At 44.6% G+C, this 56,729-nt stretch carries 66 protein-coding genes and 2 pseudogenes (1 of these 68 running past the window's edge); 26 read left to right on the plus strand and 42 right to left on the minus strand.

The annotated features are described in order from the left end of the window. The first annotated feature begins 819 nt into the window (after positions 1-819). The 7 genes and pseudogenes from AC0YNT_RS21050 (at position 820) to AC0YNT_RS21080 (ending at position 5,099) form a co-directional block, all read left to right on the plus strand. A complete protein-coding gene (locus tag AC0YNT_RS21050) occupies positions 820-1,338 on the plus strand; it encodes a hypothetical protein (protein WP_475806403.1) in 519 nt (172 codons plus the stop codon). Positions 1,339-2,153: 815 nt separating this feature from the next. Continuing rightward, positions 2,154-2,309 (plus strand): annotated as a pseudogene (locus tag AC0YNT_RS21055) (hypothetical protein); the annotation flags it as partial. Continuing rightward, complete coding sequence (locus tag AC0YNT_RS21060; protein ID WP_475806687.1) at positions 2,258-2,539, plus strand: DUF5412 family protein; 282 nt, start codon at positions 2,258-2,260, stop codon at positions 2,537-2,539. The pseudogene AC0YNT_RS21055 and the gene AC0YNT_RS21060, both read left to right, overlap by 52 nt. A gap of 121 nt (positions 2,540-2,660) precedes the next feature. After that, complete coding sequence (locus AC0YNT_RS21065; protein ID WP_475806404.1) at positions 2,661-2,870, plus strand: hypothetical protein; 210 nt, start codon at positions 2,661-2,663, stop codon at positions 2,868-2,870. A 355-nt stretch (positions 2,871-3,225) separates the two neighbouring features. Next, on the plus strand, positions 3,226-3,930 hold the full coding sequence (locus tag AC0YNT_RS21070) for a VIT1/CCC1 transporter family protein (protein ID WP_475806405.1): 705 nt from the start codon (positions 3,226-3,228) through the stop codon (positions 3,928-3,930). Positions 3,931-4,031: 101 nt separating this feature from the next. Then, positions 4,032-4,415, plus strand: a complete 384-nt coding sequence (locus tag AC0YNT_RS21075) for a DUF302 domain-containing protein (protein WP_475806406.1) — start codon at positions 4,032-4,034, stop codon at positions 4,413-4,415. Between the two features lie 357 nt (positions 4,416-4,772). After that, positions 4,773-5,099 (plus strand): NIPSNAP family protein, encoded by a 327-nt coding sequence (locus AC0YNT_RS21080; RefSeq protein ID WP_475806407.1) that lies wholly within the window; start codon positions 4,773-4,775, stop codon positions 5,097-5,099. 199 nt (positions 5,100-5,298) lie between these two features. On the opposite strand, the gene AC0YNT_RS21085 is transcribed toward AC0YNT_RS21080, so the two are convergent. The 5 genes from AC0YNT_RS21085 to AC0YNT_RS21105 are packed head-to-tail and all read right to left on the minus strand — an operon-like array spanning position 5,299 to position 7,617. Next, positions 5,299-5,595: a spore coat protein gene (locus AC0YNT_RS21085; RefSeq protein WP_475806408.1), complete on the minus strand. Its 297-nt coding sequence runs from the start codon at positions 5,593-5,595 to the stop codon at positions 5,299-5,301. 11 nt (positions 5,596-5,606) lie between these two features. Then, positions 5,607-5,807, minus strand: coding sequence for a hypothetical protein (locus tag AC0YNT_RS21090; RefSeq protein WP_475806409.1), 201 nt, complete (start codon positions 5,805-5,807; stop codon positions 5,607-5,609). A gap of 31 nt (positions 5,808-5,838) precedes the next feature. Further along, positions 5,839-6,975, minus strand: a complete 1,137-nt coding sequence (locus tag AC0YNT_RS21095) for a zinc-dependent alcohol dehydrogenase (RefSeq protein WP_475806410.1) — start codon at positions 6,973-6,975, stop codon at positions 5,839-5,841. Continuing rightward, positions 6,972-7,358 (minus strand): spore coat protein, encoded by a 387-nt coding sequence (locus tag AC0YNT_RS21100; protein ID WP_475806411.1) that lies wholly within the window; start codon positions 7,356-7,358, stop codon positions 6,972-6,974. The genes AC0YNT_RS21095 and AC0YNT_RS21100 overlap by 4 nt, the downstream gene beginning before the upstream one ends. Before the next feature lie 16 nt (positions 7,359-7,374). Further along, complete coding sequence (locus AC0YNT_RS21105) at positions 7,375-7,617, minus strand: spore gernimation protein GerQ (protein ID WP_475806412.1); 243 nt, start codon at positions 7,615-7,617, stop codon at positions 7,375-7,377. A 171-nt stretch (positions 7,618-7,788) separates the two neighbouring features. Between AC0YNT_RS21105 and AC0YNT_RS21110 the strand changes: the two genes are divergently transcribed. The 3 genes from AC0YNT_RS21110 to AC0YNT_RS21120 all read left to right on the plus strand — a co-directional run bounded on the left by AC0YNT_RS21110 (position 7,789) and on the right by AC0YNT_RS21120 (position 10,172). After that, a complete protein-coding gene (locus AC0YNT_RS21110; RefSeq protein WP_475806413.1) occupies positions 7,789-8,070 on the plus strand; it encodes a hypothetical protein in 282 nt (93 codons plus the stop codon). Between the two features lie 258 nt (positions 8,071-8,328). Next, a complete protein-coding gene (locus tag AC0YNT_RS21115) occupies positions 8,329-9,414 on the plus strand; it encodes an L-dopachrome tautomerase-related protein (RefSeq protein WP_475806414.1) in 1,086 nt (361 codons plus the stop codon). Positions 9,415-9,728: 314 nt separating this feature from the next. Next, positions 9,729-10,172 (plus strand): ASCH domain-containing protein, encoded by a 444-nt coding sequence (locus AC0YNT_RS21120; protein WP_475806415.1) that lies wholly within the window; start codon positions 9,729-9,731, stop codon positions 10,170-10,172. 624 nt (positions 10,173-10,796) lie between these two features. Here AC0YNT_RS21120 and rpmG read toward each other — a convergent pair. Continuing rightward, complete coding sequence (gene rpmG / locus AC0YNT_RS21125) at positions 10,797-10,946, minus strand: 50S ribosomal protein L33 (RefSeq protein ID WP_015844858.1); 150 nt, start codon at positions 10,944-10,946, stop codon at positions 10,797-10,799. A 364-nt stretch (positions 10,947-11,310) separates the two neighbouring features. Between rpmG and AC0YNT_RS21130 the strand changes: the two genes are divergently transcribed. Next, positions 11,311-11,778, plus strand: a complete 468-nt coding sequence (locus AC0YNT_RS21130; protein WP_475806416.1) for a nucleoside deaminase — start codon at positions 11,311-11,313, stop codon at positions 11,776-11,778. Positions 11,779-11,947: 169 nt separating this feature from the next. Here AC0YNT_RS21130 and nikE read toward each other — a convergent pair whose 3' ends face one another. Next, positions 11,948-12,769 carry a nickel import ATP-binding protein NikE gene (gene nikE / locus AC0YNT_RS21135; RefSeq protein WP_475806417.1) on the minus strand — a complete coding sequence of 274 codons (822 nt, stop codon included), beginning with the start codon at positions 12,767-12,769 and terminating at the stop codon, positions 11,948-11,950. Positions 12,770-12,914: 145 nt separating this feature from the next. Then, positions 12,915-13,325 (minus strand): annotated as a pseudogene (locus tag AC0YNT_RS21140) (ATP-binding cassette domain-containing protein); the annotation flags it as partial. 424 nt (positions 13,326-13,749) lie between these two features. On the opposite strand from AC0YNT_RS21140, the gene AC0YNT_RS21145 reads away from it, so the two are divergent. The 7 genes from AC0YNT_RS21145 (at position 13,750) to AC0YNT_RS21175 (ending at position 18,200) form a co-directional block, all read left to right on the plus strand. Then, positions 13,750-14,118 carry a DUF6864 domain-containing function gene (locus AC0YNT_RS21145; protein ID WP_167276211.1) on the plus strand — a complete coding sequence of 123 codons (369 nt, stop codon included), beginning with the start codon at positions 13,750-13,752 and terminating at the stop codon, positions 14,116-14,118. Next, positions 14,115-14,429, plus strand: coding sequence for a hypothetical protein (locus AC0YNT_RS21150; protein WP_167276215.1), 315 nt, complete (start codon positions 14,115-14,117; stop codon positions 14,427-14,429). The genes AC0YNT_RS21145 and AC0YNT_RS21150 overlap by 4 nt, the downstream gene beginning before the upstream one ends. A gap of 333 nt (positions 14,430-14,762) precedes the next feature. Then, positions 14,763-15,494 (plus strand): class I SAM-dependent methyltransferase, encoded by a 732-nt coding sequence (locus tag AC0YNT_RS21155; protein WP_475806418.1) that lies wholly within the window; start codon positions 14,763-14,765, stop codon positions 15,492-15,494. 121 nt (positions 15,495-15,615) lie between these two features. Continuing rightward, positions 15,616-15,891 carry an Imm26 family immunity protein gene (locus AC0YNT_RS21160; protein WP_475806419.1) on the plus strand — a complete coding sequence of 92 codons (276 nt, stop codon included), beginning with the start codon at positions 15,616-15,618 and terminating at the stop codon, positions 15,889-15,891. A gap of 168 nt (positions 15,892-16,059) precedes the next feature. Then, positions 16,060-16,356, plus strand: a complete 297-nt coding sequence (locus AC0YNT_RS21165; RefSeq protein ID WP_475806420.1) for a hypothetical protein — start codon at positions 16,060-16,062, stop codon at positions 16,354-16,356. Positions 16,357-16,537: 181 nt separating this feature from the next. After that, a complete protein-coding gene (locus AC0YNT_RS21170; RefSeq protein ID WP_475806421.1) occupies positions 16,538-16,960 on the plus strand; it encodes a hypothetical protein in 423 nt (140 codons plus the stop codon). Positions 16,961-17,666: 706 nt separating this feature from the next. After that, positions 17,667-18,200, plus strand: a complete 534-nt coding sequence (locus AC0YNT_RS21175; RefSeq protein WP_475806422.1) for a hypothetical protein — start codon at positions 17,667-17,669, stop codon at positions 18,198-18,200. A 44-nt stretch (positions 18,201-18,244) separates the two neighbouring features. Here the strand turns inward: AC0YNT_RS21175 and AC0YNT_RS21180 are convergent, their stop codons facing one another. From AC0YNT_RS21180 to AC0YNT_RS21210, 7 genes are all read right to left on the minus strand, one after another. Continuing rightward, complete coding sequence (locus AC0YNT_RS21180) at positions 18,245-18,676, minus strand: protein-tyrosine phosphatase family protein (protein WP_475806423.1); 432 nt, start codon at positions 18,674-18,676, stop codon at positions 18,245-18,247. 4 nt (positions 18,677-18,680) lie between these two features. Further along, positions 18,681-19,154 carry an ArsI/CadI family heavy metal resistance metalloenzyme gene (locus AC0YNT_RS21185; RefSeq protein WP_475806688.1) on the minus strand — a complete coding sequence of 158 codons (474 nt, stop codon included), beginning with the start codon at positions 19,152-19,154 and terminating at the stop codon, positions 18,681-18,683. A gap of 22 nt (positions 19,155-19,176) precedes the next feature. Beyond that, a complete protein-coding gene (gene arsC, locus AC0YNT_RS21190) occupies positions 19,177-19,602 on the minus strand; it encodes an arsenate reductase (thioredoxin) (protein ID WP_475806424.1) in 426 nt (141 codons plus the stop codon). Between the two features lie 33 nt (positions 19,603-19,635). Then, positions 19,636-20,931 carry an arsenic transporter gene (locus tag AC0YNT_RS21195; protein ID WP_475806689.1) on the minus strand — a complete coding sequence of 432 codons (1,296 nt, stop codon included), beginning with the start codon at positions 20,929-20,931 and terminating at the stop codon, positions 19,636-19,638. Between the two features lie 13 nt (positions 20,932-20,944). Then, on the minus strand, positions 20,945-21,253 hold the full coding sequence (locus tag AC0YNT_RS21200) for an ArsR/SmtB family transcription factor (protein WP_475806425.1): 309 nt from the start codon (positions 21,251-21,253) through the stop codon (positions 20,945-20,947). A gap of 185 nt (positions 21,254-21,438) precedes the next feature. Beyond that, complete coding sequence (locus AC0YNT_RS21205; RefSeq protein WP_475806426.1) at positions 21,439-22,839, minus strand: NAD(P)-binding domain-containing protein; 1,401 nt, start codon at positions 22,837-22,839, stop codon at positions 21,439-21,441. A gap of 62 nt (positions 22,840-22,901) precedes the next feature. Next, the gene (locus AC0YNT_RS21210) at positions 22,902-23,351 is read right to left on the minus strand and encodes a MarR family winged helix-turn-helix transcriptional regulator (RefSeq protein WP_475806427.1); all 450 of its coding nucleotides are present in this window, start codon (positions 23,349-23,351) and stop codon (positions 22,902-22,904) included. A gap of 99 nt (positions 23,352-23,450) precedes the next feature. Between AC0YNT_RS21210 and AC0YNT_RS21215 the strand changes: the two genes are divergently transcribed. The 5 genes from AC0YNT_RS21215 (at position 23,451) to AC0YNT_RS21235 (ending at position 29,061) form a co-directional block, all read left to right on the plus strand. Continuing rightward, the gene (locus tag AC0YNT_RS21215; protein ID WP_475806428.1) at positions 23,451-23,690 is read left to right on the plus strand and encodes a SidA/IucD/PvdA family monooxygenase; all 240 of its coding nucleotides are present in this window, start codon (positions 23,451-23,453) and stop codon (positions 23,688-23,690) included. A 397-nt stretch (positions 23,691-24,087) separates the two neighbouring features. Next, positions 24,088-25,368 carry an alpha-L-fucosidase gene (locus AC0YNT_RS21220; protein ID WP_475806429.1) on the plus strand — a complete coding sequence of 427 codons (1,281 nt, stop codon included), beginning with the start codon at positions 24,088-24,090 and terminating at the stop codon, positions 25,366-25,368. A gap of 236 nt (positions 25,369-25,604) precedes the next feature. Continuing rightward, positions 25,605-26,504: an ABC transporter permease gene (locus AC0YNT_RS21225; protein ID WP_475806430.1), complete on the plus strand. Its 900-nt coding sequence runs from the start codon at positions 25,605-25,607 to the stop codon at positions 26,502-26,504. 10 nt (positions 26,505-26,514) lie between these two features. Next, on the plus strand, positions 26,515-27,396 hold the full coding sequence (locus AC0YNT_RS21230) for a carbohydrate ABC transporter permease (RefSeq protein WP_475806431.1): 882 nt from the start codon (positions 26,515-26,517) through the stop codon (positions 27,394-27,396). Positions 27,397-27,432: 36 nt separating this feature from the next. Then, the gene (locus AC0YNT_RS21235; RefSeq protein ID WP_475806432.1) at positions 27,433-29,061 is read left to right on the plus strand and encodes a type 2 periplasmic-binding domain-containing protein; all 1,629 of its coding nucleotides are present in this window, start codon (positions 27,433-27,435) and stop codon (positions 29,059-29,061) included. Between the two features lie 72 nt (positions 29,062-29,133). On the opposite strand, the gene AC0YNT_RS21240 is transcribed toward AC0YNT_RS21235, so the two are convergent. Beyond that, on the minus strand, positions 29,134-29,970 hold the full coding sequence (locus AC0YNT_RS21240) for an AraC family transcriptional regulator (RefSeq protein ID WP_475806433.1): 837 nt from the start codon (positions 29,968-29,970) through the stop codon (positions 29,134-29,136). Between the two features lie 1,747 nt (positions 29,971-31,717). Here AC0YNT_RS21240 and AC0YNT_RS21245 point away from each other — a divergent pair. Next, on the plus strand, positions 31,718-32,122 hold the full coding sequence (locus tag AC0YNT_RS21245) for a LysR substrate-binding domain-containing protein (RefSeq protein WP_475806690.1): 405 nt from the start codon (positions 31,718-31,720) through the stop codon (positions 32,120-32,122). Positions 32,123-32,172: 50 nt separating this feature from the next. On the opposite strand, the gene AC0YNT_RS21250 is transcribed toward AC0YNT_RS21245, so the two are convergent. The 10 genes from AC0YNT_RS21250 to AC0YNT_RS21295 form a co-directional block, all read right to left on the minus strand. Continuing rightward, entirely contained in the window at positions 32,173-33,063 is an 891-nt protein-coding gene (locus AC0YNT_RS21250) for a tetratricopeptide repeat protein (protein ID WP_475806434.1), read from the minus strand. A 24-nt stretch (positions 33,064-33,087) separates the two neighbouring features. Continuing rightward, on the minus strand, positions 33,088-34,050 hold the full coding sequence (locus AC0YNT_RS21255) for an ATP-binding protein (RefSeq protein ID WP_167280603.1): 963 nt from the start codon (positions 34,048-34,050) through the stop codon (positions 33,088-33,090). 44 nt (positions 34,051-34,094) lie between these two features. Continuing rightward, positions 34,095-35,186 (minus strand): threonine aldolase family protein, encoded by a 1,092-nt coding sequence (locus tag AC0YNT_RS21260; RefSeq protein WP_475806435.1) that lies wholly within the window; start codon positions 35,184-35,186, stop codon positions 34,095-34,097. Further along, a complete protein-coding gene (locus AC0YNT_RS21265; RefSeq protein WP_475806436.1) occupies positions 35,180-35,896 on the minus strand; it encodes an SDR family oxidoreductase in 717 nt (238 codons plus the stop codon). The genes AC0YNT_RS21260 and AC0YNT_RS21265 overlap by 7 nt, the downstream gene beginning before the upstream one ends. Positions 35,897-36,011: 115 nt before the next feature. Beyond that, complete coding sequence (locus AC0YNT_RS21270) at positions 36,012-36,554, minus strand: hypothetical protein (RefSeq protein ID WP_475806437.1); 543 nt, start codon at positions 36,552-36,554, stop codon at positions 36,012-36,014. A gap of 298 nt (positions 36,555-36,852) precedes the next feature. Further along, complete coding sequence (locus AC0YNT_RS21275; protein ID WP_475806438.1) at positions 36,853-37,365, minus strand: acyl-CoA thioesterase; 513 nt, start codon at positions 37,363-37,365, stop codon at positions 36,853-36,855. 37 nt (positions 37,366-37,402) lie between these two features. After that, positions 37,403-38,806 carry an 8-oxoguanine deaminase gene (locus AC0YNT_RS21280; RefSeq protein WP_475806439.1) on the minus strand — a complete coding sequence of 468 codons (1,404 nt, stop codon included), beginning with the start codon at positions 38,804-38,806 and terminating at the stop codon, positions 37,403-37,405. After that, positions 38,803-39,762: a nucleoside hydrolase gene (locus AC0YNT_RS21285; protein WP_475806440.1), complete on the minus strand. Its 960-nt coding sequence runs from the start codon at positions 39,760-39,762 to the stop codon at positions 38,803-38,805. The genes AC0YNT_RS21280 and AC0YNT_RS21285 overlap by 4 nt, the downstream gene beginning before the upstream one ends. Positions 39,763-39,947: 185 nt before the next feature. Continuing rightward, positions 39,948-41,219: a D-alanyl-D-alanine carboxypeptidase family protein gene (locus tag AC0YNT_RS21290; RefSeq protein ID WP_475806441.1), complete on the minus strand. Its 1,272-nt coding sequence runs from the start codon at positions 41,217-41,219 to the stop codon at positions 39,948-39,950. Between the two features lie 14 nt (positions 41,220-41,233). Then, on the minus strand, positions 41,234-42,082 hold the full coding sequence (locus tag AC0YNT_RS21295; protein WP_475806442.1) for an HAD family hydrolase: 849 nt from the start codon (positions 42,080-42,082) through the stop codon (positions 41,234-41,236). Positions 42,083-42,204: 122 nt separating this feature from the next. Here AC0YNT_RS21295 and AC0YNT_RS21300 point away from each other — a divergent pair, with 122 nt between their 5' ends. Then, positions 42,205-42,513, plus strand: a complete 309-nt coding sequence (locus AC0YNT_RS21300; RefSeq protein WP_475806443.1) for a hypothetical protein — start codon at positions 42,205-42,207, stop codon at positions 42,511-42,513. Between the two features lie 144 nt (positions 42,514-42,657). Beyond that, positions 42,658-43,305 carry a metal-dependent hydrolase gene (locus AC0YNT_RS21305; RefSeq protein WP_475806444.1) on the plus strand — a complete coding sequence of 216 codons (648 nt, stop codon included), beginning with the start codon at positions 42,658-42,660 and terminating at the stop codon, positions 43,303-43,305. 71 nt (positions 43,306-43,376) lie between these two features. Here the strand turns inward: AC0YNT_RS21305 and AC0YNT_RS21310 are convergent, their stop codons facing one another. The 16 genes from AC0YNT_RS21310 to pucD all read right to left on the minus strand — a co-directional run. Next, positions 43,377-43,649 carry a HesB/YadR/YfhF family protein gene (locus AC0YNT_RS21310; protein ID WP_167280613.1) on the minus strand — a complete coding sequence of 91 codons (273 nt, stop codon included), beginning with the start codon at positions 43,647-43,649 and terminating at the stop codon, positions 43,377-43,379. A gap of 14 nt (positions 43,650-43,663) precedes the next feature. Beyond that, on the minus strand, positions 43,664-43,849 hold the full coding sequence (locus tag AC0YNT_RS21315) for a hypothetical protein (RefSeq protein ID WP_475806445.1): 186 nt from the start codon (positions 43,847-43,849) through the stop codon (positions 43,664-43,666). A 24-nt stretch (positions 43,850-43,873) separates the two neighbouring features. Next, a complete protein-coding gene (locus AC0YNT_RS21320) occupies positions 43,874-44,650 on the minus strand; it encodes a metallophosphoesterase (RefSeq protein ID WP_475806446.1) in 777 nt (258 codons plus the stop codon). Positions 44,651-44,663: 13 nt separating this feature from the next. Further along, a complete protein-coding gene (locus tag AC0YNT_RS21325) occupies positions 44,664-45,170 on the minus strand; it encodes a metallophosphoesterase family protein (protein ID WP_475806447.1) in 507 nt (168 codons plus the stop codon). Between the two features lie 36 nt (positions 45,171-45,206). Continuing rightward, positions 45,207-45,575, minus strand: coding sequence for an ArsR/SmtB family transcription factor (locus tag AC0YNT_RS21330; protein WP_441888901.1), 369 nt, complete (start codon positions 45,573-45,575; stop codon positions 45,207-45,209). A gap of 89 nt (positions 45,576-45,664) precedes the next feature. Next, positions 45,665-46,336 (minus strand): ThuA domain-containing protein, encoded by a 672-nt coding sequence (locus tag AC0YNT_RS21335; protein ID WP_475806448.1) that lies wholly within the window; start codon positions 46,334-46,336, stop codon positions 45,665-45,667. Positions 46,337-46,360: 24 nt separating this feature from the next. Continuing rightward, positions 46,361-46,816, minus strand: coding sequence for a VOC family protein (locus AC0YNT_RS21340; protein WP_475806449.1), 456 nt, complete (start codon positions 46,814-46,816; stop codon positions 46,361-46,363). 125 nt (positions 46,817-46,941) lie between these two features. Beyond that, positions 46,942-47,985, minus strand: coding sequence for an adenosine deaminase (gene add / locus AC0YNT_RS21345; RefSeq protein ID WP_475806450.1), 1,044 nt, complete (start codon positions 47,983-47,985; stop codon positions 46,942-46,944). A gap of 207 nt (positions 47,986-48,192) precedes the next feature. After that, positions 48,193-49,434: a pyridoxal-phosphate-dependent aminotransferase family protein gene (locus tag AC0YNT_RS21350; protein ID WP_475806451.1), complete on the minus strand. Its 1,242-nt coding sequence runs from the start codon at positions 49,432-49,434 to the stop codon at positions 48,193-48,195. After that, on the minus strand, positions 49,431-50,687 hold the full coding sequence (gene allC / locus AC0YNT_RS21355; RefSeq protein ID WP_475806452.1) for an allantoate deiminase: 1,257 nt from the start codon (positions 50,685-50,687) through the stop codon (positions 49,431-49,433). Before allC ends, AC0YNT_RS21350 begins: the two co-directional genes overlap by 4 nt. A 15-nt stretch (positions 50,688-50,702) precedes the next feature. Next, on the minus strand, positions 50,703-52,109 hold the full coding sequence (locus AC0YNT_RS21360) for an allantoinase (RefSeq protein WP_475806453.1): 1,407 nt from the start codon (positions 52,107-52,109) through the stop codon (positions 50,703-50,705). Positions 52,110-52,121: 12 nt separating this feature from the next. Further along, a complete protein-coding gene (gene uraH / locus AC0YNT_RS21365) occupies positions 52,122-52,502 on the minus strand; it encodes a hydroxyisourate hydrolase (protein ID WP_475806454.1) in 381 nt (126 codons plus the stop codon). Positions 52,503-52,507: 5 nt separating this feature from the next. Continuing rightward, positions 52,508-53,467 carry a factor-independent urate hydroxylase gene (gene pucL / locus AC0YNT_RS21370; protein WP_475806455.1) on the minus strand — a complete coding sequence of 320 codons (960 nt, stop codon included), beginning with the start codon at positions 53,465-53,467 and terminating at the stop codon, positions 52,508-52,510. A gap of 15 nt (positions 53,468-53,482) precedes the next feature. Beyond that, entirely contained in the window at positions 53,483-53,977 is a 495-nt protein-coding gene (gene uraD / locus AC0YNT_RS21375) for a 2-oxo-4-hydroxy-4-carboxy-5-ureidoimidazoline decarboxylase (RefSeq protein WP_475806456.1), read from the minus strand. Further along, entirely contained in the window at positions 53,958-54,479 is a 522-nt protein-coding gene (locus tag AC0YNT_RS21380) for a (2Fe-2S)-binding protein (RefSeq protein WP_475806457.1), read from the minus strand. The genes uraD and AC0YNT_RS21380 overlap by 20 nt, the downstream gene beginning before the upstream one ends. Beyond that, positions 54,476-56,729 carry the 3' portion of a xanthine dehydrogenase subunit D gene (gene pucD / locus AC0YNT_RS21385; RefSeq protein ID WP_475806458.1) on the minus strand. 59 nt of this gene lie beyond the right edge of the window, so 2,254 of the gene's 2,313 nt are visible here — the last part of the coding sequence; the start codon falls outside the window, past its right edge — the gene reads right to left on this strand; its stop codon occupies positions 54,476-54,478. Before pucD ends, AC0YNT_RS21380 begins: the two co-directional genes overlap by 4 nt.

Genomic DNA, 56,729 nt, shown 5'->3' on the forward strand with positions numbered 1-56,729 from the left:
CACCTCAAACGGGTTCATCTGTTCTCTATCCTAAGATTGATCTGATCTAAGGTGTTGAAATCCTGCGAATGAGTGAGTATATGTGAGATAAACCCTTAAAACCGAGGGACGAGGAACGTTAGTTGAGAACAAGAAAATGGCAACTGATCCTGATGATCAGTTGCCATTTTTGTTGAAGTAAAGGGTAGGATAGCGCAACTTTATATAAATACAATCGTTTTATCAAGTAAATAAAGTTAGGACGTGCTTTGTTATGCTCATCATTTTTCTAATTGGTTTTATCATGCTCACTATGATACTCGTTATGATCTTGTATAAGTTGATTGGAAAGTTACTGAAACCCCGCAAACTATATAATTGGATTCTTTCAGGTACGATTGTATCAGTTATAATGTATCTTTGGATGATAAGCACGTTGAAGAATTTACTAACTCCTATGCCGTGAGACTCTAAATGATTTAACTAACGAAGAACTTAAGTTCAGCTTTCGTTTCGTAATCTAGGAGTGGTATTCGTGGATTTGGAACTAGGTAAACACTACAGGATCTTTTTTTGAATGGAACGAAGATAGCTGGTGAACTTACGAATATAAAACGACTAGGATCTGAATTATATTCACTTTGGTTTGATATAGAAAGACAACCTGTAAATCTAATATATTGAGGTTGAGCTTAACTTTAATAATAGTACTCGTGACTTTGCTCATCTTTATTGGAATCTTTCAATTTATATCCCCTAACCAATTGAACTAACTGGGAACGATAGTTCAATACACATTACAGAAGAAGGCAGCCAATCGGCTGCAAGGAGGGATAGGCAATGACCGCACGATCCGGGCAGACGTTCGAGACCGAACGGGTGCTATCCGATGTCGAAGCTCTGCTAACCCAGCCCGTACCGACGGCCGGTCCGACTGTCAGTGAGGGAGAGATTGACACGGGGGAGTGGACCCTAACCAGGGGTGAACGCTTCTTGATCATCCCGCTCTGGGAGAGTGACGACCTCACGGGGCTCTACGGGCCCGAGTGGAACGAGGCGGTGGAGACCGCCGAGGAGTATCTGGCGGATCTCGTACGGGAATTGGACCACCGATGGGGTACTCACCGGAAGGTGGCCATGCATGTACCGCTGTTCCGGAAGCAAGCGGGCGAGCTTTTGTCCCCACTGTTCCAGGCGCTGTTGGATAAGGACTGCTACGGCGATCTTGCGGTGTGGGGGCCGGTATCCGCCCGCCGATGGGTCGCAGTCTCCGTCGGCCACAGCGACGGAGACGCCCCAATGATCATGGTGGCCGCCGTCTGCGACCGGCCGATTACCGAACTGGAGGAGCAGCCATAAGCGTGAGCAGAATTATTATAGCCTCACGCCGTCACACGAGAGAAAGGCTGATGTATGCTACTAATTTACCACCAATCAAATAGTCGTTAAGGTTGTCATCAGACAAAGTTACGCTAACGAGAAACTATAGTTCAATGACGGTATGCGGCAGCTGGTCAAACGATCAGTTGCCGTTTTCATTGAAGTAACGGGCAGGAAAGTCCAGTAATCCGCCGAACTATAAATCGATATATACCCCTATAGGGGGAAAGGTGATTTTGTTGAAAACGTTTAGTAAAAGAGAAAAACAGATTATGATTAATGGTTATCGATTTCACATCGTTATTAATGAAATACCTAGTAATGAGTTCGTCAATTTCAAGGTGTATTCATCCAAAACTTCATATTTTGAAGTGTTGTTTACATGGAAAGGCAGCTGGCACTTCAACCCGCATAGACCAAAGAATTGCGAACTATTAATTGAATATGCTATTTCAAATGGGTGGCAATATAGTCTTGAAAAGCAAACATTGAAAATCGGACATGGTGATTTTCTAATTGAACAATTAGGATTGGATGTTTGATTTTCAGATTAAGCTAACTGTGAACTATAGTTCAAAATACATGTCAGCATCCGGCATCTATCCGGCTGCTGTTTTTGTTTTAGGGAACCTGCCGATGAGCCGGCAACTTCCACCTAATTAGCGTAAATTTGCTATATATCCGAGAGAAAAATTGACTTGTAATCATATTCCTGTATTAAGAAAAATAGCTCCTACGTTATATTACTTCTGTTTGGCATACATAAAAAAACATGGTCCGGAGGACAGTCCTAGATGGGTTTAAAACCGAAGTTCTTAATTATAATATTTTTGGCAGTCGTGGTTATTGGGTTGATTAGTTGGTTGTATTATTATTTAAGCTATGATTTGCAAAGATTATTGAAGGCAGGGGAAGTAATAGCCATAGCAGAGTCACCAAACAAGAAGTATGTTATCACAGTGAAAAAAATAGTGCCGGTGCATCTTCAATGTCTTGGAATTTAGTTGGAATTGTAGGTGACCGAACTAATAATGCGAAGATAATATATTGGGATGAAGGCACTGAAGCAAAAGTTAAATGGATTGACGAAAAGACTGTTATTATAAATGATGTAGAGTTAAATATCGAGAAAGATACATTTGATTATAGGCATGATACAAAGATAAAACGAAAGTCATAACTGATTCTAGCCAATGCTTCCTTAAGTCAGAAAGTGTCGGTTTTTTAAACCAAATATAGCCACAGACTGTCTTGAACTAACGGTGAACAATAGCGCAACATCTGGATAAAGGAGAGTATAGATGTCAACGTATGAATATGAAGTTGAAATCGATGAGGATGGTTGGAGGATGTTTATATTTCCTAAAGCCCAAGGATTGATTCAATTTCTGCTAGATGATATGAGAGGTTTTAGGAGCCCAATTTACCTTCCATATTTTAACCAGGTGCTTGATGGCACAAGTATTAGGCAATCAGTAGGTGGAAATATGTGTTGGCTTGAAAGAGAATGAATCTACATTGATAAGCATGGAATTTATACCAGATGATATACCTAATAATCAAAATTTTAATACAAGAGAACTGGTTACGATAATTGAGTTATGGATAATGGAAAACAAGCTTGTTTTAGTGTCATGTGACGAAATTAAACTAGCTAATGAGCAGAGTCTTAATTTACATATTAGTAAATTTGATGGACAGGGCTTCTCTATTTATAAGGTTTAGTCTTGGGTACTGGCTATTATGGCGGAAAAATGGTGTATGAAGACGGTATAGGTGTAAAAGTAAATGACGTAATGGTAAACCCTCCGAAAGGAAATCATGATTAGTATCTAATAACTGCAAATGCACAAGGAGGCTTTCAATTTGAACCATCCGAAAAAAAACAAACATATCGAAAAACACTTTACAGCGACCGCTCTAATCAGAGACATCGTGTTAGGTATGTCGGATGGACTGACGGTTCCTTTTGCTCTTGCAGCTGGTCTATCGGGTTCCGTATCGGGGACGCAGATTGTTGTTGTTGCTGGCTTGGCAGAGATCGCAGCCGGTTCGATAGCGATGGGTTTAGGGGGGTATCTAGCGGCTCGAACCGAACAAGAGCATTATGAAAATGAACGAGAGAGAGAGCGGCGGGAGATCATCGAACTTCCTGATTATGAAAGAGAAGAAGTAGCCGAGGTGTTCCGGGAATGGGGGCTTCAAGAAGATCTCGTTGAATCGGCCGTCAACCAAATTAGCAGCGATCCGGATCGTTGGATTTCCTTCATGATGAAGCATGAACTTGGACTTGAAGAGCCTGAACCAAAGAGGGCGCGTAATAGTTCGATAACAATCGGATTATCCTATATCGTAGGCGGGTTCATTCCGTTATTTCCATATATGATTATTCATCACGACGTTACGGCTCTAATGGTTTCTGTTGCAGCGACATTAATAGCGTTATTTGTCTTCGGATACGTGAAGGGTAAATTTACAGGCTCCAAACCGTTAAAGAGTGCTGCTCAAACCACACTAGTCGGTGGATTGGCTGCTGCCACAGCCTTTTTGGTAGCTAGGCTCATTGCCTGAAAAACGTCACATGCACTTAACCCTGGGATATTGCCGAAGCGGTATGCGAAGTCAAAGCGCGGCGAATGCTCTTAAAAAAATATTATGGGGGCGATTACTTAATGTTCCATTATACGGTTGAAACAACCAAGACACCTGAACAAGCGGTCGAGGCACTGACTGAAAATCTAAAGGCTGAGAAATTCGGTGTACTGTGGCAACTCGATATGCAGGAAAAGTTGCGAGAGAAGGGTGTCGAATTTGATATGTCTTATCAAATTTTAGAGGTTTGTAATCCGGTTGAAGCCAAGCGTGTGCTTTCTGAGAATGCACTGATCGGTTATTTTCTCCCTTGCAAATTAGCCGTATATGTAGAGAATGGAACGACTAGGATCGGCATGCCGAAACCGACGGCCTTGATTGGGTTGGTCGAGAACGAAGCCTTGATGAGTATTGCTTCCGATATCGAGAAGCGGTTGACCGCTTGTGTTGATAAGAGTGTTTGATTATCGTTTTCAATCGAGAGACCTATTTGCAGGGAGATTTATTAACCCTGCTTTTTTGTATTGATATTCATTAGATAATGTTGTCGATAACGGAAATAACATCTTTACTTCAGTGAATATTCTAACTATAATCACAGTAAACATTTGGTATGTGTGACTGGCGTGAACGTGGAGACCCACGTGGATATTGTCATATGCCGTACGCTTGGGAAGAGGTAAGGGAGAGGCATCCCTTACCTCTGTGTGTTTTAGGAGATAAGCATGATGCTCCAGAGAGAATGCGCTCGATCTTTTTTTTAAAAGTCGAAATAGATGTGTGCTGGATTACCAATCAGATTCATTCAGGGAGGGAATAACATGCTATACGAGTTGCGAATCTATACGATTTACGAAGGTCGAATGGATGCCATTCAAGACAGATTTAAGGAGCATACGTTTAGAATTTTCACAAGACTGGGAATGAAGGTCGTGAATTTCTGGATAGATGCAACAGGCCAAAATAAACTATATTATGTGATGGAATTTAAGGATATGGCGCAGCGTCAATGGATATGGGAGCAGTTTAAGAAAGACATCGAATGGATTCAAGTAAAACGCAACTCGGAAGAAGACGGAGGGCTCATAGTCGAAAAAATTGATGAATATTTTATCAATCAAGCTGAATTTTTCAAATTGGGAAATTGAACTACCGGGAGACGATAGCTCCTTATAAACTACGACGAAGCTGCCGGTATTATCGGCAGCTTTATCACGTTAACAGGACACATCTACATCAATCATAATTGTCGGACGACAACAACATCTATATATTATCCGAAGTCTCCGGATAAAATCCAAAACGCACCATTTGTGGTTTGGCGCGTTTTGGAGACGAAGTATGGTGTCAGGACGGAATGTTCATAGCGGTCTGAATGTTTTTCAGATCGATTTGAATTTGCTCTGGAATATGGTAGGGATGGTATAGGCCTCTCTGCATCATGTAGATTGTTATCTTTTCATGGGAGTCTATGGCATCGTCGAGCTGTTTCATTAACATTTGCTTGATTTCGGGGGTGGCACATTCGGTTACGGCCATGGCGTAATTTCTGACACCGCTCTTGGCGTTCATCAAAAAATCCATTGCGATCACGTCATCGGTCAGCGTATGAAGCCCTGTCATGTGTTCAAATATTGTATTCATGTTTTTATCTCCTATTGGGTCACTTTAGACAGCACTATACCGAGCTCCTGAAGATGCTGCTGTGATAATTGCACATCTTGCTGCAAAATTTGCATGAGTTCTGGGTCGGTTACCAGAGCTTGCATGGTTTTGGATTTAGTTACGCAAACCGTCTTAAACGCAGCTATTTCATGAACCTCCAGCATCTCATGCAAAGCATAATTGGAATTCATTCGGATTGTCCTCCTGTGTATCTAAACATATTTAAGGCTTTAAGATGACTTTGATGCAATCATCCGTTTTCGTATCAAATACTTCATAGCCTCGTTTGGCTTCGCTGAGCGGAATGACGTGCGTAACAATATCTCCAGGGTCCACTTTACCCGACGTAACCAACTCGTACATATACGGCATGTAATGAATGACCGGGGCTTGTCCGGAACGGATATTAACGTTGCGCTGCATGATGTCGCCGAGCGGGAATCCGTTATAGCGTCCGCCGTATACCCCAGTGACTTGGATGGTACCGCCTTTGCGGACAGCCTGAGACGCAATGATAAATGCGCTCATGGTTCCGCCTTGCAGTTTCAGACCACTGGCTAGAAATTCGAGATCGCTCATCTTGCCATCCATTCCTACCGCATCAATCACGACATCCGCGCCGCCTTTGGTCATTTCTTTGAGATTATTGCCGATATTCTTATCCTGTTCGAAGTTTACGATCTCCACCTTGTTCGTACGCTTCGCATGCTGTAAGCGATAGTCGACATAGTCGACAGCTATGACCCGCTTTGCTCCTTTCAGCCAACAGAATTTCTGAGCTAAAAGTCCGACCGGACCGCAGCCGAGCACGATGACCGTATCACCATTCTTGACACCTGCGTTATCTACGCTCCAGAAAGCCGTCGTCATCGCATCCGCAATTAAACTTAGCTTTTCATCCGGTTGTTCGCAGCTTTCGGGAATCTTGAAGTGGGTAAAATTTGCGAACGGGACTCGTAAATACTCCGCTTGCCCGCCAGGATATCCACCAGTCGTTCCGGAGTAGCCGAAGTATGCGCCCATATCCCCGTGTTCGTTTGAATTGTCACATTGGCTTTCCAGCTGATTTTTGCAAAAAAAGCATTCTCCGCATGCGATGTTAAACGGGATGATCACACGGTCGCCTTTCTTTACCTTTGTCACACCGGGGCCAACTTCTTCTACGATCCCCATAGGTTCATGCCCGATGACATAGTTCTCCTGAAGGTTGGGGATCATCCCATGAATAAGATGAAGGTCGGAACCGCAAATGGCGGTACTGGTGATCTTTATGATCATATCGTCCGGTTTCTCAATCTTCGGATCCGGTACCTCTTTGACAACCACATTTTTAATCCCTTGATACGTTACCGCCTTCATGCTTTATGTCCTCCGATATGTTCATCTGGGGTCCGATCAAACATCCCTTTACGCGACGTATCATCCGGAAACAAATTCATCTTCCCGATCATCACCGTATTATTCGCCGAGAGCTGGTCAAGTTGGTACTGTTCATTCAGCTCGTATGGATGGAACCATTTTTTGCGAATCATGAGCTCCGTGATTTCTTCGTGCAAAGCGATCCCCTGATTAAGATGTTTGCGCAACAGCGTTCTTACATCCGGAGAAGCCGCTTCCGTTAGAGCGATGGATGAATTTCGCACACCTTCCTTGGCCCGAAGAAGGAAGTCCATTGCAAAAGTCATATCTGCCATTTCCGGCATATTTAATGCGTTAATGGGGTCTAAATAATCGGTATTCATTTGCTTTAAGTTCCCCTCAATGTGTTATAGGTGTTGGGCTATTCGGAACAGGCGCTTGGAAAGGTGCTCTTGCGTAAATGGCTTGCAGCTCGGCGATCTGTTGTATGGATTGAATGACGTCTTTCTGCATCAGCGCTTTCAGCTCTTGATCAAATACTAAGCCTTGCATTAGTTTTGACTTTGCGAGGCAAAGCGTTTTAAAGTTTAACGCTTCATGCAGTTCCAACGATTCGTGCGGCGCTAGCGTTGGCGTATTCATTAAAATATTCCCACCTCCTTATTTGATCAACGTTAGATTCCTCCTACGCATCTAATCTTATACTGTGGGATCGGGATACTCCCATGCAGTCGCAGGAATATAAACAAAAGCTCAACCACATACTTATTTTGTTTAAATTAATGATTATTGCTAAAGGGAGGAGGACTCGCTTTGCCCAATGAAGACAAAATTGATTTAGCCACTGAGAATGCAAAAAAACCAGCAGAAGGTACACTTAACTCGAGCGGCAATGCGCTGGAGCAGCATGCATCTAACGCGGTTTCTGAGGTGCAAACCGCTTTAAATCAGGCGATAAGCTCGATAAGTGAATATAATGCAGCAAAAAATTCACAAGCTTTGGAGACGGCTCGGCAGCAATTGACCCAAGCAGAGGAATTTTTAGACCAAGCGCAAACCTCAGCAAACGCATTACGTCTGCCGGACCAACAGTAGAATGGTCTTGGCGCTGATAGGCTTTGCAAAAACGAACTTACGCCAATACTCTCCGAAAGGGCAATTGTCCAGCAGGATATTCGTAGGAACAAACAATACGGAGATTAACCTCAGAAGGCTTCGGTTTGTGCCGAAGCTTTTTTGTTTATGCGATGTTTTGAACATTATAATACTTAAAGCCGAAGCGCCAGTCATTAGAAAAAGTTTTACACATATATAGGTAATATCCAGTATGTCGGGGAGGATATCAAAAACCATATGTTACCTACTGAAAAATATTTCGGTAAGTTAGAACTCGTTTATACATTTTATGGGGCTATGCCTACAGGCGTTAGCGTATCAGAAACCGGACGTATTTTCATTTGCTTTCCGAAATGGGGAGATGACGTTAGATTTACGGTAGCGGAAATTGTCGAGGGCAAATTGCAGCCTTATCCTAATTTAGAAACGAATGTGATAAACCCTTTGAATATTACTAAATCCTTCATCAGTGTCCAAAGTGTAATTGCTGACGGAAGAGGAACCCTTTGGGTACTGGATACGGCAGCACCAAATTTTTCTGAGCCTATTAAAGGAGGGGCAAAATTAGTAGCCGTAGATTTAAAAACAAATACAATAAGAAAAGTATACTCGTTTGAAGAAGATGTAGTCTTGCCAACAACGTATCTGAATGACGTCCGATTTGATTTTCGTGTTGGTAAATCAGGTTACGCCTATATAACGGATTCTTCTTCAAAAGGTCCAGGCGCTATAATAGTCGTAAATTTAGAAAATGGAAATGCGTTAAGACGGTTAAATGGAGCAAATTCAACATCACCAGATCCGTATTTTTTACCGAAAGTGGAAGGTCAAATTTTGATGAATCGAAACACAGATGGTTCGACATCTCCCTTTCGATTGGCCTCTGATGGTATAGCGATTTCCCCTGATGGAAAAATTATATTTTATTGTCCATTAACCAGTCGTCATCTATACTCGATCTCGGCAGAAGCCCTAAGAGACAGAACGATACCGGATTTCAATTTACGTTATCATGTGCAGTATTGGGGAGAAAAAGGTGCGTCCGATGGAATGATAACCGATGCAAAAGGAAACGTGTACGCTGGAGACTATGAGAACGATAGTATTCGAAAGATATGGCCGAATGGAATAATGGAAACCATCGCACATGATCCGAGAATCTTATGGCCGGATACTTTTTCTATTGGTCCGGATCAATACTTATATGTTATTGTGAACCAACTACATCGGCAGGCAAGATTTCATTATGGAAAAGACCTGCGACAAAAGCCTTATAGTTTGCTTCGTATTAAAATTGATGAATTACCTGCTCCTACATTTTGATATTCACTTTACAAAAGTTGATTCTACTAACGGTGTACTGAGGGAGTTCAACCACCTAGGAGCAGTTTGCCACAACGGCAGCTGCTCTATTTTTATTAAGGTAAAGAGCAGATTAGCTCAATAAAGCTACTGTTTACCACACGAAAAACTTAGTTTGTTTAATGGACAAACTAAGTTACAAGTGCTATTCTTTTGGCAAGCGTTTTCATCATCACAACATGAGAATCCTTATGCTATATTCGGTTCAATTTCAAATTCAGAGAGAATGTTTGGGGAATAGTAATTCATTATGAACAGTAATGGAGCGTAGAGGAATGAAAGTATTATCCATGATTCAACCATGGGCGATTCTGCTTGTCCAAGGCGAGACTCTCTATGAAACAAGATCCTGGAAGACCCGGTATCGCGGACCATTGGCCATTCATGCAAGCCAGAAAGTCGATAAGCAGGCCTGCAAATATGAACCCATCCGTTCTTTACTCGCCAAGAATGGCTATACGGAACAAAACCTCCCAACGGGGGTTATCCTTGCAACTTGCGAGCTTACGAATTGTTTTCAAGTCATCGACGCTAATCATAAGTCAGCCATTCTGGATTGCGGGAAGGTTGTGACGGGGGATGACTTCCTGTTAGGCGATTATAGTCCAGGTTATTTTGCGTGGGAAATAGCGGGTTTCCGTCTGCTGAAGCCTTATATTCCAGTGAAGGGAAAACTGGGACTATGGGAATATCCGATAGGCGATGAGTTGATGATATGACGGCATTACGTTCACTACCTTAACCACACAATTGGCGGTGCAGTTGAATAGCCAAACTGATGAAGCTGCCGGTAAACCATCGGCAGCTTTTGTTACGATAGAGGGAGGATAGTTCAATCATCTATAGAAATATTCAATTAACAAACTAATCAATATCGGAGTGGTTCAAATTGCGAATAATCAATGATTTAATGGGTTTGTTAGGCGAAATTTGGACTTTAATTGATTCGCCAAATACTAATGTCCTATGGTCACAATTCAATTCCGTTGAGGATGTACTAAATACATTGGATACGCTAAAAACGCGGGTGGAACTTTGAGATAATAGAGTAATATCTGAACTTATAATCTTATTCGCTCCAACTGGTTCATTCCAAGAAATATCCATTGATAGTGGTTGGGGTGAAAAGTTTATCGAGTTAGCTACTCAGTTCGACGAAATTATTGACTCTAATAGATTCAACTAACGGCGAACTTTACTCCAATATAGACAGTGTAGCAAAAATACTTTATTTTAGGCGACTTCATTATTCGTTACCATACTGAGAAAATGGAGAGATGTACATAAACAAAACGAAACGGATTCGAGGTAAGATGGGTATGAAAATAAATTCCCTTCCTTACTTATCTTGTCTCTCGATGAAGCGTCATCTTTTTATGAGAAGGACAATATTTGCTAAGCTCCAGGCGGCTCGGATTATTTTTCTTGTTTTTCATTGTCGTATAATTACGGGCACCACATTCCGTACATGCTAAAGTAATGATCACTCGCATAATGATTATCACCTTCCTTTATCACCATGTTATGTATGAGTTCAACCACGTGATCAGCACGAAATAAAGAATATACCGGAATTCATCATATTTTATTTTGGACATGAAAAAGCATCAACTACTCAAATTTATGCAATGCTGCGCGGGTGTAAAAAGAAAATAAACTATTTGACTGATTAAGCTACCAAGAGGATAGCTGGTTCGCGAAAAATAATAATGACTACTGATCGGCGCAATAAAGTAGCTCCTATTTTCTAATTTAGGATAAGAAAAACTACTGTATTTACATTCATTCAACTTCACGACTCCATTATTTCTAGAGTGCCAGAACTATCATAGAGGATAGAAGGAAGGGAAATGAATAATGAGTCAAGACGAATTTTTCATGAAGGAAGCAATTAGCCTTTCTCAACTTGCTGTTGAGCATGGTAACGAGCCTTTTGGTGCAGTATTGGTTATAGATGGTGAAATTGTTTATAGTAACGAGAACCAGATTTATTCAGCGACTGATCCAACGTTCCATGCAGAAGCAGGCTTGCTACGGAGATTCTGTGCAGAAACACACATTACTGATTTACAAGATTACACGTTATATTCAAGCTGTGAGCCATGTTTTATGTGCTCTGGTGCGATGGTTTGGACTAAGCTTGGGCGACTCGTTTATGCTGCCAGTGATATCGATATATGTAAGCTTTTAGATGAGCAGGGAAGTCATGCTTCTCAAATTGTATTTGAAAACTCTTACCATAAACCTAAAGTTACAGGCGGCATATTGCGAGAAGAAAGCCTAAAGATATTGTCCAACTATTTCCCGCACAACAAAAAAGGCTAGAAGCTCCTGAATTCCTATTTACTCATATAGGCTTTACATTGGTGTCCTACAAGCAGTTTGTAGGGTACGTTACTTAAACAACAATACGGCAGCCAACTGGCTGCCGTATTGTGATTATTGGATTAACAGGTTGGTAATCCTCGAAAACAGAAGTAAAGGGAGGATAGTTTTAATTAAATTCCAGAGTTTTCTCTTTCCCGATCCGAAATCGAGGGTGTTCAGGGAGCATCGATTGAATAAGCTTTTTCACGCTTGGGTGCTGCAATTCTAAAAACTGCTCTTTATTCTCGCAGTAAACAGCCAGCTTACCTCGCTCCATTACGGCCAGTGTATCGGAAATGTGGTACGCTGCCTTTATATCATGTGTAATAAACAAATACGAAAGGCCAATATTTGTTTTTAAATCAAGCAGCAATTCAAGAATTGCCGTTTGCGTCACCATATCCAGACTACTGACAGCTTCGTCTAATACGATCATCTTCGGGTTCAGCGCAATTGCTCTTGCAATATTGATCCGTTGGAGCTGTCCTCCACTGAATTGATGAGGATACTTTTTCCGATCATCTGGCTGAAGACCGACGATTTTCAGCAGTTCTTCAATCCGGTACACCTGATCTTGCTTCGATAGCTTTTCATAGTTCAGCAGAGGTTCTCCAATAATTTGTTCCGCATTCCATTTTGGATTAACGGATGAGTAGCAATCTTGAAAAACAACCTGCAGATCGCGACGGAGCTTTTTACGATCCGGTACAGGAGCAGTATACAGATCGATTCCTTGAAACAGAACTTGTCCAGATCTGGGTTTTTCCAGACCAAGAATAACTTTACCAAGTGTGCTTTTTCCCGCTCCACTTGTCCCAAGGAGGCCAAGGCATTGACCCAGCCCGATGGAGAGAGAGACATCGGAAAGCACGCTTGATCGCTTTGCTTTTCTAAACAGATTAGATTCGGCGTATCCATGAGTGATATGACTTACTTGCAGCAGACTCATATTCTTGCCCCCATTTTCTGTGAGCTAAGCGGCAGTAAAATAAGTTAGATATGGCTTGTTGTATAGAACAACACCGACAAGATATAGATTTGCACTGCTTTAAATCCGAAAGGAGATGCCGCCATTTCAGAATCAACTCTTCCTTTCATGCCATAAAAAACTCCCTCGACTGCCGATTAATGGTAAACGAAGGTCTTGCGTTCAACAGTTTTTTTGTATACTCATGCTGCGGTTGATCAAACAACTGGAACACATCCGCTTTCTCAACAATATGTCCTCGTTCCATAACAGCTACATCATCGGCCATTTCAGCAATAACACCTAAATCATGAGTAATCATCAATATGGATGTTCCGTACACTGAACGAATTCGATCGAGCTCCCGTAAAACCCGCAGCTGATTGTCTACATCAAGTGCGGTGGTTGGCTCATCGGCAATGATGACAGAGGGACGGAGGCAGATGGTTGTAGCTATCATGACCCGCTGCAGCATTCCGCCGCTTAGTTGGAAGGGATACTGCTTCATAATGGCGACTGGGTCGGGAAGAGCAGAATTCGTTTTACCGTGCCTTCCGACTTTGGGAAGGGGATACCCGGGCTATACATTTAATCTCCACAGTTGTTCAACGATACAAATTAATGGTCTATTTATTATTATACATTATATCTTTATATCCCAAAATTCGACTTTCAGTACATGTTTATATAGAAGTAAATAATGTTACAAAATTTACCCAAAAACTTTTGGCTGCCTCATAGAAACAATTGGCAGATCTGAACAAGCTTTTTGAGCATACGGAGCGCGCTGTAGTAGAGTCTTAATGTCCTTCGTCTCAAACAGCTTGATTCGATAAATTATTAGGAAAACATTAAAGACAATATTCCTGCCGCGGCCATCGATCGATAGACATGAACTCAAGCACCTGCTCGTACACTGTAATAATGAGCTTGTTCGATGACAGCTTGCCGTGGAGGTGTAAATGATGAAAATTAAGTCCGGCGGATTCGAAGCAGTGTATCACGGCCGCGTACTGGCCTATGGGATGAATCCGATCGAAATTGTATTGTCGGAAGAGAGCGATCCGCTTACATTCGTGTTTTGTATTGAACACGAATCAGAACGAGACGACTTCATGACGGATATTCGGCTGGTCCGTTACAACGAAGTTCGCATCGCCTGCGTCAATTTTCCGCGAGGCAAGCCGATCGGTAATCAAGATATGATTCAGCTCGGCGTGTTGAACAACCGCAAACTATCGTTGCGTTATGAAGTGACTATTAATTACGATGCGACGTCTTGGGCGTTGGCCTTTACTTTCTTTGCAGGAGAGGGGGTCGTGCCGGTATGAACAAGATCGAAATTCAGGACCCGAAGGTAGCCAGTAAGATCATCGCCGCGAACGCGGAGAATGACAAGCGCAAAGCAGAGCTCGGCTTTCTTGGCAAATTCTTTGGTTCAGGCGAGAACGTGCGCCTGTATATCGTCGGTACGATCACGCTCGGTGTGCTTCTCATTGCGCTAGTCTATACACTGATCCCCGACCAATATCGTTCTCCCGACTTCGGTTTAAAGGAAATGTGGACGCTCGTGGTACTTCCTGTGGAATCAACAATTATCGGTTACTTGATCGGATCGAGGTCGAAAGAAAACGGAGGCTAGTCGAGCATATTTGCGAGGGGCTCTTAGTGATTAAGCTGTTCAAGGCTACTTACAATATTGTAATCGTACTTTTATAGATATTACGGAATCTATTAATTGTGTGATGCTATTTGCAGGGAGATTTATGAACCCTGCTTTTTTGTGTTGATATTCATCAGATAATGTAATTGTCGAACGACAAGAACATGCTGATCCAGATGATCAGTTGCCATTTTTGTTGAAGTAAAGGGCAGCATAGTTGAATAAAAGCATTTTATACCAGATTATTATTAGCAAATTAATCTATAATGATTTTGATATCCCCTAGTCAATAGATATATGGAGGTATGTTCTATGGCCGATGAACTTTTCGAAAATTCGCGTCTCGCCGCGATTTATGACGCATTTGATTCTGACCGTTCCGACCTCGATGTTTATGAGGCAATGGTCTACGAGTTTGGTGCTCGTTCTGTGCTCGACATCGGGTGTGGAACAGGAACTTTTGCCTGCCGTCTCGCTGCCCAGGGTATCAAGGTGATTGGAGTTGATCCAGCCGCAGCCTCTCTCAATGTGGCTCGAACGAAAACTTGGGCCAACCGTGTCGAATGGATTCTCGGCGATGCTTTACACCTTTCTCCTATGGCAGTGGACCTCGCGACGATGACCGGCAACGTCGCTCAGATTTTCCTGACCGATAGAGAGTGGAAGGAGACCCTCTGTGCAGTGCGCGAGTCATTGCGCCTCGGTGGACGTATCGTTTTTGAAGCACGGGACCCTAACGCACAGGCATGGCAGAGATGGACCAAGGAAAACACCTATCGCTGCGTTATGGTGCCCAACTATGGCAATGTGGAGGGATGGGTCGAGGTCACTGATGTTAAAAATTCTTTCGTATCCTTCCGGTGGACTTATATCTTCGAGAGCGACGGTGCTCTTATCACGTCGGATTCGACGTTACGCTTTCGGGGTCGCAAAGAGATTGCTAATTCACTTCAGGAAGTAGGGCTATCCGTGGATGAGGTTCGAGGAGCTCCCGATCGTCCGGGACTTGAATTTGTCTTTGTCGCTAGCCGCCCGACGGCTTAGGTGTCACTCCCACTGAACAAACGAGGAACGATAGTTCAAATAAGGACATGCGGCAGTCGACAATAATACAGAAGAAAAATATTGAAATAAAGTCTTGATATATTTTGTGGAGATGAATGCTGTGGAAATCAAGTATCCGTTTAAGCCGAAGTCCAATAAATACTTAATACCTGGACAGTTTTGGGCAATTCCTTTGGAAAATGGACAATTTGCATTTGGGAGAGTTATCCAAGTAACTAAAGAATATTATGTAAGCCCAACAAAAATCTTCCTTGCTGGTATAATGGATTGGTTAGGCGATGAGCCGCCAAAGTCGGAGGATATTGCCGGGAAACAAACCATTGCACAAAGACTCGTACATATCAAAACAATTCATGAAACAGGTTTGGGGAGATGATTACAGGTTTCCGACAATTAGAATTAGATTTAATCGAACCTAATTATTTTAGTTCTCAAATAGGTTTTCAGCTCGGAGTTTGTATGTTAATGAAAGGACTAGTTGAGTTAAGACCAATCACAGCTAACGGGGAACATTAGTTCAACTTTTCCGCAGGGAGGTCGGGGCATGGAGAGCATTCGTTTTGTCAGAGCCCTAATTTATTGGGACAAAGATCCAAGCAAATATCCCTGTAATATCTGGTTACCAGATCTTATCGTGCACTATGGAAGCATAGAGGGTAAACAGTTAACCGGTGAAGCCTGGACCGTACCTGTTAGAATTACAAGTTTAATTGAAGGCACTCATGATACCTATGCAGATGTACGCTTTTTAGTTGATGAAGCACCATGGCATCTTCTTGTCAGCGGATATATGTTTAAATTATGGGCTGGGAAGGAAGTTGCATCTGTTAAAGTCTTATAGTATGCAATAGGAAGTTGAGGGACGGGGAACTTTAGCTTAACAATACGACAGCAGCCGGTTCAATGTTCGGTTGCTTTTTTGTTGAATTAAAGGGCAGTATAGCGCAACAAAACCACAGGCGAACACGTTGTATCAATGTCAAGAAATTATGAATACAAAGTAAGTAAGGAGGCATACACACATGATACGAATCGGAAAATCAGTGATATTGTTATTTCTTATCGTACTTGTAACGGCGTGCCAGAAGACTGAAAGTAAGAGTTTCAATGTATTAATGAATGGAAACACCATCAACAAAGTTGAGTTTCGTGATGGTGGAAATGGCTACCTGTATCGGACGGAAGAAAAAATGAAGATCAATGAGCTTCTAGTCCTGTTGAATTCAAAAAGTTACAAACAGGTGAAGACACCTGAGCCGTACACCGGCTATTTATATTCTGGTAAAATTAACAGCGAGTTAGCAATCGGTTTTGCTCAGCACGATTTGATATTGAACAATATCTATTACAAAATCGTTGGCGGAGATGATCAATTTTACAGTCAACTGGTTAAGGTAGTGGAAGCGTTCGGGAAAGTGGAATCGACGGATGGTAATTTTCCTTGAGGGCGGTCATCAAATAAGTTATTTTGAGAATAAAAGCAGCTTTATTCGAAGCCTGCCTTGAGACCATTTCACACGAACAAATTAATTTTATAAAGAGTAGATTAGAAAACCCGAGTTATATATCGGTTGAAGAGAAGCTGTATTCCATCATTAAAGACTGCAAGTTAATCCAGGAAAACCATGCATTTTTATTTTATAATCGTTTTTATCTTCTACCTCCAGCAGAGTTAAAAAAACAGATAAAGTCTAAATTGGACGAGTCAACAGAGAAATGGACTTCAATGTTGATGAATATTATAAATAACGCTATCGAATCAGGCGAGATTGATAAATCTCTCACTAAGGAAGAAGTTGTGAGTAGTTATAACTGTATATTAAACGGGATAGCCTTTGAGATTGACTCCAAACAAAATCTTGACCATATCTGGAAAGTTTTTTTGGAGAGGAATCAAAGCAAATTAATTACAGGATTACATTAAGTACATGCATTCTTTAAGCATAGGTGAAAGACATATGAACATGCCAGGTGGTATCTCACAGTTTCCAATTTGTTAAGCTCCCTCGGGGAACGATAGTACCATAAAAAAGAAGTGACTTTTTGAAGGGACTGATAAACTAATTGCATACTGCGGTTCATGGGTTATTACATTCAATAGCAAAAAACAATTTCAAAAAGTACGTTAATACTTCGCAAGAATATAACTCATTGAGTAACAACAATGAACAATGGGACTTATGTGCACACACTGCACAAGAAAATGCAATGTATTTCACTCTTTTTAGGGAGAAGACAAAGCAAGCGATAATAGCAGTCGTATTCTTGGTCATGTCAGTCGAAGGACTTATAAATGAGTACGGACATGTTTATTTAGGGAAAGACCGGTTTATGGAGTTGGAAAGGAAGGGAATAGGGGAAAAGATCGTTACCTTTTTTTTCGAAGTGACAGGAAAGACGTTCCCAACTGACAGAAGCCTATATCAGCGCATAAATGAATTAATCTCCATTAGAAATACCCTTGTACATAGCAAGAGTATTGAAATTGATGTAGGCGTCTTAATGAGGAATGATGTTGAGTCGGAGGAGACATTTCTCGAATATATGAACTCACTGATTGGAAATTCAAAAGTAAAGCCATCTAGGCAAAATAATATTGAAGGCGTCTTAGAAAAATCCCATTCTGTTTACATTGAACTTCTGGAATACTTGCGCGAAAACACCACAAAAAGCTACTCCGTTTAATGGGAGTGGCTTTGGAAATGTCCCGTTGGAACATTTCCTTTTCATTATCCAAATATCTTTTCCAAAGCTTCTTTCTGTATTGGCTTAACATCAATAATTGAGCGAATTTGCTTTGCCTTCAAGATAGCATCATCTACGTTATCGGCAATCCCTAACTCCAGTAGAGTACCAGCTGCCACTGTACCAGTCCGACCTTTTCCTCCTCCGCAATGGAAAGCAACTTTTTTACCATTTCGATAAGCATTTACTACCTCGTCTATTGCTTGCTTGAACGCAATATGCTGGTTTTCTGGTGAATTATCACCAAGCGAGATGGGAACATACTGTGCCTTAGAGTCAGCATAGGCACGACCATCTGCCTCCCCGCGCAAGTCAACAATCACATCAATATTTTCGTTTTTCTCCATTGCTTCTACGTCTGCAGCTCCGCCCATAAAGATCTTTTCTTCATGAAGAGAGTGATAGTTCTTTTCCATGATATTAACACTCCGTTGCATCTTTATTTTTTCTGAAGCTCGTAAATGATACTGAAACTAGTGCAGAAGGTGGGGCACAGCAAAGCGAAAGATCACGAGCTTCTCCAGCTGATTCAAATTCAGAATCTTCTTTCGTGTAGAAGATCTCCCATGCGTTTCCGTCAGGATCATAAACCCATACCTTATCTTGCACAGCATAACAGCAGGTTGTATTCATTTCATTAATTAACAGTAAGCCTGATTCCCGAAGTCGTTCTCCAATTGCCAATACTTCTTCAGTATCATTAACCTGGAAGCCAAGGTGGTTTAACACTCCATTTTTCTCGAAAGGGCGTACGTTTAAGGAGAAATGTAAGGCCGGATTATCCAATTCAAACTTAGCGTAGTTATCTTTGATCTTCGATGGTTCTGTTCCGAAGAAACTCTGATAGAAGGCAAGGGACTTTTCAAGATCAGAACAATTGATTGCTACATGCATTCTTTTAATCGAAGCAGACAATTTATTCACCATCTCTAACGAACTGTTCAATTCGAGACTTAATGGAGTCTCTGACATTGCGGAATTGTTTCATGATTTCTCCTTCGGTACCTATCGCTTTAGCTGGGTCATCAAAACCCCAGTGCCATTTGATAACATTTGGATTCATTATGACAGGGCAGTGCTCATCCGCATGTCCACAAAGGGTGATGACATAAGTAGCGCGATTCAATATCTCGGGGTCAATAACATCCGAGCTATTACCGCTAATATCTACTCCGGCTTCTTTCATGACTTGAACGGCTCTAGGATTCAAACCATGTGCTTCAAGACCAGCACTTTTTACTTCGTACTTTTCTCCACCGATTGCGTTTAAAAAGCCATCAGCGATTTGACTGCGGCATGAATTCCCTGTACATAGAAAATAAACAAGTGGTTTGTTAGACATTTTAAAAACTCCTTTGAAATGTGATTTTATTTATCATCCGCCTACAACTTTTAGCCATAGATACAGCCCGGATAAGGTAATAAACAAGACAGGTACCGTTAGGATAATACCCGTTTTAAAGTAAGCTCCCCAGGAAATCTTAACCCCTTTAGTGGACAACACGTGCAGCCAAAGCAAAGTAGCGAGTGAACCGATAGGGGTGATTTTGGGACCTAAATCAGATCCGATTACATTGGCATACACGAAAGCTTCGTGAATGATTCCCGTAGAATTCGTATTATGAATGGCAAGCGCATTAATCATGACTGTCGGCATGTTATTCATAATCGAAGAGAGAATTGCGGCAATAAATCCAGAGCCTACTGTGGCTACAAATAAGCCTTGATCACCGACCCATTTAAATACATCGCCAAGTTCATCTGTCAGTCCAACATTCCTAAGTCCATAAACAACGACGTACATGCCAATGGAGAAGGTGACAACTGCCCATGGCGCGCCTTTTACGAGCTTCCAGGTATGGATTTCCGGGCTCTGACGGGCAAGCATCAAGAAGATAATAGCTGCCACACCAGCGATGATTGACACCGGTACGTTGATGAACTCACTTGTTAAATAGGCGATTAGAAGAACGGCAAGGATAATCCAGGAGATCTTAAATAACCGCATATCTTTAATCGCATCTACCGGTTTCTTCAATTGTGCCAGGTCGTATTGCTTAGGTATGCTTTTCCGGTAGATGAGAAAGAGCACAAGTAAGCTTGCGGCAACAGAGAAGAGAGTTGGAACAATCATGCGGCTAGCGTATTCAGCGAATCCTACACCGAAAAAGTCTGATGACACTATATTCACCAAGTTACTAACGACTAGCGGGAGTGAAGCCGTATCGGATATGAATCCACTCGCCATAATAAAAGGAAGAATCATACGTTCATCAAATTTCAACGCCCGGACCATAGCCAGAACAATAGGCGTTAAGATAAGAGCCGCACCGTCATTTGCGAAAAAAGCAGCTACTGCCGCACCTAATAAAATGACGTAAACGAACATCAAATGACCGTTTCCTTTGGCGGCCCTAGCCATATGAAGCGCTGCCCATTCAAAGAAACCAATTTCATCAAGAATGAGTGATATTAGAATAACCGCAACGAACGCAAGAGTAGCGTTCCAAACGATTTGGGTTACGTCCCACACATCGTGAAAATTAACGACACCAAAAATTAAAGCGATTATTGCACCGCCACAAGCGGACCAGCCGATGTTAAGCCCCTTCGGCTGCCAAATGACGAATACTAAGGTAACTAAAAAAATAATTGATGCAAGTGCCAGCATAATGCCTCCTGGTTTACGTACAGCCTTTAACTGCATTGATTTTCTCTTGCATGGATGGAAGCTGATCGATTAGTTGCTTCAAATAATCTTTGTCATGTAAGTTCAATGAATAGTAGATCCACTGACTACGGCGCTCCTCGTTAATGAGACCGCCCATTCTTAGTTTTTTTAGATGTTGGCTAACGTTCGGTTGGGTGGTTTCTAAAATTTCAACGATATCACAGACGCACATCTCTCGGTGTCGTAAGAGCGCCATAATTGTCAGTCTAGTTTTATCGGAGAGAAGCTTAAGTTCATCGGACATTGCCTCAATCGATTGCAAATTCTTTCCTCCTTTCGGTAACTAGCTTGCTAACTACAGGGTAATTATATACGCGATCAATTATATAAGTAAATGATTATATTCGTAATTACTTGTTTGACATTGGGTTAACAAAGATTAACGTATAGATAACAAAAAGGGGATATAATAAAAAGCTTCTGCATTTTAGCAGAAGCTCTCATTCATTAACATCCTGTATCTGTTTCACATGATGTAGACGCGTTATTAGAACTGCAGCAGCCACTATTAATACTTGTTACAGCGATTGGCCGAATAAACATCTTCTTCGGGGTAGACGTGCAGCAACTGTTGCTATTATCACTTATTTCTGTTGATCTGGACACTGAGCATACGCCAGTTTCCGGTAGATGAAGCTGCACTTCTCGCGCTGCTTTAAAATCACCAGCTAATGCAGCAACAACACTACGTACTTGTTCATAGCCCGTAGCCAGCAGGAAAGTCGGAGCTCGACCGTAACTTTTTGATCCCACGATATAAAAGTCCTTTTCCGGCTGACGTAGTTCCGCTTCACCATGAGGGCGTACGGTTCCGCAACTGTGATTATTGGGATCAATCAGGTCGGCAAGCTGCGGGACGGATTCCACAGCGCTATCAGCTGCATACCGCAATTCTGAAAGGAACGAGAAATCAGGTCTTGCACCCGTTGCTACAATAACCTCATCGATCTTAGCAATAGAGTAAGCCTTATCTAATTTAGAACCATGTAGAGATAAGGTGTCTGTTTCTTTCTTAATTTGATCAATAAGAAAAGAGGTGTGAACCTGTACATTGCCTTGTTGTACATATTGGTTAGCTCGAGTACCTAGTGCTCCTCGTGCCGGTAAACCATCATTTTCTCCGCCTCCGAAAGCATCCGTAACCCTTTGCTTTCTTAATACCCATTGGATTGTTGTTTCCGGGATATTCATTTTTAACTCATTCAATAAGGTGAGTGATTGAATGGCCGAATGACCGCTGCCAACAACAACGATGTTTTTCCCCGCATAACGTTCTTTATCAGCGCCCAAAATATCCGGAATACCATACTGAATATGATCTTTATTATTCTTCTCGCCTTCAGCAGGATGTCCACTTGTGCTCATCGGGTTTGGTGTGAGCCATGTTCCAGTGGCGTCAATGACAGAAGCAGCCTCTTTACGCAATAAATCACCGTGCTGCTCATATTCAATAATAAAGGAGGCAGTATCTCGGCCGGCTGTTTTCATTTTATCGAACCCTTTTCGATAGATGGCTTTTACCGTTGATTGAAGATGAATAGAGGGCTGTAATTGATCTAGCTGTGATAATGGTAAAAGGTACCCATTCACTAATTCCAGCCCTGTAGGCATGTGATCTTTTGCTGGAGCTTGCCACCCAGTCTCCATCAGGAGCCCCTTAGCGGCTGTATCTATGTTAAATTCCCAAGGGGAGAACATCCTTACATGCTTCCAACTAAGTATAGAGGATGCGATATGAGTGCCTCTTTCAAATAAAATAAAGGGCATATTCCTTTTTACAAGTTGTGCAGCAGCAGCTAATGCTACTGGTCCGCCACCGATAATAGCTGTTGGTAATTGTGTCTTCATTTTTACTTCCTCCTCAGATTTTATTTGCAAATTGCAAGTATATGATAAAAGGTATACCTCCATTATTTTGGAGGTACACAACATGCTTCTGATTTTGTCATAGCATCATTAAACAATTGAATAGAGCGAAGTACCGTTTCTCGTTCAAATTCACTCATGGTCGAGAGTACACCATTCAGTTGGGTGTTTACAGTAAGATTAATCGCATTCTCAACCGTTAATCCTTCCGGTGTTAGGGATAATATATTGATTCGTTGATCAGAAGGGTGAGGCGTTTTCTTTACGAATCCCTTATCTGTTAGTGTTTTAACCTGTCTGCTAAACGTGGTGATGTCTATCCCGAGTGCTCCTGCAATATCCTGCATAGAGGGATTATGCTGACGATTTATCTCATATAGGATATGACTTTGTACAAGTGATACCTCTTGGCCGCAACAAGAATCACAGCATTGTTCACTTAACAAACCAAAATTTCTGGACAAGATCTGAAACATATTCCTCACATTTTCCATTTGCATGACCTCCTGAGACATTTATAGCATTTAAATTTGCAAATTGCAAGTAATTGTATAATCGATCTTAAAATTACCAAATGCAGGAGGGGTCTTGGGATGTTAGATGTCATTATAATTGGAGCTGGACCGTATGGAATATCGGTAGCCGCACAAGCTGTCGAGAAGAAACTATGCTACAGACTGTTTGGATACCCCATGGATTTCTGGATGAATCAGATGCCCCAAAACATGTACATTCGAACGCCTCATGATCTGGTTAGTTTTTCTGATCCTGATGGGAAGTACACCATTCAACAATTTGCAAAAGAAACTCATACCATACTCGAATCTCCCTAGCCACGTACATCGTTCGTACGTTATGCCTTTTGGTTTGCTGAAAGGGCTAGAATCCAGTTCTCATCAGAGCTCGTACGTAATGTAAGCTATAATGGGCAGTATTATACGATTACGGCAGAGTCGGGAGATAAGGTGGAGGCTAAAAATGTTGTAATCGCAACAGGGGTTAAAGATTTTCAATATATCTCTCTTTCAGCGAGCGGATGCGTACGATGCCATCTTCCGGCGCTGTTGAGAACAGTGATCCTCTTTTTTGTATTCTATCCGATATTTCCGAAATACATAATAATAATTTTGTTTTATATATTATAGAATCTTGTTATTTAAGTTGGGTTATCGGTGGTTTATAATATGAAAATAAAATAATTTTATTTTACTCGAAGGGGAATGACAGAGCATGACAATCAAAAAATTGCAGGATGCAGAGCTTGCATCTATGTTGAAAAGCAGCATTCAGTTGAAGAGTCGGGACGGCGTTGAGGCTCCTTGGGTAAACCTGAGCGATGAGGATATGGAATGGTGGCGAGATGCCAAGCTGGGATTTTTCTTCCATTGGGGACTTTACTCCATACTTGGGCGCGGTGAATGGGCCATGTTTAACGAGAAGATTCCCGCATACGAATATGCGAATCTGGCCGGCCAATTTAACCCGCAAAAATGGAATCCGAAGGATTGGGCTGATCTGGCCTTAGAAGCCGGCATGCAGTATTCGGTTATGGTAACCCGTCACCATGACGGCTTTGCGCTATGGGACAGCCCTGGCAGTTACGGAAATTTCGACAGTATGCATGCCGCCGCGAAACGCGATTTTGTAAAAGAGTATTCGGACGCCTTTCGCGATGCCGGACTGAAGGTTGGAATGTATTATTCGCCCATGGATTGGCGGTTTCCCGGCTACTTCAAACCGAAGGAACTGGCCGACAACGCGAAACTGATGAAAGAGCAAGGCTATGAGCAGATACGGGAGCTGACCACGCGGTATGGGACGATCGATGTTCTCTGGTACGACGGAGGCTGGCTGGCTCATGACGGAACGGATGCCGATGCGGCTTGGTTCTGGGAACCGGTCCGACTCAACGAAATGGTAAGGGAAAACCAGCCGAAATGTGTAATTAATCCGCGCTCCGGTTGGATCGGCGATTTTCAATGCGATGAAGGTCCTCATGAAGTAACCGGAAATATCCTTCCCATCGATTGGGAGAAAAATTTTTCCATCGCTCATCTCTGGTCCTATGAACCGGAAGAAAAGGTCATGCCGTACGAGGACATCATTAAGCTCATGATTGATAGTTTTGTCCGCGGCGGCAATGTACTGCTCAACGTTGCCCCTAGTCCGGAGGGGGAAATACCTGCAAGCCAAGTAGAGCGATTAAAGCAAATTGGCGCATTCATGAAGAAGAACGGCGAAGCTATCTATGGAACGCGGGCGGGCCCTATCGAGCCCGTAGACCATATTTACGGCATGACCTGCAATGAAAACTATCTCTATTTGCACGTACAAAATATGCCTGCGTTTGAGAACATGATTGTGCCGGTGGTCCAACAGAAAATCATACATTGCCAATTGCTTGACGGAAGCGTGGTTCCTTTCGAACAAAATGAGCAAGGGATTTCGATCAAAGTTCCTAAAGAAAAATGGGAACCGCTGGATACCGTCATTATGCTAATTACGGAATAAAGAAAAAGCGGGTTCGGCCATTTAAGGAGTATCCTTCGTCCCGAAGGATACTCCTTTTACATTACGCAAAATGCGTTACAGCCATTTTTTATTCGATTATAAATCGTAATATTGTTGTATAAATAGTTTTATATTGTTATTGATATGCATAATGCAAACGTATACAATTCACCTAAAGAGCGTAATATTACGTTACCATTCCGGCCGGAAGGTATTTTCGTTCTTTAGAGAGGGGGATGTTTTTGGCGCGGTCGCTTATGAGTCAGAAATATTTATACATGATGGTTTTGCCAGGCTTTCTTCTCGTCTTGATCTTCAGCTACTTTCCGATGTATGGGATTCTAATCGCATTTAAGGATTACAGTGTGGCCAAAGGGGTATGGGACAGCCCTTGGGTAGGTTTTAAGTATTTTACGCAATTTTGGGATAATCCAATGGCCATACGCACCGTTAAGAACACAGTGTTGCTTGGCGTTTACAGCTTGCTGTGGGGGTTTCCCGCGCCGATCATATTGGCGCTGCTGTTTAATGAACTGCGAAGTATGAAGTTCAAGAAGTTTGTACAAACGGTATCGTACTTTCCGCACTTCATTTCAACAGTGATTGTCGTCGGGATGATTAAGGAATTCACTTCAGTGGACGGACTAGTGAATCATATTACCGAATTCTTCGGAATGGAGCCCATCAATTTTTTGTCGGAATCGCCATATTTTCGAACCATTTTCATAAGTTCGGGTATTTGGCAAGGGATCGGTTGGGGGACGATACTGTACTTGGCTGCATTAAGCAATGTCGATCCTACCCTGTACGACGTTGCATCTATCGACGGGGCGAATCGTTGGGAGAAGATGAAGCACATTTCACTGCCCAGCATATTACCTACAACCATCATTTTGTTTATATTGGCCGTAGGCGGTATTCTCGGGAACGATTTTACGAAAGTCATGCTTATGTATAATCCAGCTACGTATGAAACTGCCGATGTGATCGGAACTTACGTGTATCGTGAAGGTTTGCAGGGCGGACGACTGGAGTATGCAACCGCGGTAGGGTTGATGCTGTCCGTCGTGGCTTTCTGTCTCATCTTAATTACGAACAAAATAGCAAGAAAATTTTCCAATTCGAGTCTGTGGTAGGTGATTAACGATGCATTACAAACAAAGTTTCAGTTCCCGGTTGTTCGACGCAGCGAATTATGGCTTCATGATCTTGCTGGTCATCGTTATGGTATACCCGCTCATGAACGTTATCGCGATATCGCTCAGCTCTCCCGATCATATTGATCTTGGGGATGTGGGTTGGTTTCCGAAAGGCTTGAACACCGTGGGGTATGAAGTGATATTGGAGAAGCCCAATTTGTACATCAGCTATAAAAACACGATTGTTTATGCAACAGCGGGAACTTTGCTAACGTTGCTTATGACTTCTCTGATGGCGTATCCGCTGACGATTGCAAATTTTCAATTGAAGAAATTCATTACGGTTTTTCTTGCGGTGACGATGTTCATCGGCGGCGGAATGATACCCACGTACATGTTGATGAGAAGTTTGCACTTGTTGGATACATTTTGGGTTATGGTTGTTCCCGGCTGTGTCGGCGCTTTCAATGTTTTCATTTACCGATCATTCTTCCAAAATATCCCTTACGAACTGCGCGAATCCGCCTTAATGGACGGGGCTAACGACTTTACGATACTATTTCGCATTTATTTGCCTTTATCGAAAGCTCTGCTTGCCACATTCGCATTGTTTTCTATTGTCGGTTTCTGGAACGAGTGGTTCAATGCGCTACTCTATTTGAAAGATGAAAGTAAGTATCCGCTTCAGATGTTTTTACGCAGTCTTATCATCGAGGATAGCGGAGCTTCGTCGAAAGACATTCAAAACATGGTAATCGGCAGGGAGGTGAACCCCAAGAATATCCAGATGGCTGCGATTATCGTCACGCTGGCACCGATACTGTGTATGTATCCTTTCGTGCAGAAGTACTTCGTCAAAGGCGCAATGGTTGGTTCTATTAAGGGATGACCATCGTTATTAGCAAGTAAACAGGGGGGTTGAACAGTGAAAAAAGGTTGGATGATCGTAATTGCACTTATGATGGCAGTAACGTTAATGGCTGGCTGCAGCAATAATAATAATAGCTCTGAATCTGCTGCCACGAAGGAAAGCGCAAATACACAGGAAAACAACAGCGTCAAAGAATTAAGCTTCGAAGTCATGATTCCTAAATTCGGTGTCGATCCTGCGGACACATTGATTCAAAAAGAATGGGAAAAGGAAATGGAGAGCTATCTGGGAGTCAAATTGAACATTAAGTGGAACCGCTTGCAATGGGGAAATGAATACACCGAAAAATCGAAGGTGATGTTGGCGAGCGGAGAAATTCCCGATGTCATGCTTGTTCTAGGAAAGGATCAGATCGATGATTACGGTGCGGAAGGGCTTATTGCCGACCTTACTCCATACGTTAATGAAAACCCGAACTATAAAACCTTCGTAGAAGCAACGCCTGATTCGGAGAAGTATCTTTACTCCGCGGATAAAAAGATATATGCCTTCTTCGACGGCTACAATAATCCGACAGACTTGGAACCGTCCCAATTTAATCCGGCATATCGGCTTGATATTTTCGAAAAGAACGGAATCAAAATTCCCGAAACAATTGATGAGTATTACGATGCCGCAAAAAAACTGAAGGAATTGTATCCCGATGTGTATCCGGTTGGTATCAGCCAACCGTGGCTGCTCTACAACGGCTTTTTTAACTCGTTCCATGCGAATAGCGGGATTTACTATAACGGTGAAAAATTCGTTTTCGGTCCGACAGAGGAGAACTTTAAAGAAGCTTTGCAATTTATGAACAAACTTTATTCGGAAAAACTGCTGGATCCAGCCTTCATGACAGACGATCTGGATCAGTCCAGACCGAAAGCAACAACCGGCAAAACCTTTATGTACCCTTCAATTTTTTCCGGATATGTTACCGAATTCAATACGAACAACCAAGCCTCAGTGAAATGGACCAATTCTCTGTTCCCGTCTTCGAAATACGGGAAAGGCTGGCAGCAATGGGCCGAGCCGAGTGGCAAAGGACTGAACAACGGCTCCGGTATCGTGATTTCCGCTAAAGCGAAACATCCTGAGCTTCTTGCTAAGCTGATCGATCATCAATTCTCCGAAAAAATGATGGACCTGATGAACTGGGGGGCCGAAGGGACCACGTACGTGGTTAAAGACGGTAAGAAGGAATTAGCGCCAAATATTTTGAACGCATCGAATATTTATGATGAATTGAACAAATACGGTGTGGGTACGACCAACAGCGCTCGGGCAGGTATCGTATGGACACCTCAAGACAAACTCGCCAAATACACCGATCCGGGCAGCATTACTACGTTCTACCATGATGGGAAAGCAGAGGAAATCAGCTATTGGATCGCAAATGGAACCTATGCAAAAGATGCGGTGTCCCCTAACGATTTTGCGCCGCGTGTCGTATTTACGAAAGACGAAAACGATAAGAAGGCCAGCATCATGACTCCTATTGACACTTACGTGAACGAATCGATGATTAAGTTTATCAAAGGGGAAATGAAATTCTCCGAATGGGATGATTTCCAGAATAAGTTGAAGAAGATGGGCGACTACGAAGAAGTTGTAAAGATGCATAACGATAAATTAAATCAATAGTCTTTTCGGGGGCCGAAGCCTACTTCAGCCCCTTTTTTGCGGTTGCGGCGCTTTTCGTCAGATTTGTTAGTTTCATTTGAAGTGAGTCTTGCGAAATTCTCCCGGGGTTACGCCCTCCATCTCCATAAATATTTTATTGAAATAACTGACACTGGGGTACCCGGAGTCGATTGCAATTTCTTTGATAGACATATGCGGGTCGGCGAGAAGCTTATGTTTGCTGTTTTGAATTCTGCATTTCGTTATGTAGGCGAGAGGCGTTATCCGGGTTACCTTTTTGAACAGGTTGCAGAAATAGTTCGGCGTCAGATTTACCTTATCCGCCCATTCTTCCAAAATATAAGGAAGATGGGCGTTTTTCTGCATGGAGGGCAAGAGCTGAATAATCCGGTCGACATTTTGAGTCCCTCTCTTATTGGAAAACGGAATCGCATTGCACATAAACTCAATCAGCACGGCGTAAGTCAGAGCGGAGATTTTGGCCGGCCGCGAGAACTGGTTTTGTTCAATTTCATCAAGCAACTCGAGCCAGGATTGCTCCAGCATCGTGAAATCATTCATATACCATATGGACGGTTCGCGAAATCCTCTCTCCAGTAAAAAATCTGCGAGTCCGTTTCCGTTAAACTGAAGCCAATAGATTTCCCAACGATCATCTTCGGAGGTGTAGTAGCGCATTTTCTGCTGCGGACAATGGAGGAAGACGTCGCCCTTTTTCAATGCATGGACAGTGTCGTCCAGCTCGATATATCCCTTGCCCGCAACAACGAGGTGCAAACTGAAATCTCTAAGTCCCGTTTCGCGATTGACATCCTGATCACTTGGCCGCGTGTATTTCCCGAGGGAAAGAGGAAAACAAAAAAAATCGAATTCCTCGAAGCGTGGCAGAAAATAATGGCGGTACATCATATTGGTAAGACCCCTCCGTTCGCATTATCAATTATAACATATCGACAAAGAGGGGGAAAACATCGTGAATTGCTGGGCAAGGCAAAGAACCCGAAAGACGGGGTCACTTGTTCAAAGTTTCCATCTTTCGGGTCACAGTGCGTTGTCTCAGGCGGTGTTTCTATCCATTTAGTTGAGGATTCATATACATCATTGTCGGACGACAACAACATCTATACAATCGAAGTCGCATATACTGCGGCTTTTTTATTTTATGTATAGAAGTTCTTATCGTTTGCTCAAGACAAGAACTTCTATACATAACCGTATTAGAACAAGAACTTCTATACCAAGCCGGTTGCCCAAAATGTACAACTAGTTATTTACGAACGGGCAGGTTAGCGTAACAATTTCCAAACATTAACGTCTAAATAGTGGAAGAAAGGAGATATAAAATGGAGCTTCTTGTTGCAATGATGATATCATCCTTCATTATATCAATAGTTGTTGTTTTAGTGCGGAGATATAAAAGAGGAAAGTGGGCAGAATATAAATCTAAAAATACTGGTCTGATTGTTATCGCGATTTGTTTATTTTTTAATTTATATCTCTTATGGAGAAATTAGGACACTCTACGCTATGGTCATTATATTGTCCTGCTGTGTGATTGGAATGTCAGCGTGCGGCAAAACGGCTGTAGAGGAGCAAAACGTAATGGCTCAGTATATAGCGCTGGACCTAGCAAAGACCTTCTTTACTACAGCGAGTGGGAAGGTAAACGAGGTTTCGCACTTGTTTATTACTTGTTGGTTGAGAACAACAAAATGGCAAGTTAGTACCTGTTTTAATGACATATGTATAAAATACGGGTTTTGTGAAAAAGTAGTATTAAATAAGACCAGGATAAAAGTGCTTCTGGTCAATTTTGTTGATTTTGCTGATTTTGCTCTTTTTCGTTGATTTTTCTTTTAAGCTCTCATATATTCGCATTCATGCTTCATTTTCAACATTTCGCGTTTCACAGTTTCACAGTTTTTAATTACAATCATATTTAATGATTATCTGATTAGCTGATCTGCAGCTAATTCTACAGTTGATCTACAGTTGATCATTTGTACAGCTGATTTCATTGATTGCACGAATTTCAATCAGCTGGTTAATCGGTTAAATCATTTCAACTTTTTTTTGCCGGCTGCTGAGAATCTTAATTCCAATCCATAGTAAATTCATTACCATGATCATAACGAATTATTCTTTACACATTTATCTTAAACAAACTTATTTAAGCTCATTAATCTTTTTCATACAAAAAACCAAGCAAATCATATCTCAATTTGCATGGGTTTTTCATTATTAATGAAAGCGTTTACACTTATTATTCATTCCTTTAACTCTCCATATAAGCCTCCGCGGCCGCTGCTAGATAATACACAAAAGAATTACCCTTAGCGCCGCGATCGTTAATCCCGTTAAATAAACGCGATCTTTCATGAGTGCCCTTGAGACAAATGGATCAGAAGCCATCCGAATCCCCAGAGAGAAGCCTAAGAGCAACAATGCGCTTCCGGCTCCCAGTCACCTATTACTTTGTGTAATGGCTAGAAGCAGCAAAGCTACTGTACCCGCCAGAAGACCTCCACCAAGCCAATCGATGCTTCCTCCTGCTCTAATTTCCGTGTTTAGATATTTTCGATAATACGGCAGCGTAATCAGAATAAGTAAAGGTATAGCGAACAACCACCGCCAATTGATTCGAGAACAAATCGTATTGAAGGCAGAGGTTAACCTTCCCGTTCCAATGACACATCGATTAGCTGCTAGAGAAAGTATCACATTAGCCGAAGCAGCGAATGAAGCGTTTATCGAATATCATACCGAGTATCCTTTCCGTCATATCAATAATGCCTATTGCGATGTTGCCGGCATCACTAGGAATGTTATTTGCGAAGTTGATGAGCCATCAGCTTTATGGAGTCTAGTACAAGCGGGACTTGGCGTCGCATTCATCCCTCGTAACACAAACGAAGATCCGAACGTTAAGCTGCTCAGCATTGAGTCACCATTCTGTGAACGCGAGTTCTCAATCGCCTGGAATGAGAAGCGATATTTGCCTCGAGCAGCTAAGCAGTACTTGGAGTTCTTAGGCTCTTATTTTCATCCCGAAGCAAAATAAATAAAAAACCGGATCGAACTCCTGAGAGTATCGATCCGGTATATCTATCATTAGCTTCTTCGCCTGCGCCAGCCAAACACACGAACATGAATAATAGCTTTTGTCGACCAATGGGCTAGAATATGAAGGGCAATAAACACGAGAACCAGCGGCTTAAAGAGCAGCCAACAAACCGCCCACCCGACAAAAATTTGCCAGGGCTTCATTTTACGGAATAATTTATTTGGCCACAAACAGATTCGGTAGAGTAAAAATTGATGCTGAAGCGACTCCAAATATTCATTCTGATACTGCTTGTCATCGGGATTTAAACGTACCGCATTACGCATATACGTCTCTTGAAGCTTATAATCACCACGCCTAGCTGCTGCCCAGGCTAGATACATCAGAACATCCGGCTGCTCAGCATCATAGCGGATAGCCTGACGGTCCAGCTCTTTGGATACCTCATCATTGCCTAGCAAGGCTTCAATGTAACAAAGAATAGCCAGATAAATCGGCTTCTCCGGCTCGAGATCCAGTGCGATCTCCATTTGTGCTTTGGCATGAGCATGCTTGCCTTTTTTCACATGCTGGTTTGCCTTCAAGAAGTAATAATGAGCTTCATAAGGGTCAATCCGCAGAGCTTCTGATACGGCTTCGTTAAATGCTGATTCGTTATCAGCTTCATAATAAGCCGAGACGCGGACATACCATCCCAGATGATTCTCAGGATCTCTTCTCAAAGCTTCATTCACCCAATGTATCGCTTTCTCCTTGTCACCCATAAGTAAGAAAATCTGACCATATAACGCATAAGGATCCGATTCATGAGGGTCTTCACGCAACAGCTTCTCCGTCTCAACAAGCGCTTCCTTATATCGCTTCCAATAAATCAGCTGATAGATAGACGTATATGCTGCCTCTGACGATGGGGTTATCGTATCTTCTGTATCTTCCACAAGACAGTCCTCCCGCCTATAAAACTATTTGATACCATGCTTCTTCGCATAATCGAGCACGATCTGATAATCACCATTCACATCACTGAATGTGGCATAGTTTCTTGCTGTAGAGAACCATTCTACCGTCGTGGCCTTCCGGCCTTTAATAGACTTCCTCAGATCATCCTGCGTGATCGGCTGAATCTCTCCAGTCTCGAATGTACGCTCCATAGCCGAATCAACGGCATCTGCCACAACCTGCTCGAGGTCCGCGCCCGAGAATAGCTTTGTCTCGCCAGCCAGCTTAGATAGATTTAAACTATTAGTAGGCTTACCCGCAAGCTTCAACTGCAGAATGGTATTCCGTTCTTCCTCTTCTGGAGGTGGTACGAACACGAGATGGTTGAACCGTCCTGGCCGCCGCAAAGCGGAATCCAGATACCATGGTGTATTCGTCGCACCGATGACAAACACATTATCATTAGCAGACTGCAGCCCGTCAAGCTCCGTAAGAAGCTGATTGACGAGCATCCGCTCATGATGCTGCCTCATCTGATGACGGCTTCCGCCCATCGCATCAAGCTCATCAATAAAGATCACGCATGGCTTGTTATCCCGGGCCTTCTGGAATACATCATGCAAATTATGCTCGCTTTGTCCAACATACATCGATAGGATTGCCTGCAGCTCAATATGAATAAAATTCGCGTCAATTTCTCCAGCAACAGCACGCGCTAAGAATGTTTTCCCACATCCTGGAGGTCCAAACAGCAGCAAGCTTCCGCCGGCTTCCTTGCCATACGCCTTAAAGATTTCCGGCTGCTTCAGCGGAAGAATGAAGTTCATACGAATCTTCTTTTTCACATCTTCCAGTCCGCCAACATCCTCGAAGGTTTCCTTTGGCTTTTCCGATTCGATCAAGGACTGATCATCTTTGTTAAACTGAATAAGCTTCAATTTATTACGTCGTCTTTCCGCTAACTCATCCTGATCAAAATCCGACATATCGATTCCTCCTCAACCACGCTATAACGAAAATTTTATCATGTTTATGCGATAATTTGTTTTATTTTCTGATTAAGCAGTGTGAAAGCTTGTCCCAGCTTCTCCTTCGGAATATCTGCATAGCGGTCCCCAAGACTTACTTCATAGTACGAACTACCTTCTCCAAAATCCCGCACATTGCCGGTCAAGCCAACTCCCGTTTCTTCAAACACCGAGATGAGAAGCTTCTCGAACGATTCCTTTGGCAGCTCAATATGCACATGAAACATATTCGACACCGGTACAACGGGTCTCGTCGTAATCCCATCGCAGTCATTGTACATTGCAGCCAGTTCAACCGCATCGTGATAGTACTGCTCCATCTTCGGCAGCCGCTCATCGAAGGCTTGGTCTGCACTTATAATATAAGGGTAAAGACTGATCAGATCCCCGCCATGGCGCCGTTTCCAGATCTTCGATTGAGTCGTGAACGCTTCCTCGCCAGCAAGAATAGCCCCTGCGATACCACCGATTCCTTTGTAAAAGGATACATATACGCTGTCAAACAAGCTGCAGATTTCTGCTGCGGTTTTCCCGTAATACGGCAATATCTCATACAATCTAGCTCCGTCAAGATGCAGCTTAATGCCTTTCGCTTTGCAATGTGCAGCAATCGCTTCAAGCTCCTCATAAGCAGGCAATTGACCGCCAATCTCCCGCTGAGGCAGCTCGAGTAAGAGACATGCGATATCTTCCTTCATATGCAGCACATCTTCGTGCGTAATTAAGCTATTCTTATCTGCAAGAAGCACCGGCTCGATCTGATGCAGCTCTCTCAAGCCATTCTGTTCATGGATCTCCAAATGACACAAAGGATGATAGGCAACCTTACGAAGCCTTTTCTCGTCGCACCACAGACGAAGAGCAATTTGCTGTGCCATCGTGCCGCTTGGGAAAAACACCGCTGAAGGCTTGCCCAAATACGCAGCCATTTTGGCTTGAAAATCCTCAATTACTTTCCCTGTGCCATATATATCGCTATCGATTGTGCCATCTAGTTCATCAAAAGTATCCTTTAATACTTGAACATTTCGTTTACCGTGTCCTATAACCGGGTAAGTGGTTCTGTTAAAAGCTTCTAGAAGTATGTTTACCAATTTAATTTCCTACCTTCATAGTCTACATATTCGCATTCCATAACGTCTGTTGTCAGTGCTGTAAGTATAACGTTCGTAATACCGGCTGCGGATTGTGCCGGTGTGAGCTCAGCCGCCTCATCAAGCTTCCCTTGCATATGAGTCTTCACCCAGCCCGGATGAATAACGAGCACACGTCCACCATGCGGCTTCAGGCCATTATGAATAAGCTTCGACTGCATATTGACCGCAGCTTTGGACATGCAGTACGCATACCAGGCATCACGCCAGCAATCAGCAATACTTCCTGCCTCTGATGAAATATTGGCGATCAGCTTCGAGTCACTTTGCAGCAGCAGCGGCGTGAAGGCTTGGCTCATGCGCAGGCTGCCTAAGGCATTGACATTAAAGACATTCAGCATTTCTTCATACTGAAGCTCATCAAGAATGGTATTTCTAATATCTCCCAATATCGCTGCGTTATTTATAAGAACATCCAGTTTATCCGTCAGGGATGCTACCACATCATAAGCTTGCTTCACACTAGCCTCACTCGAAACATCCAGAGGAAAGATGGTAAGACGATCTCCAAATTCCTGATGAAGTTCCTGTAATCCAGAGCTTTCGGAATATTGTCCAGCGAATACCTGGTGTCCACCTCGTAGCCATTCCGCAGTCAGAGCAAGACCAACCCCGCGGTCCGCACCAGTTACAACGATCGCTTTGCTCATCTATTTTCCATTCCCCTCTCTCCAATGCACCTCACATCATTTTAACATGAAATCGATTACGAAGCATCGCAGCACAAAAAGACCGTTGTCTGGTTGGACAACGGCCTCTCCTCTGTTACTCGTCTTCCTCTTCTTTACTTTCAGGCTCTGAAGCCTCGAAAGTATTCTCTGCCTCCGCTTCATGGGCAGCGGCAATCTTGAGCCGGTACAGCTCGCGATAATTTTGCAGCAGAGTCGTTTCCTGCTCATGAATAAGTGCGGTAAGCTGCTCGATTCGCATTTCCAGATACAAGCCTTGTTCCACAATCTCTTCATCTTCAATCGAAGGCTCGTAGATTAGTGTTTTACTGCAGCCAAAGGTTGATTCTGCCCAATGATTAGCATCTTCCTTACTGCTATGCTTATAAACTTCTACATACGTTTCAAATAACGCATTAACGGCTTTTCTACAGTCCCAGCCTAGAATCACTAGACTTTCCTTGGCTTTGTTCACCGCACGCATAAGCTGGAAGTCATTGAGCTTACCCCGTTCAGCTTCTACTCGGTCGATCTCCGCTACGAATGTCGGATATGCGCGGCAAAATAATGCGGCAGCAGCGAAAAATTCCTCTTGCGGAATGTTCGTATCATCCTTCAGCGATTTGGAACCTTGCTCCATTTTGTCGTCATTCCCCTCTTGCCATACTTACTACTCCGGATTTACAACCCGATTCTAAAAGTATATGTAACAACGGGGTTTGAATCAAGCATTGACTCGATATGACATTACAATCGGATTCGTTTATAATAGACAAGATCGATGTACATAGAAAGCTGGTGCCCTCGTATGAATGGAAAAAGAGCTGTATATATAGTAATTGGAGTATGTATCGCCATGGCCATCTTCGTTTATTGCTGTATCCAATATGTAGTTAATGCGCAATCAAGCTGATTGCGCATTTTTTGTTGCGGCTATATTAGTCCCAAGGATGGGAAACCGTTAAATAATCAGCAAATTTCTTGCTTTCCTCACGACGGATCCGTCGCATCTCTGCGCGGTGAGGCGCTGTCTCATGCAGCTTAAATTCTTCTTCCGATTCAGGAATAACCTTCGGCACCGGAACGGGCCGATTATCCTGATCAAGGGCAACAAAAGTAAGGAACGAAGTTGCTGCCACTACGCGCTCTCCGCTTAACAAATCTTCTTTAATAACCTTAACAAATACTTCAACGGAAGTTCGTCCAGTCCAAGTTACGAAGGACACCAGACACACCGAATCCGAAGGCCGGATCGGGGACAAGAAATCGACGGAGTCGGTTGAAGCCGTAACAACCGTTTTCCGGCAATGCTTGGTTGCTGCAATTGAGGCAATATCATCAATATAAGCCATTAGCTTACCGCCGAATAAAGTATTGTGATTGTTCACATCCGTAGGGAAAATCCTTGCTGTCTTATAACATCTGGATGCGCGAGAATAACGTTCTTCCATGTGACCCACCCTTTTCTAATATTGTATATGTAGTATGCTATCCTCTATATTTTCTATAATCTATACCAAGGCGCAATGAGGCCGAATTGACAAGTCGGTCTGCAGCAAGCTGTGTACGGAAGGCAAGCTGTTCCTCATCGATACCGACCAGCCTTCCATCCTCAACGACTATACGGCCGCCAACAATCGTCATATCGGCTTGTGTAGCCCCAACCGTTAAAGGTAGCGCTGCATCATCGAATAAAGCGCCAGCAAACCCCAGCTTTCTCGAATCAAGCATAAATAAATCTGCTGCTTTTCCTACCTCAAGCGAACCGATTTCATTCTCCCAGCCAAGCACACGTGCTGAGCCACGAGTAGCAAGAGATAAAGTCTCATTGGTTGTAAGGCCACGCCCCTGCAATTCATGCTTATGAAGCAAATAGGCCATCCGCAGATCCCACAGCATATTAGAAGCATCATTGGATGCCGAACCGTCAACACCAAGCCCAACCTTTACGCCTGCATCAAGCAGCTTACGGATCGGTATGGCGCCTGAGGACAGCTTCATATTGCTAGATGGACAATGGGCTACGCCGCAGCCGCAAGCTCCCATACGATGGATCTCTCTGTCATTAAACCATATGCCATGTGCATACCAGACATCATCCCCAACCCAGCCTGTCTGCTCCATATATTCAAGTGGTCGAACGCCTAGCTTCTCGAGGCAGAATTGCTCTTCATCCATCGTCTCCGCAAGATGGGTATGCATTCTAACCCCGTAACTCCGCGCAAGATCCGAAGATTCTTTCAGCAAGTCTCGTGAGACGGAGAACGGCGAGCACGGCGCTACACCAACACGCAGCATGGAGAATCGATCCGCATCATGATATCGCTCGATAACGCGCTGGGTATCGCGCAAGATAACCGATTCGGTCTGGGTCACTTCATCAGGCGGCAAGCCGCCTTTGGATCGGCCAAGACTCATCGAGCCTCTTGTCGGGAAGAACCGCATACCAAGCTCAGAAGCTGCCCGAATCTCTTCGTCCAGCAAGTGCTCGGAAACCCCCTTTGGGAAAACATAGAAGTGATCCGAGGAAGTAGTACAACCACTCTTCAGCAGCTCGCCAAGTCCTGTCATAGCACTCAGGTAGACATCCTCCGGCTCCAGATGACGCCAGATTTCATATAACGTCTGGAGCCAGTCAAATAACGAGCAGTCCTGCGCCAGCGGAATGTTCCGGGTTAGGGTTTGATACAAGTGATGATGCGTATTAATTAGGCCCGGATAAACAATTTTATGCTTGGCATCTATAATGCTATCCGCTGTCTCATAAGGCAGATCCTCACCGATTGCGACGATTTCCTGTCCTACAGCATAGAGACTACCATTACGAATGACACGGTTCTCGCCATCCATGGTGACAATGCTGCGGGCATTCTTAATTAGTAATGTACTCATGGTTGTAAGAACACGGACAGCATTTGCCGCAATGCCCGATCCTCCTCCACATCTAAGCAGAATGTAATCTCACGTCCAACCTTCGGATTCACTCTTCGATCTGTAATGATCATACCAGCCGTATGTCCTTGTCCGCAGTCAATGTCAGCATGCAATTCACGTGTGGTAACAAGAGATGGATTTACGGCAACTAGTACAGCCAGTGGATCATGCATCGGACATTCGCCAAGGTATTGATTCGATTCCAGATAAAAGTCGAAATAACGCTCCAACGCCACATGTAGAAAATCGACAATGGGCTGCTTCTGAGCCGGAGCTAACCGACGTAATTGGTCAAGATGGCTGCGAGACAATCGAACTTTCAGCGTAACATCCAGGCCAACGATCGTAAGTGGCACCTCCGAGCGGAACACCTGTGCAGCCGCTTCTGGGTCACCCCATAGATTTGCTTCACTAACCGGTGTAACATTGCCTGGAGCAAAGACAGTACCACCCATTACAACAACCTTCTTAATCTTGCTCGCGATCGCTGGATCTAGTGTCAAAGCCAATGCCAAATTCGTCATTCTGCCTACCGTTACAACGACAAGCTCACCTGGCAATTCGTATGCCTTCCTGACAATAAACTCGGCTGCCGATTCCTTGACAGGCTGCTGCTCAGATGGCGGGATCTCGGCGTCGCCAATCCCATTATGACCGTGTATGTGTGGAACAGGCCCTGCGTATTCCCGTTTCAACGGGCCAGCGGCTCCTGCTGCTACTGGAACTTCATAGCCGCAATTCACTAGCTTGATAAGCCGAAGCGTGTTCTCCGTAGCTTGTCCTACATCAATATTACCAAAGCCTGTAGTCAATCCTTCGACATGAATGTCTGGTGACAGCAAAGCATACAGAATCGCCAATGCATCGTCGATTCCTGTGTCTACATCAAGTATAATGTGCGTTTTCTCGCTCATCGGCTATTCCTCCTATCCCAATATACCTATATTGTAAACCAATTGGCCAAGCTTTGCTTTTGATTAAGCCAGGATTGGTTCTTATACCTAAAAAATAGCCGTTCTCTTGTGATCAGTGTCTAATTCATCCTATACAAAAGAGCCAAGACTTATCAAGAAGTCCTGGCTCTTCAGCATTTACGTTACTATTTATATTTATAGAATCGTCTTTTTCGCTGCCTTACATACATGATTCGGCCAGACAGCAGCATGAATACTAACATGATGGACCATGTAATCGTAACCCCCATATGCCAGCCGGATGATTCCGCTCTTTGTTCGCCGGTATTTGTCGTGCCCGTTTTCGTAACTGACGCAATCTGAACTTCCGCCTGATCGGCAAGAGGCACGATTGGCATTAAGGTGGCTACTGATTCGGAAGGTGTATACACCTGTGAGGATTGAACATACGTCGTGCCATTCGAATCCACTGCAAGGACTGGAATCTCACCATCCTTGATTGTCACCCAGAGAGGTGTTGCGCTAATGAACTCCATTTGTTTACCTGTATCCCGAGTTACGAACGTATGTTTCTCATCGGCATCCATATATAAAGTGCTAGTAAAATGGGCAAAACCGTAATCAAGCAGCTTGGTCATATCCTTATACACACCAGCGTCCGTTGTGCCTTTCAGGATGACGCCTATTAGCTCTGTATCCCCGCGTTCAGCCGCTGAGACCAGTGTATAACCTGCAGCTTGGGTAAAACCATTCTTCACGCCAATTGCACCTTCATAGCTGCTCAGCAGTTTATTATGATTTTCAAGCTTGGAGACCCATTCTTGGCCAACCCATGGTCTGGATTTAGTCGAGACAACTTGGCGGAATTGCTCATTTTGCATGGCATATTGGGCAATCTTCGCCATATCCTTTGCTGTCGTATATTGATTATCATCAGGCAAACCGCTAGGATTCACAAAGTTCGTGTCCCAGGCACCAAGCTTATGAACAAATTCATTCATGCGCTCTGCGAATTGTTCCTTCGTACCGTCTATATGCTCGGCAATCGCAGTTGCGGCATCGTTACCCGAGTTAATTAACATGCCTTCAATGAGATCGAGCATTGGCTTTTGTTCGCCTTCCGCCAGATAGATCCGCGTGCCGTCTTCCCCACGTGCGTTTTTCGACACCGTCACAATGTCTGCTGGATCTGATTGTTCCAGAGCGATGATGCCCGTCACAATCTTTGTAATGCTGGCAGGATAGAGACGTTCTGTTTCATTCTTGGCAACCAATACAGCGCCGGATTTAGCATCAATGAGAATAGCTGCTCCTGCATTAGGCAGATCTGGAGGCGGCTCAGTGGATTGCTCCGTTTGCTCCGTCGTCTGTAAGGAATCTTCCGCATAAACTTGCATGGGTGATAAAAATATGAGAATAACGAACATCATTGCAATCAGGCCTTGAAATGGTCTCATAGCTTCCCTCTTTATCATCTTGTAGTCAAACGCGACCTTTGTTCCGTAATATATCCGGCTACTGCATCTTCATTACTTGTTCCTATGACGTGATCCGCTAATGCTATGATCCGTTCATGGGCATTTGCAACCGCGACTCGAGTGCCTGCCACTTGAAACATACCCAAATCGTTCAGGTTATCACCGAAAACGGTTACATCATGAACCTCACAGCCAACCAGCTGTGACCACAACCGTACCCCTTCACCTTTATTCGCCAAGGGGTGACTGATTTCAAGAAAATAATGATCTCTAATATACGCATCTTTTATGAACTCAATATGAACAAGCCCGTTATATAATTGTTCTAACGTTTGTTTGACAGGTTCCAACTCTTCATACAAACCAATGTACGACATAATTAGAATACGGTACTTCACTTCTAGATCCAGCCGTTTGCTTTCTTGAAAACGAGGATCATTCGGTCTACTATTATAAAAAGAAAGATCTCCTATGCGATGTAGTCTCTCATGCAGTACTTTCTCTTGGTCATTCTCATCTAAGGCAAACACAAGTGGTACAAGCTGATGCCTGCGTCCCGCTTCAATAATGCGATTGGAATGCTCCGCACTTAACCAGTTTCCGCCAAGAACCCGCTTCTCCACCGGATCATAGATCATGGCACCATTGTATATCACAACGGGATACCGCCACGGAATGTCAGAAGTTACCTTAGTTGAACTTGTATAACTCCTTGCCGTCGAATAGCTAAACACAATTCCCGCTTCAATCGCATCCTTAAGCTGCTCAATCGTATCATCCGACATCGTCTCATCTGAACGAAGCAACGTTCCATCAAGATCTGTTAAATAGTGCGATGACATGGAATATTCCCCCATAATTATAGGCTGCTTAATGGATTGCTATCTGTCAAAATTCATATTACAATCCGTCTAATATGAATATTTTTTCGTAATTATATTACCTTCTTAAAGGAGAAATAGCAATGAATTCAAAAGAAATGGAACAGATTATCATAGAAAGATATAAACAGGATGAAGATACGATGATCCTTGTGTTCGCGCAATGGTGCGTCAATCATGGTCTAGATGCTGTAGAGCTATATGCGAGAGCCTATCCGCATCAATCAAGTAATGGTCGGCTGATCGAAGTGATGACATTAACGGCTCCTAAGGAACTAGCTGGTGATATCGATGATGATACGGTGCTTCAAGTGTTGTCATTATTTGGTAACGAAGAGCTTGCTTTTGTTGTATCGGAAGAGATGGGCCGTCGTCCAAGAAAGAATCGTTAGCAATATCAAATCACGATTCCTAATGACTAGATCGACATAAAAAGAGTTATGTCAACGAATGTAGTATTATCATCAAATATGCGCTATAATAGCTATGCGAACATATGTTTGATTAATACTGCAAGGTCAGTCATAGGAGGACGAATGAAAGGGACTACACATCTTACAATTGGCGTTGCGATTGGCGCGGCAGCGGCTGCACACTATCCGTTTACAATCGTTCATGCAGCGACTTATTTAGGAGTTGCAGCATTTTCTGCTTTAAGTGCCGATCTGGATGGCCCAAGTCTGCTAAGCTCGAAAGCCAGCAAGTTATCCAATTGGCTGCATGGTGTGCTGCTTGGTGGAGGCTGGCTGTTATCAGCGGTTACCGCTTATTTGTACATATCTGATCACTATGTTGATATTCCGCTTATCATCGCATGTGCGGCTCTACTGCTGCTTGGTCTAGTCGTCCGAACTGGCGTGATTCGGAACGCGCTTGTAAGCAGTGTTGGCGCTGCCTTGATCTATGGCGGTATTGCGTATAACATGAGCTGGTTAATAGGCTTTGGCGTGTTTGTCGCCTGGGCGCCTTGGCTGAAGCATCGTGGTTTGACACACACGGTGTGGGCGGTCATTGCATGGGGCGCTATCGCCTTGGGACTGGAGAAGCAGCTTGAGCTTGAAGGCCTCATGCACGTTGCAGTCGCTGGGTACTTATCTCATCTGATTGCGGATACACTTACGCCAAGTGGTGTGAAATGGCTGTATCCTATCTACAAGAAATCAATTAAGCTGCCGTTTCTCTAAGCAGATACAAAGAAAGACGCTTCGCATCCTATTGATCACTAGGGTGAAGCGTCTTTCTTTGTATCTTAGTATTAACGAAGAAATACGATATTGTCATTGCGGCAGTCGATGGTGAGATCTTTTCCTTCCATGTACCACGCATCATTTTCCTCCATATAGAACATAATACCGTCTTCCACGATCTTAACCGCCGGGTAACGCGCGGTATCCTTCATAATGCCAAAGGAGAAGGCGTCTTCTCCGCCGCCGCTGTACCGGACAAAGATGCGCACGCTATCGTCGTTCTTAAAACCCCATTCTTGTTTGAAAAGTGCCGTTGCGGCAGGAGTAACGCTCATTTTCATATTAGATTCACCTCCTATTCCATAATCTTGATCCACATCGTCCCGCTCCAGCGTACAGAATCATTAACTTCTAATGAATCCGATGTCTTGGCACGCGGCACGTTCACAGGTTTGCTTTCTACTTCTAATGTAACCTGTTGTTCTTCAATACGCTTTACGATCCCGATTCTTTCAATCTTGCAATGTTTATCAGGCTCCAACCTTACCCGCTCCCTCAGCGACGATTACAGATGATGAATGGTTACTTCACTGCGCATAAGGAATCTCGCATTGGTACCTGTCTGGCTGATTCCCTTCGAAATATAAATCATGCCATTATCCATCTGATGCATACCTTTATAAATACCTGCTGCAGGAAGCGCGCCTTTCCTCAAATACTTGAATAGGAACGGAAGATGAAACTGCATCCCGTGGAAATGTCCCGCCATCAGATACGTGAATCTCTGCTTAATATGCAATACAACGTTTGGATCATGAGTCAGAACAATTGTTGGCTTAGTCGGATCTGCCTTTGCAAAAGCCTTGTCCGGATCACTCTTCTTACTCGTCCAATCGTCAATGCCAATAAACTGATAATGTCCCGCATCATACATCTCATTATGCAAAAGACGAACGCCTTCCTCTTCAAGCATCTTCGTCAATTGTTGAAGCTCGGCAGGAGCCAAATGATGGTCATGATTCCCATACACAGCGAGCATCGGCACACCTGTTGATGCAAGCTCCTTAATATATCGATGGACCTTAGACAGATAGGGAGCAAGCTCCGTGAAATCCCCCGTTAACACAATATACGAGGGACGCTCTGTCCCTATTAATTGAATTAATCGGCGTGCCGGAATTCTGATGTGCTCGATATGAATATCGCTGATCTGCAGCACTTTAATTCCCGCTCCTGTCTTAACATGCACCCGTTCTACCTTAAGCCACTGAGTGGGCAGGATAAGTAGACAGTAGACTAGAACAACTAGGGCCGCCAGCCCGATCAGAATATAGACGATCATGCTAACCTCCCTATTACACCTTATTATCGTAAAAGATATGCCGAGCCTTTAAGTGACCTTCGATTATACTCATAATGCCAAACGAATATTGAGGCTGCTTGCGCTTGGCTGTTGGCGAACCAGGATTAAACAACAAGATGCCATTCTGCTCCTGCATGAAAGGAATATGGGAATGTCCGAACACAATCACATCCACTTGCTTAGGCGTAAAGGATAGAGCAGCATTTTGCTCTGCTTTCTTGCTGGAGTAAGGAAGATGTCCATGCACGATACCAATTCGCTTCCCTGCGCAAGTTACGATTTTCTTATAGCCCAGCTTTTTGACGATAACCTCCCCGTCATTATTACCGGCTACCCCCTTCACAGGTGCGTATTTCGATAATTCGCCATATACCGAAGAGCTGGTCCAATCCCCTGCATGAAGAATGAGATCAGCATTTTCCAGCTCCACAATTAGACGCGGCGGAAGAGCCTTCGCCATACGCGGCATATGGGTGTCTGAGACGACTACAATTTTCACCCTGCTGCACTCCTTTACCTTCCGAGTTCGGATCTCTCAGGAATAATGCTGCACATGCTGGAGCGTCTGAATGAATATTTCCTTCACGTGATCATCGTCTAACGAATAATAGACGGTCTTGCCGGCTTTGCGGCGTTTCACGATGCGGACATTCCGTAGGTAGCGTAATTGATGCGAAACCGCAGATTGCGCCATTTCGAGCACTTGGCAAAGATCATGAACACATAGTTCGCGATCAAGCAGCGCATAGATCATCTTCACTCGGGTTGGATCACCAAGCGCCTTGAACAACTCCGCCAAATCTATCGCCGTCTTCTCTTCTACCCTGGCATTCACCAGACTGTCATCATGCAGATCCGTGCCCAGACAGGAATCGTCACATTGGTCATCGATCATTTTTTCCACTTGGAGCACCACCTTATGTACATATCGACATTATAGCAGAAAAAGAAGAAGCTCCTCTATACAAGGAGCTTAAGCGTCTTTATGAACGTTTATGCCTGTGCGCACCAGCGTACACAAGCTTCTAGCAATTGTTTCATCTCCGGTATGATAAGTGTATGAAGATTATGAGCCGGTGTCAGGCAGCACACTCTACCTTTCCCATAGGGATGTGACCATCCACCAATCGATTCGCCGTCTTCCGAGAAGGTACGCATAAATACATTTGTACTTGCTTCTTCACAGTGGACGAAATAATGCTCTTCCTTCGACTCGAAGCTAATCGCTGGATCGATGGCGAAATGCTCAGTACCGTCTGCTGCTGCGCTTGGTGCGGCTGTGAACCGAACAAGCTTTTGCTCAGGATGGTATTTGAAATAGCCCCTGGTCATTGATACGTAAGCGCCGTCCTCCGGATAGGATGCAAGGCCGGAATGCCAAGATAACCAGCCTCCTCCTTCATACACATATTGGAGCATAGCTTGTTCAGTATCAGCATCAAGCCAGTGAATAGGATGCTCATCAGCCGGATTGATTTTATCGTCTTTGAAGAGGATGACCGCGTCAGGCTTATCTTGAAGAGCTTTGGCAAGCCGATCTACCGTTGTATAGGTCAGGCTTACCTTACCACTATTCAGCCATGAAGCTAGACTTTGCTCGAGCCCGTCTGCTATATCCGTCTCCGGATGATAGTAGTCTCCGATAACCGCCAATAGTTTGTGCATAAGCTGTTTAGCTCCTTCCTGTTGTTATCTATCGTTTTCTAGCAGCTCCACCAATATCTTAAGCTGAGGAACGGAATCCAAATAAGCATAACGCCCGCCTGTGTATTCGCCCTTCTGCTGCAGCTTCATTCCTTTACTTTCCATGATTGCGATCTTCTCTTTCATGCCTTCTATAACAAACGCGATATGATGAGGACCTTCTCCATGCTCATTCAGATGATTGCGCCAAGTGCTCGGATGGGAATCAGGCTCAATAAGCTCCAATTGAACGGAATCCATATTGAAAAAAGCCAGCTTCGCACGTGCCTGCGATGGCTCGCCGAGGTACTCAGTCTGCGCCTTATCCGGTGTATCCGTCCAGAACCATTCTGGGGTGTCTACGCCAAAGAAATCGGCATAGGCTTTGCTTACGGCTTCGATATCATGCACAAGAATTCCGATTTGGGTAATCATTTTGTTTCCAATTGCTGATTGGCTCATCGTTAGAACACCCTTTCTTTTCTTCACGCTGAAGGTTGGCAGGTAACCTATGATAACGTTCCCACACTACTCGGATAGGTTCGCCATCTATTCCGTTATCCCTGCCTTCCCGCGCAAAAATAAGACTAGAGTGATAGATCAAGTTGGTTCAAGGCACTTTGTACAGCCGATTTCAGCTCTTCCTTTTCCTCGCCTTCCAGAAAGGCAGCTTCCGCACTATTCATAGCGAGTTGTGCAAGCTCCTTCAGCGTGAAGCCGCAATGCTCGGCTAGCATTTCATATTCAAGGTTCATCGTAGTGCCTGATACAGTCATATTGTCCGTATTTACCGTAACGATAACGCCTTGCTCCATGAAGGAGCGGATCGGGTAAGTATCCCAGCCGGATACGGCCTTCGTCTGAATATTGCTTACAGGACACATCTCTAGCGGCGTTCTAGTTGCCTTTACTAATTCTATGACCGTGGGATCTTCCGTAATACGAACGCCATGGCCAATTCGCCGCGCACCAAGTCTATTGATCGATTCACGTACATTATCCGAACCGCCGGCTTCTCCTGCGTGAATAGTAATTGGCAGCTCGTAAGAGCTTGCAAGCTCGAATACTGAACGATGAATTTGCGGCGGGAATCCCGCTTCGTCACCAGCCAGGTCTACAGCCACTACTCCTTTACCGTAAAACTCTTTTGCAGCCTCGATTACCTCAAGATTCTTCTCGACTGAATCATGCCGCATGCAGATTACAATGACCCTTGCTTTGATACCGAACAAATGTTCTCCATCCCGTAATCCGGCAATCGTATGACGTATGGCGTCACTTGCAGACAGTCCTTCGAGCGTATGAAGCATCGGGGCAAAACGTACTTCTACATATAAACAGCCTGCTTCTGCCGCTTGTTGAACGACCTCTTGCGCAATACGTTCAAGGGCTTCAGCCGTCTGCATAAATGGCAGCACAAAATCAAATTTACTCAAATATTCCACCAGACTAGTACAGTTCTCATCTATTTGCATCCACGGTGTTAAATCACCTTCTGCTCCTGCAGGCAGTGCTTTCCCTTGTGCCTCAGCAAGCTCACGAATCGTATCCGGCTTCACACTGCCGTCCAAATGCACATGCAGATCGATCTTGGGCAGTCGTTTAATTTGTTCCAGCAAAGCTTGATCCATTATGTAACACCTTCCTTCCAGGTCGATTATTCAATAGGTCGATAGCAGAAACGGCATCTCCCTTCTAAGCGTTAGCCGAAGGTGGATACCGTTTCAAATATAAGAAAGTATATGTTTTGCTCAATACAGGGCTTATATTTCACACGCGAAACGTATGCTGCTCTTTCTTAGAAGGGAGCAGCCGTTTACGCTCGTCTCGTCATTTTACTATTTTTGCTCATAAACATCCAGTGCAGCCTGTAATCCCGCTCCGGTATGGATCGATGCACCGTGACGGATCAGCACCGCTTCCAGTGCGCCAAGCAATTGGAGGACGTTCGTCTGGCGGCAGCTATAGCCCATCGTGCCGATCCGCCATATTTTCCCTTTCAAGCTGCCGAAGGAGCTGGCGATCTCAATACCAAAGCTGTTAAGCAGCATATTGCGAACCGATTCGCCGTCAATGCCATCTGGGATGTTGATACACGTAACGACAGGAAGCTTGCAGCTTGGATCACCATATAAGGTAAGCCCCATCGCTTCGAGGCCCGCGACCAAAGCCGATTCATGAAGACGATGACGCGTAAACCGTTCATCTAGTCCTTCATCGAGTACGAGGCGAAGTCCTTCACGCAGGGCATACAGCATAGAGGTCATTTCGGTATGGTGATTTAGCCTAGCCGAGCTCCAATAATCCTGCAGCTGGCTGAGATCAAAGTAGTTGCTCCTAATAACCCGTGGGCGGCTAGCTATATCATCCGTTTCTGACTCTAGTAATGTACGCAATCCACGTTCGATTGTTTTACGAGCATTGATCTTTTTCGCTGCGATATCATTATACGTAATAGGAGCCATACCGGATGGCACGGACAAACATTTTTGTGTACCGCCGATAACCGCATCAATACACCATTCATCCGTTCGTACAGGAACGCCGCCAATCGTGGCCACTGCATCTACAATAAATAGAATACCTAGCTCACGGCATGCTTTGCCGATCTCTGCGAGCGGCTGTATACGACCTGTAGAGGTCTCCCCGTGTACCATCAGCACCAGCGCTGGCTTCATACGATGAATAGCGCTGATCACTTCTTCAGGCTTGAAGACGGTGCCCCATTCCTTCTCGATCGAAGTAACCTCTGCGCCACAGCGTTCCGCGATCTCATAGAGCAGATTGCCGAAGCGGCCATAGATCGGAATGAGCACTTTATCCCCTGGTTCAATCAAGCTCGTCAGAACAGCTTCGATTCCGGAGCGTGAAGTCCCATCAATCGGGAATGCCCATTGGTTGCTCGTCTGGAAAAGAGCACGCAGCATCTCCATCGTATCGTTCATATAAGAGGTGAACTCCGGATCGAATTGGCCGAGTATCGGATAAGAAAGTGCACGAAGGACTCTTGGGTCCACTTCAACAGGGCCAGGAGTCATAATCGTTCTTTGGGATGGCGCTAGTTCGGCATATCTTTTCATGGTAATTTCCCCTCGTAGGCTAACTCGTATAGTAATGCGGCTAGTACGGAGACTCCCTCAGCAAGCTCTTCAGGTGATGTATATTCCTGCGGCGAATGGCTGATACCTGACTTGCTTGGTACGAACAGCATTGCCGTTGGACAAAGCCCGGTAAACATTTGTGCATCATGTCCCGCTCCACTAACCATTCTGCGGTATGGCAGAGACAAATCATTCGATATACGCTCCAGCTTATCACTTAGCTCACGGTTCATTGGTGCAGGCTTTGCTTCGAGCCAAGGAACAATGGTTAGTTCCAGTCCCCGCCACTTGGCTACTTCATTAAACTTCGCAATGACATTATCGCAAAATTTTGCAATAACCGCTTCATCAATATGACGGATATCTACCGTAAAGCTTACGGATCCCGGTACAACGTTTGGCGTGTTTGGCACGCATTCGATTCGGCCAACTGTAGCGACTAGCGGCTCTCCGCTAAGGAGTGCATCCGCTTCTAGCTGCAGGATCATCTCCGCGGCACCAACCAAGGCATCATGGCGCATGGACATCGGTGTTGTTCCTGCATGATTCGTCTCTCCGCGAACGGTTACCACATATCGCCGCTGACCAACAATCGCTTCAACGATACCGATCCGTTTACGCTGACGTTCCAAGACAGGGCCTTGCTCAATATGAAGCTCAACGAATGCACCGATATCCCGCCTTATGCTTGCTTCTTGCTCCGGCTTGCCAAAGCCTGCTGACTCCATCGCTTCCTGCAGACTTATGCCATCGGAATCAAACACAATACCGCCGCTTTGCCAGTCGTATAATCCCGTCATATTGCCTGATCCCCAGTAAGTGAGTGGAAAGCGGCTGCCTTCTTCCTCACAGAAGGAGACAATCTCAAGTGTATTTATCGGCTGTCCATACGTATCTTTCAAGTAAGTAACAGCTGCAATTGCTGCGGCGATGCCATAGGCACCGTCGTATTGACCTCCCGAGCGTACCGTATCAATATGGGAGCCGGTCAGAATAACAGGAGCTCCTAAGGTACTTCCTTCCAGACGACCGAATAGATTACCCACACGGTCAAACCGGACATCCATGCCAAGAGTCTTCATCTGCTCAGCTAAGTAAATTTGCGCTTGCAGCCATTCAGGAGAGTATAAAAGCCTCGTCACTCCTCCTTGTTCATCTGCGCCAAAGGAGGCCAGTTCATCAAGAAGGCGGGAAACAAAGGAGGCAGCTTCTTGTTCCATCGGTATCCTCATCGTAACAGCCTCCTCTTATGGGGTTTGTTGGGGTGTATGAATAGGCTTCAGCAGAAGTTGTCCTTGCTTCGCTGCTTGTACGCCAAGTTCTTCTGAATAAACCGTTATGCCTCTGACCAAGGTTGTTGTCACTTTGCAGGTGAATTCCCGGCCGATATAAGGGCTGACTTGATGCCTTTGCCATAATTGCTCACTCGTTAGAATATAAGAACGGTTCGGATCCACAAGCACCAGATCCGCATCTGCTCCTTCGGCGATAAGACCCTTTTGCGGGTATAGTCCAAACCGCTTTGCAGGTCCTGCCGACAACAGTTCCGATAACTCATGCAGCGGAATTTGACGATTCACCCAGCCTTCGTCCAGCATAAGCTCCAGACTGCTTTGTGCACCTGCAATGCCGCCCCATGCTTCGAAGAAGGTAAGAGACTCATCAAGCTTGAGATCCGGCGGACAAGGTGAATGATCGGAGGCAATTACATCAAGCTTCCTTTCCTTAATCATGCGCCAGAGTCCTTCCTTCTGATCCACACACCGAAGGGGAGGCGCACATTTGGCGGCGGGGCCAATCGTAACCATATCCTCCTCTGTCAGCACCAAGTAATGAGGACAAGTCTCGACCGTCACCGCGACACCACGCTTCTTCGCCCGGTCGATCAGTTCAACGGCTTCTACACTGCTAATATGAACAAAATGAACCTCGCAGCCTGTTTGCTCCGAGAACAGAATTGCTTTGTTCACCGCTTCGAGCTCAGCAATGACTGGGCGGGATTGGACGAAGGCACGAGCATCGGTACGCCCCTCACCAATGGCTTGTTCTGCCAAATGGGATGTTATAGCATCACTCTCCGCATGGAGGGCAACAAAGCCGCCTTCGCCTAATGCAGCAATTCGCTTCATCCCCTCGTATAACGTCCAGTCATCTACCTCACGAAACCGGCCTTCTCCTTCACCGCCCGGATTGGACATAAAGGCTTTAAAGCCTCGTACCCCGTTGGCATACATGGCTTCCAGCTGATCTAACTTACCGGGAACCAAACCGCCCCAGAACGTATAATCAACAGCTGAGTTCCCTGCAGCCAGCTTGCCCTTTAGCTCCAGCGCTTCCGGCGTAACTGTAGGCGGATTGCCGTTAAGCGGCATATCCGCATAGGCTGTACATCCACCGGCAGCTAGTGCTGATGATCCAGTGGCAAAGCCTTCCCAATGGCCGAAATTTGGCTCATTAAAGTGAACATGGATATCGATCATACCCGGCAGGACATATTGACCTTCTGCATCAAGCACATGATCAGCAGCAGAATCAGCGAGTGAGTCTGAGATCGCTGCGATTTGACCATTAAGAATACCAATGTCGAGTTTATAAGTTCCATCAGGAAGCACGACCATCCCGTTACGAATAATGCAATCAAAACTTTGGTTCATCCTGCTTCCCTCCTAGCTTCCTCGATAGGTGCTGTAGCCGCCTGGTGCGACCAGCAGCGGAATATGATAATGAGCATTTGCATCTGAGGCATAGAATCGAATGGGGATACGGTCGAAGACCGGTTCGGCTTCGAGAATATGTCTTCTTCGTTCATCTCGGAAGTAGTCTCCCGCGCAGAACACTATCTCGTAAACAGCGGCAAGCATTTCATCACAATCAAGAAGAGGGTCGTTAAGCCGCCCGTCTTCATTTGTTGCTGCTGTTCGTAATAACGTACGGCCTTCCGTAGAGCCTTCTGTATGCTCGATTAACCACAGTTCAACCTGCAAATCTGCAGCAGGCTTGCCTCTTGACGTATCCAGCACATGAGTCGTAATTCGTCCGCCGCTCATCCAGCTCACTCCCCGCCTTGAATCAAGTCTTCTTGCGTCATCGTAAAGCCTTGGAAGCCAAATGGCGGACGTGGTTCTGTATAGACACCAGCTGGATCAGCTTCTGTATTGTCAACGATCGTCTCCCAAGTCCTGTTATTGGATTCGAAACGAACCTCGGATAATTGCGGGAAGCGGGTTAATATACGAAGACCTACTTGGTAGATTAAGAACTGGATGGATGGCGATTTCAGTTCATGGAACAGGTTGTGCGTAATATCGCGAATTTGTTCCGCCGGAACATAGCTGCCAAGCTCGGCATCAAGCGCATGCTCGGACTCCTCATACTTCCAAAACACATCAAGGAAGATAAACAAAGGCCGATCATAGCTCTCCGGTAAAGTCGTATATTCGTCGCGAACAAATCCATAGAAGGAGCTGCCGCTTACTTTGATTAATTGCAGATCCGTAATCGCACATTCATGTGATTCGATCACTGGCGCACCGTCTTTGCGGACAAGCTTCATCGAGGCGCTGGTATGATCATTATGCGAACGGCGGTAGACGAGTGGGCTTGGCTCTAGTCCTTCGCCAGAAGGAGTAGCTACTTCCAGGGTTTGGAACGGAATACGATCCGCACTCAGCTCCACCGCGTCAATATGCGGGTATCTATCCATAAATTTCGAGCTGATAAAGGATAGCAGTCCTTCTGTAGTGCTTCCTTCATAAGCAGCTGTATTACGCAGAATGAAGTTTTTCATCGAATCTGTCGCAACTACGAGGGAGTTATCTCCTTCAGTAAACGAGGTGAGAAGCTGTTCGCCGCTTACGGCAAACGTTATATTATGGGCAAAGATGACATTACTGTCACCGATATAGGCGGATTCAGGAACTGATTTTACAGATAATGGGTTAGCATAAGTGCGATAAGAGAGGACATCCCCTTTACCATAATAAAGAGTACGACCGCTGCGAAGTTTTAGCATGAAAACCAGTCCCTTCTATTCTGTAATGAGATCGTGCAACCGGAATTTCGTAATTCGGGCGATTTGCCATAATGCTTCGTCTGCTTCTTCTTTGAGACTGTTATTGATCCTAGCTTCCATGGCGGCCAAAATATCCGATTTGTCTTTACCTCGAACAGCCAGGATGAAAGGGAATCCAAATTTATCGGTATATCGCTGATTGGAAGCCGAGAATTTCTCGAACTCTTCGGGTGTCAGCCGGTCAAGTCCCGCTCCTTGCTGCTCCTTCGTCGAATAATCGCCGATCTTGATTCTTGTAGCGAGATCAGGATGTGCCTGGAATAACGCGATCTTTGATTCTTCTGGCGAATTGACAACAACCTTGACCATCGCATCATGCAGTTCATCTACAGTTTGAAAAGGACGAGCCTCGTAGGCTTGCTCGGCAACCCAAGGGGAATGCTCGAAGACAGCTCCAAGCGCTTCGGTAAACTGCTCCTTCGTCAAATCATTAATCAGTGATAGATTCATAGCCTTCTTTCCTCCACTCTATCGCTTTCTGAACGGCTCTCTTAATTCCGCCATAACCGGTACAGCGGCATATATTTCCCGATAACGCTTCTTCAATCTCCAGCGTAGTAGGATCCGGATTATGATCAAGCAGTGCTTTCACCGAGATAACCATCCCTGGTGTACAGTAGCCGCATTGGAAGCCGCCTTCCTGGAGAAAAGCACGCTGGATTGGGTCCATACCGTTAGCTGAAACACCTTCTATTGTAGTAATCGACTTGCCTGTACATTGATAAGCCATCGTGAGACAGGAATTGACGGGCACACCGTCCACCATAACCATACAAGCACCACATCTGCCGATATCACAGGAACGCTTCGTGCCTGTCATTGCCAGATCGTCCCGCAGGACAGACAAGAGTCGTTTGGCTGGAGGGACATTCAAGTTAATCTCACTACCATTGATGGTGCAGGGAATTGAACTTGTGTCTAGTGGAGATACCGGCTTCATCGAATCTTTCATTCTCTGCTCACCGCCTTATCTAGTAAAGTGTCGAAAGATTCGGCTTGCAATAGCTCAGGATCGATAGGCAGCTTCGTTACCCGTATACCTACCGCGTCATAGATCGCTGCTGCTATCGCTGGTGCCAGCGTTACCGAGCCAACCTCGCCGATACCTCGTGGTCCATAGTTATCACTTTCCGGCAATTCTTCAATCGGCTGGACATCAATAGTCCCCCGATGCTCAGCGATGGTTGGGACAAGATACGTATCGAGGTTTTTCGTTACATATTGGCCGCCGCTCATGACCGCATCCTCAGTAAGCGCGAATCCGAGCGCCATGCTGCTTCCGCCTTCGATTTGACCAAGAAACCCTTGCGGATTGATGACCGGACCAGCTGCAACCGCATGATATTGATGGAGCACACGAACACGTCCGGTTAATTGATTTACTTCTACCTTCACGGCAACCGCAGAGTACGTGTACAGGAAATGTGCGCCTACCTTATCGGTTGCTGAAACTGGGAAGTTAAATTGTGTTGTGCAGCTAACTGGTTCGCCGCATACGACTGCAAGTTCCAGATATGTGATCAGACATTTGTCTGTCAGAGCATCCGGGCTGGCATCGATGCTATAGATACCACCTTCGCCAAATCTCAGCCGCTTGACTGGAAGCTGAATATGCTCTGCTGCCTTGCCAAGAACAGCTTCTTCAAATAAGGGTCTTAAGTTCTGCAGCGATTTCCACATCATGCTGGTAGCTCTGGAAGCAGTTGTTGAGCCGCCGTCAGGAACGACATCGGAATCACCAATAATGATACGAATGTCTTCAGCAGCAAAGCCGAACTGTTCGATCAGCATTTGTTCCAAGGAAGCAATAAGCCCTTGACCAAACTCTTCATAACTGAATACCGCTTCGATCTTGCCGTCTAGAGCAAGCGTCAGTCGGCCGCCCCCCGGATCCGGAATACCAAAGCCAAGCCCCGCTCCATGCATCGTAAATGCAGCACCAATACCTGTACGGGTCCATGGCTCAGCTTGCTCATCCTCCTCGGCGTTTGATTTGCCACGTTCCTGCCATAATGCGCTGGACGTCATCGCGTCAGATACCTGCTTTGCACCTTCTGTCGACGCAATCGGCTGGTCAAACGGTCCAGGATCCTCAGGCTTACGCATATTGAGGAGCCTCAGCTCCCAAGGATCCATGCCGAGTTTTTCCGCCAGACGATCGAATTGACCTTCAAGCGCAAATATCGCCTGATTCCCTCCAAAGCCACGGAACTCGCCCGACATGCCGTTGTTCGTATAGACCGAGAATCCGTCAACATCGAGATGTTGATATTGATAAGGACCAATGACATGCTCGACAGCAAAGTTTAATACTTCTGCTCCTAAGGTGGCATAAGGACCGGTATCTGCAATGATTCTAACTTGATGGGCGATCAGTCTTCCGTTATCATCAACACCGGTCTTCATTGTAATTTTCATCGGATGCCGCTTGAGACCCGCCCGAACCGATTCCCATCTGGAGTTATGAAACTTCACTGGACGATTCGTTACTCTTGCAAGCAGCGCTCCGTATGGCTGAACGTTCAACTCATCTTTACCACCAAAGGATCCGCCTATAGGACTGGATACGATCCGAATCTCACTTTGTGGAATGGCGAGAATACGAGCGAGCTGCATACGGTCCATAAAGCCGTGCTGGGTAGGCGCATAGACGGTTAGCCGGCCATCCTCGCCAAAGATGAACAATCCCCCTTCGGTCTCCATGTACGTATGCATTTGCCGAGGCGTGTAGTAGGTCTCTTCCACGACATGTGCACAACTTTCAAAGCCTACAGCCACATCTCCACGCTTGAAGTCTTTCCGGTGGAGCAGATTGCCCTGTGGATGAAGCTGAGGCGCATCATCCGTGAGCGCATATTCCGCGTCCTCCACGATGGGAAGAAGCTCATAATCGACCTCGATCAGCCGCAGCGCTTGCTCTGCGATTTCCAGTGTATCCGCCGCTACTGCTGCAACAGCATCACCGACATACCGTACACGATCCTCGCACAGCACCGGTTGGTCTGGTTGAGCGATTCCATACCGATTTAAACCAGGAACGTCTTTATGTGTTATAACGGCATGAACCCCATCCAGCTCTTCGGCTTTCTCCGTTCGGATGGCTGTAATCCGCGCATGTGGATGTAGACTTCGAAGTACTCGGCCAATCAGCATATCAGGGGCTGTCATATCGGTTAGATAAGCCAGCTTCCCCATTACTTTA

The organism is Paenibacillus sp. J22R56, assembly GCF_056269375.1.

Excerpts from the sequence above, each read along its gene's own strand:
- AC0YNT_RS21050 (WP_475806403.1), top strand. The coding sequence starts at position 820 with ATGACCGCACGATCCGGGCAGACGTTCGAGACCGAACGGGTGCTATCC.
- AC0YNT_RS21065 (WP_475806404.1), top strand. The coding sequence starts at position 2,661 with ATGTCAACGTATGAATATGAAGTTGAAATCGATGAGGATGGTTGGAGG.
- AC0YNT_RS21075 (WP_475806406.1), top strand. The coding sequence starts at position 4,032 with ATGTTCCATTATACGGTTGAAACAACCAAGACACCTGAACAAGCGGTC.
- AC0YNT_RS21080 (WP_475806407.1), top strand. The coding sequence starts at position 4,773 with ATGCTATACGAGTTGCGAATCTATACGATTTACGAAGGTCGAATGGAT.
- AC0YNT_RS21085 (WP_475806408.1), bottom strand. The coding sequence starts at position 5,595 with ATGAATACAATATTTGAACACATGACAGGGCTTCATACGCTGACCGAT.
- AC0YNT_RS21090 (WP_475806409.1), bottom strand. The coding sequence starts at position 5,807 with ATGAATTCCAATTATGCTTTGCATGAGATGCTGGAGGTTCATGAAATA.
- AC0YNT_RS21095 (WP_475806410.1), bottom strand. The coding sequence starts at position 6,975 with ATGAAGGCGGTAACGTATCAAGGGATTAAAAATGTGGTTGTCAAAGAG.
- AC0YNT_RS21100 (WP_475806411.1), bottom strand. The coding sequence starts at position 7,358 with ATGAATACCGATTATTTAGACCCCATTAACGCATTAAATATGCCGGAA.
- AC0YNT_RS21105 (WP_475806412.1), bottom strand. The coding sequence starts at position 7,617 with ATGAATACGCCAACGCTAGCGCCGCACGAATCGTTGGAACTGCATGAA.
- AC0YNT_RS21115 (WP_475806414.1), top strand. The coding sequence starts at position 8,329 with ATGTTACCTACTGAAAAATATTTCGGTAAGTTAGAACTCGTTTATACA.
- AC0YNT_RS21120 (WP_475806415.1), top strand. The coding sequence starts at position 9,729 with ATGAAAGTATTATCCATGATTCAACCATGGGCGATTCTGCTTGTCCAA.
- rpmG (WP_015844858.1), bottom strand. The coding sequence starts at position 10,946 with ATGCGAGTGATCATTACTTTAGCATGTACGGAATGTGGTGCCCGTAAT.
- AC0YNT_RS21130 (WP_475806416.1), top strand. The coding sequence starts at position 11,311 with ATGAGTCAAGACGAATTTTTCATGAAGGAAGCAATTAGCCTTTCTCAA.
- nikE (WP_475806417.1), bottom strand. The coding sequence starts at position 12,769 with ATGAGTCTGCTGCAAGTAAGTCATATCACTCATGGATACGCCGAATCT.
- AC0YNT_RS21145 (WP_167276211.1), top strand. The coding sequence starts at position 13,750 with ATGATGAAAATTAAGTCCGGCGGATTCGAAGCAGTGTATCACGGCCGC.
- AC0YNT_RS21150 (WP_167276215.1), top strand. The coding sequence starts at position 14,115 with ATGAACAAGATCGAAATTCAGGACCCGAAGGTAGCCAGTAAGATCATC.
- AC0YNT_RS21155 (WP_475806418.1), top strand. The coding sequence starts at position 14,763 with ATGGCCGATGAACTTTTCGAAAATTCGCGTCTCGCCGCGATTTATGAC.
- AC0YNT_RS21165 (WP_475806420.1), top strand. The coding sequence starts at position 16,060 with ATGGAGAGCATTCGTTTTGTCAGAGCCCTAATTTATTGGGACAAAGAT.
- AC0YNT_RS21170 (WP_475806421.1), top strand. The coding sequence starts at position 16,538 with ATGATACGAATCGGAAAATCAGTGATATTGTTATTTCTTATCGTACTT.
- AC0YNT_RS21180 (WP_475806423.1), bottom strand. The coding sequence starts at position 18,676 with ATGGAAAAGAACTATCACTCTCTTCATGAAGAAAAGATCTTTATGGGC.
- AC0YNT_RS21185 (WP_475806688.1), bottom strand. The coding sequence starts at position 19,154 with ATGCATGTAGCAATCAATTGTTCTGATCTTGAAAAGTCCCTTGCCTTC.
- arsC (WP_475806424.1), bottom strand. The coding sequence starts at position 19,602 with ATGTCTAACAAACCACTTGTTTATTTTCTATGTACAGGGAATTCATGC.
- AC0YNT_RS21195 (WP_475806689.1), bottom strand. The coding sequence starts at position 20,931 with ATGCTGGCACTTGCATCAATTATTTTTTTAGTTACCTTAGTATTCGTC.
- AC0YNT_RS21205 (WP_475806426.1), bottom strand. The coding sequence starts at position 22,839 with ATGAAGACACAATTACCAACAGCTATTATCGGTGGCGGACCAGTAGCA.
- AC0YNT_RS21210 (WP_475806427.1), bottom strand. The coding sequence starts at position 23,351 with ATGGAAAATGTGAGGAATATGTTTCAGATCTTGTCCAGAAATTTTGGT.
- AC0YNT_RS21215 (WP_475806428.1), top strand. The coding sequence starts at position 23,451 with ATGTTAGATGTCATTATAATTGGAGCTGGACCGTATGGAATATCGGTA.
- AC0YNT_RS21220 (WP_475806429.1), top strand. The coding sequence starts at position 24,088 with ATGACAATCAAAAAATTGCAGGATGCAGAGCTTGCATCTATGTTGAAA.
- AC0YNT_RS21225 (WP_475806430.1), top strand. The coding sequence starts at position 25,605 with ATGTTTTTGGCGCGGTCGCTTATGAGTCAGAAATATTTATACATGATG.
- AC0YNT_RS21230 (WP_475806431.1), top strand. The coding sequence starts at position 26,515 with ATGCATTACAAACAAAGTTTCAGTTCCCGGTTGTTCGACGCAGCGAAT.
- AC0YNT_RS21240 (WP_475806433.1), bottom strand. The coding sequence starts at position 29,970 with ATGATGTACCGCCATTATTTTCTGCCACGCTTCGAGGAATTCGATTTT.
- AC0YNT_RS21255 (WP_167280603.1), bottom strand. The coding sequence starts at position 34,050 with ATGTCGGATTTTGATCAGGATGAGTTAGCGGAAAGACGACGTAATAAA.
- AC0YNT_RS21265 (WP_475806436.1), bottom strand. The coding sequence starts at position 35,896 with ATGAGCAAAGCGATCGTTGTAACTGGTGCGGACCGCGGGGTTGGTCTT.
- AC0YNT_RS21270 (WP_475806437.1), bottom strand. The coding sequence starts at position 36,554 with ATGGAGCAAGGTTCCAAATCGCTGAAGGATGATACGAACATTCCGCAA.
- AC0YNT_RS21275 (WP_475806438.1), bottom strand. The coding sequence starts at position 37,365 with ATGGAAGAACGTTATTCTCGCGCATCCAGATGTTATAAGACAGCAAGG.
- AC0YNT_RS21280 (WP_475806439.1), bottom strand. The coding sequence starts at position 38,806 with ATGAGTACATTACTAATTAAGAATGCCCGCAGCATTGTCACCATGGAT.
- AC0YNT_RS21285 (WP_475806440.1), bottom strand. The coding sequence starts at position 39,762 with ATGAGCGAGAAAACGCACATTATACTTGATGTAGACACAGGAATCGAC.
- AC0YNT_RS21290 (WP_475806441.1), bottom strand. The coding sequence starts at position 41,219 with ATGAGACCATTTCAAGGCCTGATTGCAATGATGTTCGTTATTCTCATA.
- AC0YNT_RS21295 (WP_475806442.1), bottom strand. The coding sequence starts at position 42,082 with ATGTCATCGCACTATTTAACAGATCTTGATGGAACGTTGCTTCGTTCA.
- AC0YNT_RS21300 (WP_475806443.1), top strand. The coding sequence starts at position 42,205 with ATGAATTCAAAAGAAATGGAACAGATTATCATAGAAAGATATAAACAG.
- AC0YNT_RS21305 (WP_475806444.1), top strand. The coding sequence starts at position 42,658 with ATGAAAGGGACTACACATCTTACAATTGGCGTTGCGATTGGCGCGGCA.
- AC0YNT_RS21310 (WP_167280613.1), bottom strand. The coding sequence starts at position 43,649 with ATGAAAATGAGCGTTACTCCTGCCGCAACGGCACTTTTCAAACAAGAA.
- AC0YNT_RS21320 (WP_475806446.1), bottom strand. The coding sequence starts at position 44,650 with ATGATCGTCTATATTCTGATCGGGCTGGCGGCCCTAGTTGTTCTAGTC.
- AC0YNT_RS21335 (WP_475806448.1), bottom strand. The coding sequence starts at position 46,336 with ATGCACAAACTATTGGCGGTTATCGGAGACTACTATCATCCGGAGACG.
- AC0YNT_RS21340 (WP_475806449.1), bottom strand. The coding sequence starts at position 46,816 with ATGAGCCAATCAGCAATTGGAAACAAAATGATTACCCAAATCGGAATT.
- add (WP_475806450.1), bottom strand. The coding sequence starts at position 47,985 with ATGGATCAAGCTTTGCTGGAACAAATTAAACGACTGCCCAAGATCGAT.
- AC0YNT_RS21350 (WP_475806451.1), bottom strand. The coding sequence starts at position 49,434 with ATGAAAAGATATGCCGAACTAGCGCCATCCCAAAGAACGATTATGACT.
- allC (WP_475806452.1), bottom strand. The coding sequence starts at position 50,687 with ATGAGGATACCGATGGAACAAGAAGCTGCCTCCTTTGTTTCCCGCCTT.
- AC0YNT_RS21360 (WP_475806453.1), bottom strand. The coding sequence starts at position 52,109 with ATGAACCAAAGTTTTGATTGCATTATTCGTAACGGGATGGTCGTGCTT.
- uraH (WP_475806454.1), bottom strand. The coding sequence starts at position 52,502 with ATGAGCGGCGGACGAATTACGACTCATGTGCTGGATACGTCAAGAGGC.
- pucL (WP_475806455.1), bottom strand. The coding sequence starts at position 53,467 with ATGCTAAAACTTCGCAGCGGTCGTACTCTTTATTATGGTAAAGGGGAT.
- uraD (WP_475806456.1), bottom strand. The coding sequence starts at position 53,977 with ATGAATCTATCACTGATTAATGATTTGACGAAGGAGCAGTTTACCGAA.
- AC0YNT_RS21380 (WP_475806457.1), bottom strand. The coding sequence starts at position 54,479 with ATGAAAGATTCGATGAAGCCGGTATCTCCACTAGACACAAGTTCAATT.